This window comes from Pseudomonas sp. NPDC089918, from assembly GCF_050280605.1.
Classification (GTDB): Bacteria; Pseudomonadota; Gammaproteobacteria; order Pseudomonadales; family Pseudomonadaceae; genus Aquipseudomonas.
Window position 1 is genome coordinate 1 of sequence record NZ_JBNNVP010000022.1, and the last position, 56,221, is coordinate 56,221.

The 56,221-nt window shown below is 57.3% G+C and carries 54 protein-coding genes and 2 pseudogenes (1 of these 56 cut by a window edge); 26 read left to right on the top strand and 30 right to left on the bottom strand.

Annotation, left to right across the window (positions count from 1 at the left end; all coding sequences use genetic code 11):
• A pseudogene (locus ACQKPC_RS16670) lies at positions 1–94 on the top strand (hypothetical protein); the annotation flags it as partial.
• A gap of 31 nt (positions 95–125) precedes the next feature.
• Here ACQKPC_RS16670 and ACQKPC_RS16675 read toward each other — a convergent pair.
• The 9 genes and pseudogenes from ACQKPC_RS16675 to ACQKPC_RS16715 all read right to left on the bottom strand — a co-directional run bounded on the left by ACQKPC_RS16675 (position 126) and on the right by ACQKPC_RS16715 (position 6,094).
• Positions 126–641, bottom strand: coding sequence for an integrating conjugative element protein (locus ACQKPC_RS16675; protein WP_427625571.1), 516 nt, complete (start codon positions 639–641; stop codon positions 126–128).
• Entirely contained in the window at positions 638–1,186 is a 549-nt protein-coding gene (locus ACQKPC_RS16680; RefSeq protein WP_095129175.1) for a lytic transglycosylase, read from the bottom strand. The genes ACQKPC_RS16675 and ACQKPC_RS16680 overlap by 4 nt, the downstream gene beginning before the upstream one ends.
• On the bottom strand, positions 1,168–1,887 hold the full coding sequence (locus ACQKPC_RS16685) for a TIGR03759 family integrating conjugative element protein (RefSeq protein ID WP_073637629.1): 720 nt from the start codon (positions 1,885–1,887) through the stop codon (positions 1,168–1,170). The genes ACQKPC_RS16680 and ACQKPC_RS16685 overlap by 19 nt, the downstream gene beginning before the upstream one ends.
• Before the next feature lie 9 nt (positions 1,888–1,896).
• On the bottom strand, positions 1,897–2,568 hold the full coding sequence (locus tag ACQKPC_RS16690) for a chemotaxis protein (RefSeq protein ID WP_427625572.1): 672 nt from the start codon (positions 2,566–2,568) through the stop codon (positions 1,897–1,899).
• Positions 2,565–3,107 (bottom strand): PilL N-terminal domain-containing protein, encoded by a 543-nt coding sequence (locus ACQKPC_RS16695; protein WP_427625573.1) that lies wholly within the window; start codon positions 3,105–3,107, stop codon positions 2,565–2,567. Before ACQKPC_RS16695 ends, ACQKPC_RS16690 begins: the two co-directional genes overlap by 4 nt.
• A 632-nt stretch (positions 3,108–3,739) precedes the next feature.
• Positions 3,740–4,042 (bottom strand): annotated as a pseudogene (locus ACQKPC_RS16700) (JAB domain-containing protein); the annotation flags it as partial.
• Positions 4,033–4,194 carry a hypothetical protein gene (locus ACQKPC_RS16705; protein WP_427625660.1) on the bottom strand — a complete coding sequence of 54 codons (162 nt, stop codon included), beginning with the start codon at positions 4,192–4,194 and terminating at the stop codon, positions 4,033–4,035. The gene ACQKPC_RS16705 and the pseudogene ACQKPC_RS16700, both read right to left, overlap by 10 nt.
• A 71-nt stretch (positions 4,195–4,265) precedes the next feature.
• Positions 4,266–4,847: an STY4534 family ICE replication protein gene (locus tag ACQKPC_RS16710; protein ID WP_427625574.1), complete on the bottom strand. Its 582-nt coding sequence runs from the start codon at positions 4,845–4,847 to the stop codon at positions 4,266–4,268.
• Positions 4,848–5,752: 905 nt separating this feature from the next.
• Positions 5,753–6,094: a helix-turn-helix domain-containing protein gene (locus ACQKPC_RS16715; protein ID WP_003174109.1), complete on the bottom strand. Its 342-nt coding sequence runs from the start codon at positions 6,092–6,094 to the stop codon at positions 5,753–5,755.
• Positions 6,095–6,263: 169 nt separating this feature from the next.
• On the opposite strand from ACQKPC_RS16715, the gene ACQKPC_RS16720 reads away from it, so the two are divergent.
• Entirely contained in the window at positions 6,264–6,560 is a 297-nt protein-coding gene (locus ACQKPC_RS16720; protein ID WP_427625575.1) for a hypothetical protein, read from the top strand.
• 44 nt (positions 6,561–6,604) lie between these two features.
• On the opposite strand, the gene ACQKPC_RS16725 is transcribed toward ACQKPC_RS16720, so the two are convergent.
• The 11 genes from ACQKPC_RS16725 to ACQKPC_RS16775 form a co-directional block, all read right to left on the bottom strand.
• Positions 6,605–8,572 carry a DNA topoisomerase III gene (locus ACQKPC_RS16725; protein ID WP_427625576.1) on the bottom strand — a complete coding sequence of 656 codons (1,968 nt, stop codon included), beginning with the start codon at positions 8,570–8,572 and terminating at the stop codon, positions 6,605–6,607.
• Positions 8,573–8,817: 245 nt separating this feature from the next.
• On the bottom strand, positions 8,818–9,267 hold the full coding sequence (locus tag ACQKPC_RS16730; RefSeq protein WP_427625654.1) for a single-stranded DNA-binding protein: 450 nt from the start codon (positions 9,265–9,267) through the stop codon (positions 8,818–8,820).
• Positions 9,267–9,782 (bottom strand): DUF3158 family protein, encoded by a 516-nt coding sequence (locus tag ACQKPC_RS16735; RefSeq protein WP_427625577.1) that lies wholly within the window; start codon positions 9,780–9,782, stop codon positions 9,267–9,269. Before ACQKPC_RS16735 ends, ACQKPC_RS16730 begins: the two co-directional genes overlap by 1 nt.
• A complete protein-coding gene (locus ACQKPC_RS16740; protein ID WP_427625578.1) occupies positions 9,779–10,534 on the bottom strand; it encodes a PFL_4669 family integrating conjugative element protein in 756 nt (251 codons plus the stop codon). Before ACQKPC_RS16740 ends, ACQKPC_RS16735 begins: the two co-directional genes overlap by 4 nt.
• A gap of 235 nt (positions 10,535–10,769) precedes the next feature.
• Entirely contained in the window at positions 10,770–11,960 is a 1,191-nt protein-coding gene (locus ACQKPC_RS16745) for an STY4528 family pathogenicity island replication protein (RefSeq protein ID WP_427625579.1), read from the bottom strand.
• Positions 11,957–12,505, bottom strand: coding sequence for a DUF2857 domain-containing protein (locus tag ACQKPC_RS16750; protein WP_007900990.1), 549 nt, complete (start codon positions 12,503–12,505; stop codon positions 11,957–11,959). The genes ACQKPC_RS16745 and ACQKPC_RS16750 overlap by 4 nt, the downstream gene beginning before the upstream one ends.
• The gene (locus tag ACQKPC_RS16755) at positions 12,502–14,088 is read right to left on the bottom strand and encodes a ParB family protein (protein ID WP_427625580.1); all 1,587 of its coding nucleotides are present in this window, start codon (positions 14,086–14,088) and stop codon (positions 12,502–12,504) included. The genes ACQKPC_RS16750 and ACQKPC_RS16755 overlap by 4 nt, the downstream gene beginning before the upstream one ends.
• Before the next feature lie 14 nt (positions 14,089–14,102).
• The gene (locus ACQKPC_RS16760; protein ID WP_427625581.1) at positions 14,103–14,312 is read right to left on the bottom strand and encodes a hypothetical protein; all 210 of its coding nucleotides are present in this window, start codon (positions 14,310–14,312) and stop codon (positions 14,103–14,105) included.
• Positions 14,313–14,394: 82 nt separating this feature from the next.
• Positions 14,395–15,237, bottom strand: coding sequence for a ParA family protein (locus ACQKPC_RS16765; RefSeq protein ID WP_427625582.1), 843 nt, complete (start codon positions 15,235–15,237; stop codon positions 14,395–14,397).
• Positions 15,238–15,241: 4 nt separating this feature from the next.
• Positions 15,242–15,472: an AlpA family transcriptional regulator gene (locus ACQKPC_RS16770; RefSeq protein WP_427625583.1), complete on the bottom strand. Its 231-nt coding sequence runs from the start codon at positions 15,470–15,472 to the stop codon at positions 15,242–15,244.
• 115 nt (positions 15,473–15,587) lie between these two features.
• Entirely contained in the window at positions 15,588–16,337 is a 750-nt protein-coding gene (locus tag ACQKPC_RS16775) for a hypothetical protein (protein WP_427625584.1), read from the bottom strand.
• A 363-nt stretch (positions 16,338–16,700) separates the two neighbouring features.
• Here ACQKPC_RS16775 and ACQKPC_RS16780 point away from each other — a divergent pair, with 363 nt between their 5' ends.
• From ACQKPC_RS16780 to aceF, 7 genes are all read left to right on the top strand, one after another.
• Positions 16,701–17,369: a TetR/AcrR family transcriptional regulator gene (locus tag ACQKPC_RS16780; RefSeq protein ID WP_427625585.1), complete on the top strand. Its 669-nt coding sequence runs from the start codon at positions 16,701–16,703 to the stop codon at positions 17,367–17,369.
• On the top strand, positions 17,356–17,739 hold the full coding sequence (locus tag ACQKPC_RS16785) for a DoxX family protein (protein ID WP_427625586.1): 384 nt from the start codon (positions 17,356–17,358) through the stop codon (positions 17,737–17,739). The genes ACQKPC_RS16780 and ACQKPC_RS16785 overlap by 14 nt, the downstream gene beginning before the upstream one ends.
• Before the next feature lie 28 nt (positions 17,740–17,767).
• On the top strand, positions 17,768–18,676 hold the full coding sequence (locus ACQKPC_RS16790) for a LysR family transcriptional regulator (RefSeq protein ID WP_427625587.1): 909 nt from the start codon (positions 17,768–17,770) through the stop codon (positions 18,674–18,676).
• Positions 18,677–18,945: 269 nt separating this feature from the next.
• A complete protein-coding gene (locus ACQKPC_RS16795) occupies positions 18,946–20,139 on the top strand; it encodes a CaiB/BaiF CoA transferase family protein (protein ID WP_427625588.1) in 1,194 nt (397 codons plus the stop codon).
• Positions 20,136–21,077, top strand: coding sequence for a hydroxymethylglutaryl-CoA lyase (locus ACQKPC_RS16800; RefSeq protein WP_427625589.1), 942 nt, complete (start codon positions 20,136–20,138; stop codon positions 21,075–21,077). Before ACQKPC_RS16795 ends, ACQKPC_RS16800 begins: the two co-directional genes overlap by 4 nt.
• Before the next feature lie 244 nt (positions 21,078–21,321).
• Positions 21,322–24,030, top strand: a complete 2,709-nt coding sequence (gene mdeB, locus ACQKPC_RS16805; RefSeq protein ID WP_427625590.1) for an alpha-ketoglutarate dehydrogenase — start codon at positions 21,322–21,324, stop codon at positions 24,028–24,030.
• Between the two features lie 106 nt (positions 24,031–24,136).
• The gene (gene aceF / locus ACQKPC_RS16810; RefSeq protein WP_427625655.1) at positions 24,137–25,456 is read left to right on the top strand and encodes a dihydrolipoyllysine-residue acetyltransferase; all 1,320 of its coding nucleotides are present in this window, start codon (positions 24,137–24,139) and stop codon (positions 25,454–25,456) included.
• 86 nt (positions 25,457–25,542) lie between these two features.
• Here the strand turns inward: aceF and ACQKPC_RS16815 are convergent, their stop codons facing one another.
• Positions 25,543–26,313, bottom strand: a complete 771-nt coding sequence (locus ACQKPC_RS16815) for an enoyl-CoA hydratase/isomerase family protein (protein WP_427625591.1) — start codon at positions 26,311–26,313, stop codon at positions 25,543–25,545.
• 254 nt (positions 26,314–26,567) lie between these two features.
• Between ACQKPC_RS16815 and ACQKPC_RS16820 the strand changes: the two genes are divergently transcribed.
• Positions 26,568–27,605, top strand: coding sequence for a CDP-6-deoxy-delta-3,4-glucoseen reductase (locus ACQKPC_RS16820; protein WP_427625592.1), 1,038 nt, complete (start codon positions 26,568–26,570; stop codon positions 27,603–27,605).
• Positions 27,606–27,647: 42 nt separating this feature from the next.
• On the top strand, positions 27,648–28,124 hold the full coding sequence (locus ACQKPC_RS16825) for a VOC family protein (protein WP_427625593.1): 477 nt from the start codon (positions 27,648–27,650) through the stop codon (positions 28,122–28,124).
• Between the two features lie 203 nt (positions 28,125–28,327).
• Here ACQKPC_RS16825 and ACQKPC_RS16830 read toward each other — a convergent pair whose 3' ends face one another.
• Both ACQKPC_RS16830 and ACQKPC_RS16835 read right to left on the bottom strand, forming a co-directional pair.
• Positions 28,328–29,704, bottom strand: a complete 1,377-nt coding sequence (locus ACQKPC_RS16830; protein WP_427625594.1) for an amidohydrolase family protein — start codon at positions 29,702–29,704, stop codon at positions 28,328–28,330.
• Between the two features lie 118 nt (positions 29,705–29,822).
• Entirely contained in the window at positions 29,823–30,518 is a 696-nt protein-coding gene (locus tag ACQKPC_RS16835) for a Crp/Fnr family transcriptional regulator (RefSeq protein WP_427625595.1), read from the bottom strand.
• 89 nt (positions 30,519–30,607) lie between these two features.
• On the opposite strand from ACQKPC_RS16835, the gene ACQKPC_RS16840 reads away from it, so the two are divergent.
• From ACQKPC_RS16840 to ACQKPC_RS16855, 4 genes are all read left to right on the top strand, one after another.
• Positions 30,608–31,594, top strand: a complete 987-nt coding sequence (locus ACQKPC_RS16840) for an SDR family NAD(P)-dependent oxidoreductase (protein WP_427625596.1) — start codon at positions 30,608–30,610, stop codon at positions 31,592–31,594.
• Positions 31,587–32,279 (top strand): Crp/Fnr family transcriptional regulator, encoded by a 693-nt coding sequence (locus tag ACQKPC_RS16845; RefSeq protein WP_427625597.1) that lies wholly within the window; start codon positions 31,587–31,589, stop codon positions 32,277–32,279. Before ACQKPC_RS16840 ends, ACQKPC_RS16845 begins: the two co-directional genes overlap by 8 nt.
• 151 nt (positions 32,280–32,430) lie before the next feature.
• Positions 32,431–34,479: a hydantoinase/oxoprolinase family protein gene (locus tag ACQKPC_RS16850; RefSeq protein WP_427625598.1), complete on the top strand. Its 2,049-nt coding sequence runs from the start codon at positions 32,431–32,433 to the stop codon at positions 34,477–34,479.
• An 11-nt stretch (positions 34,480–34,490) separates the two neighbouring features.
• Positions 34,491–36,287, top strand: coding sequence for a hydantoinase B/oxoprolinase family protein (locus ACQKPC_RS16855; RefSeq protein ID WP_427625599.1), 1,797 nt, complete (start codon positions 34,491–34,493; stop codon positions 36,285–36,287).
• 92 nt (positions 36,288–36,379) lie between these two features.
• Here the strand turns inward: ACQKPC_RS16855 and ACQKPC_RS16860 are convergent, their stop codons facing one another.
• From ACQKPC_RS16860 to ACQKPC_RS16875, 4 genes are all read right to left on the bottom strand, one after another.
• Complete coding sequence (locus ACQKPC_RS16860; protein WP_427625600.1) at positions 36,380–36,859, bottom strand: acyl-CoA thioesterase; 480 nt, start codon at positions 36,857–36,859, stop codon at positions 36,380–36,382.
• A 106-nt stretch (positions 36,860–36,965) separates the two neighbouring features.
• Positions 36,966–37,892 (bottom strand): fumarylacetoacetate hydrolase family protein, encoded by a 927-nt coding sequence (locus ACQKPC_RS16865; protein ID WP_427625601.1) that lies wholly within the window; start codon positions 37,890–37,892, stop codon positions 36,966–36,968.
• A gap of 124 nt (positions 37,893–38,016) precedes the next feature.
• Positions 38,017–39,201, bottom strand: coding sequence for a beta-ketothiolase BktB (gene bktB / locus ACQKPC_RS16870; RefSeq protein ID WP_427625602.1), 1,185 nt, complete (start codon positions 39,199–39,201; stop codon positions 38,017–38,019).
• Between the two features lie 170 nt (positions 39,202–39,371).
• On the bottom strand, positions 39,372–40,100 hold the full coding sequence (locus tag ACQKPC_RS16875; RefSeq protein ID WP_427625603.1) for a dienelactone hydrolase family protein: 729 nt from the start codon (positions 40,098–40,100) through the stop codon (positions 39,372–39,374).
• A gap of 276 nt (positions 40,101–40,376) precedes the next feature.
• On the opposite strand from ACQKPC_RS16875, the gene ACQKPC_RS16880 reads away from it, so the two are divergent.
• The 3 genes from ACQKPC_RS16880 (at position 40,377) to ACQKPC_RS16890 (ending at position 43,396) form a co-directional block, all read left to right on the top strand.
• Positions 40,377–40,901, top strand: a complete 525-nt coding sequence (locus tag ACQKPC_RS16880) for a MarR family winged helix-turn-helix transcriptional regulator (protein WP_427625604.1) — start codon at positions 40,377–40,379, stop codon at positions 40,899–40,901.
• Between the two features lie 159 nt (positions 40,902–41,060).
• A complete protein-coding gene (locus tag ACQKPC_RS16885) occupies positions 41,061–41,948 on the top strand; it encodes a TetR/AcrR family transcriptional regulator C-terminal domain-containing protein (RefSeq protein WP_427625605.1) in 888 nt (295 codons plus the stop codon).
• A 32-nt stretch (positions 41,949–41,980) separates the two neighbouring features.
• Complete coding sequence (locus ACQKPC_RS16890; protein ID WP_427625606.1) at positions 41,981–43,396, top strand: MFS transporter; 1,416 nt, start codon at positions 41,981–41,983, stop codon at positions 43,394–43,396.
• Between the two features lie 11 nt (positions 43,397–43,407).
• On the opposite strand, the gene leuD is transcribed toward ACQKPC_RS16890, so the two are convergent.
• From leuD to ACQKPC_RS16905, 3 genes are read right to left on the bottom strand one after another with little or no spacing between them, the layout of a single operon-like run.
• Positions 43,408–44,016, bottom strand: a complete 609-nt coding sequence (gene leuD / locus ACQKPC_RS16895; RefSeq protein WP_427625607.1) for a 3-isopropylmalate dehydratase small subunit — start codon at positions 44,014–44,016, stop codon at positions 43,408–43,410.
• Entirely contained in the window at positions 44,013–45,431 is a 1,419-nt protein-coding gene (leuC, locus tag ACQKPC_RS16900; protein ID WP_427625608.1) for a 3-isopropylmalate dehydratase large subunit, read from the bottom strand. The genes leuD and leuC overlap by 4 nt, the downstream gene beginning before the upstream one ends.
• A complete protein-coding gene (locus tag ACQKPC_RS16905) occupies positions 45,431–46,435 on the bottom strand; it encodes an MDR family oxidoreductase (protein WP_427625656.1) in 1,005 nt (334 codons plus the stop codon). Before ACQKPC_RS16905 ends, leuC begins: the two co-directional genes overlap by 1 nt.
• A 512-nt stretch (positions 46,436–46,947) precedes the next feature.
• Here ACQKPC_RS16905 and ACQKPC_RS16910 point away from each other — a divergent pair.
• The 8 genes from ACQKPC_RS16910 to ACQKPC_RS16945 form a co-directional block, all read left to right on the top strand.
• Entirely contained in the window at positions 46,948–48,261 is a 1,314-nt protein-coding gene (locus ACQKPC_RS16910; protein ID WP_427625609.1) for an alpha/beta hydrolase, read from the top strand.
• A complete protein-coding gene (locus ACQKPC_RS16915) occupies positions 48,258–49,928 on the top strand; it encodes an AMP-binding protein (protein WP_427625610.1) in 1,671 nt (556 codons plus the stop codon). The genes ACQKPC_RS16910 and ACQKPC_RS16915 overlap by 4 nt, the downstream gene beginning before the upstream one ends.
• Positions 49,929–49,944: 16 nt before the next feature.
• Positions 49,945–50,541: a VOC family protein gene (locus ACQKPC_RS16920; RefSeq protein WP_427625611.1), complete on the top strand. Its 597-nt coding sequence runs from the start codon at positions 49,945–49,947 to the stop codon at positions 50,539–50,541.
• A complete protein-coding gene (locus tag ACQKPC_RS16925) occupies positions 50,541–50,801 on the top strand; it encodes a hypothetical protein (protein ID WP_427625612.1) in 261 nt (86 codons plus the stop codon). The genes ACQKPC_RS16920 and ACQKPC_RS16925 overlap by 1 nt, the downstream gene beginning before the upstream one ends.
• The gene (locus ACQKPC_RS16930) at positions 50,798–51,970 is read left to right on the top strand and encodes an FAD-dependent monooxygenase (RefSeq protein WP_427625613.1); all 1,173 of its coding nucleotides are present in this window, start codon (positions 50,798–50,800) and stop codon (positions 51,968–51,970) included. The genes ACQKPC_RS16925 and ACQKPC_RS16930 overlap by 4 nt, the downstream gene beginning before the upstream one ends.
• The gene (locus tag ACQKPC_RS16935; RefSeq protein ID WP_427625614.1) at positions 51,967–52,341 is read left to right on the top strand and encodes a putative quinol monooxygenase; all 375 of its coding nucleotides are present in this window, start codon (positions 51,967–51,969) and stop codon (positions 52,339–52,341) included. Before ACQKPC_RS16930 ends, ACQKPC_RS16935 begins: the two co-directional genes overlap by 4 nt.
• A gap of 962 nt (positions 52,342–53,303) precedes the next feature.
• Positions 53,304–55,019, top strand: a complete 1,716-nt coding sequence (locus tag ACQKPC_RS16940; RefSeq protein WP_427625615.1) for a DUF1302 domain-containing protein — start codon at positions 53,304–53,306, stop codon at positions 55,017–55,019.
• Positions 55,020–55,038: 19 nt separating this feature from the next.
• Positions 55,039–56,221, top strand: the 5' portion of a protein-coding gene (locus tag ACQKPC_RS16945) for a DUF1329 domain-containing protein (protein WP_427625616.1). The gene runs 206 nt beyond the window's last position; only the first 1,183 of its 1,389 coding nucleotides appear in the window; its start codon is at positions 55,039–55,041; its stop codon lies off the right edge, out of view.

A 56,221-nucleotide genomic window follows, 5' to 3' on the forward strand; every position in this document is an offset into this window, starting at 1 on the left:
GCTGCATTGGCTGGAAGCCTTGCGGCATGTGGCGCTGAACGTGACGTCGGTGGTGACCACCACCGGTTTTGCACTGGGGGATTACAGCCTCTGGGCTCCATCGCATGCTCGGCCATGACCTGGACTCACTGTTCCAGTGAGGTGGCAGTGATCAAGACGGGATAGTGCTCAATCTGCAGGCGGGTGGCGATGTCGTTGCCGTTGACCGGCAGGATGGTGATGCCCGGAGCGGCTGCTCGAATCCGGGTCAGGGCTTCAGTATCGGCCACTTCGACGGCGAGGCCCGCCGCGCCCATTTCCTGCAGCTCAGCCGCGCGTTGACGCAACCAAGCCAGTGAGTGGGGATCCTCACCGACCAGGAAAAATGGCCGCAAACCAGGCATGCTCAGGGCGCGAGACATGATCTGGCCAGGGCTCAAGTGAGAGCTGCGGACGGGCAGTATCCAGGCTTCATCGGCAAACGTGGACAGGTCCGCATGCATGACCCGATCAGGCTGGGTCTTGTTGTTTATTGGCGGCCTGGAAACTTGAAAATGGGGCCGGGTGAAGTCGCTAGGCTGATCCCCGGCTACGGTCAGTTCCGGCTGGGCGAAAGGAGCCAAGAGCAGGATGAAATAGCAGATAAGGGATATTCGCTTCATGGTGGTGTGCCCTGTTTGAAGGAAACCTGCAGTCGTTCGAGTTGTCGGGAAAAGCCGGCGCGGTAACGCGCGGCTGGCGTTCCTCCTGCCGGGCGGTGATAGCGGCCGGCAGCTGACACCCAATCACCGGTAGCGGCGTGATGCTCCTGTAACAGCGCGGCGGTCACGGCGAGATTTCGGTAGGGATCAAGGGCTTCGCAGGGGGTGGAATAACGTTGTCCGTGGTAACCCAGGTTGATTTGGCCGAGTCCGGCATCGACCCGCTTGGCGTCATGTCGGGCGAGGGCCTGAAGCAAAGCGTGACAGGCGGCCTGGCGAGTGGCGAAGCGGTAGGGTGTTCCAGCGATGTTCAGTGTCCAGGGCCAGGGCAGCAGTCGACCACGGACGTGGATACCACTCTCCTGCAGGGCAATCGCGAATAGCACCGTAGAAGGGATGTCGGCGTCATGCGCCGCCAATTGGTAGGCCGGAGGCGGAAGTTCGTCAGCCTGGACGGCGAGCACCATCAGCAGGATCGCAATACCACTCAGTCGAGGCGTTGCCATTGTCCATTCACCTCTTGAAATGTGGCAGGCAATGGCCCCGGGGCACCCAGGCTGAACCAGCGACCACGGTCATGGTTCAGGGTGATCTGCCGGCGTTGGACCTTGGCCGGATCGACGTCTGCTTGCCGAGCCCAGCTACGGACGCGTTCATCCTCGCCTTGGCTGCCCACCAGGTAGATATCGAACGCCGTGTCACTGCTTTGCAGACGCTGTGCTTCGGCGGTGCACGCTGGGCAGTGGTCCTCCACAAACAAGGCTTGACGCGGCACGACCGCTGAGCTGGCAGGGGACGGGGATGCCATGCCCTGGATCGGCAGCAGCCCGGGAAACAGCTTGGCCCAGGCCGCGGTGTAAGCGTTTTGGTAGGCCAACTCGCGCTCAGCGCGTTTGGCTTCCAGCGCTACCTGTAATTCGGCATAGCGCTGGCGCTGTTGGTCGGTCTCGGCCTCGACTCCGAGTGCGGTCAACGGATCGAGGTTCGGGCTCCAAAAACCGCGCGGGCCGGCTTGGATCTGTTCGAAGCGCGTCCACTCCTGCTCCGTCAGACCCCAGCTCACAGCCTGTTCAGAGCGAGAGCGCCCCAGGGGAGCGGACTGCGTGTCCTGGATCCGTGACTGTGTCGTGACGGGCTTGCCGATCGCAGCGCCCGTGGTCAGAAGTGAAACCAGACAGACAACGGTGGGCAGTAGCGCTCTGTTCATGATCGCTTCTCAAGGGAGTTGCACGGTCTGGTCTGGCTGAGCGGCCACCGCGAAGACAGCTGAGTTCGGCTCCAGCACTTTCAAGTGCCAGGCTCCGAGCTGCTCGCCGCTATGTAGCAGCCGAACATCCATGAGAGAGCGACTGTCATGAGGTGCGACTGCCAGAAAGCGCTCACCCCCGCGGGACTCGACACTCAACACTGAGAACGGTGGCGAGAGCGGAACGGGCTTGGGGCGAGCCTTCTGTTTCGGCTTGGTCGCGGAAGAGGTTGGTGGTGGGAATGATGGCTGGGTCTTGATGTCCAGGAGCTGCTGCTCGACGTGCTCAAGGCGTGCGCGTAACGCTGTCATGTCTGTCTCGGTGCCACGGGCTGCCAGACCATCGCGCAGTTCCTGTATCTCTTGCGCCCATTGATCCAGCAAGGGATCGAGGGTATTGGCCTGTTGCTCACCGGTATCGACCATCTGCTTCAGGTCTTTCAGCGCGTACTGCAGCTTCTCCTGTGTGTCCTTGAGCGCGCTTGAATCACGTTGCAGGGTGTCCAAAGTTTGTAGGTGCTGAGTGTTCGTGCTCTGTAGCTCGGCCAAGCGCTGATACTGATTGTACAAACCACCACTCAGGCCGGCGACCGCCAGGCAAAGCAACCCGACAATGAGGGTTTGAAACGTCGAGGCTTTCATGGGCGTGCCTCCGACTGATGGGGCGAGACCGGTGTGATCAGCGCGACGCCGGCATCCGTTTTCTGCTGTTCGAAGCAGACCGAACGGCTGACTTCGTCGGTCGTGAGTTGCCAGGCGGGGCCAGCCAGCACTTGTAGCGCGCTGCGCAAAGAGATCGGGCCGAGCCGGTAATGGGCTGCGGGCAGAGGCCGGGTAAATAGCATCTTCACCGACGCGGAAACTGGACAGAGCGAATAGCCCGAGCGCTGCAATACGTACTGCAACGCATCCTGCACCGAAGGGCTCAGGCTGGAGGGGATGTTCACTTCAATGATTTGGGCGAGAAGATCGCGTTGTTCCGTGGTGGGCTCGGTGCTCATCAGCGTATAGCGGCCATAGCGGAGTTCTGCGGGACGGCTTCCTTCGGTTGGGTCCCTCGAGAGCTGGGTCCGATTGGAGCCATTGTCGATCGCTAGATTGGTCGGCGGTGTGTTGGGGACTTGCGCGGTGCAGGCACTCAGCAGACCCAGCAGGCAGACAGGCGTGAAAAAACGCTCCATGGAAAAAACCTCATGTCAGATTCAGTGCAGAACCTGACATGAGGAGCAGGGGTGATTCAGTGAGAAAGTCGACTCAGGGTGGGTCTCTTTATAGCGCTGCACTAATAAAGGGATTGAAAATTGCGGATGTGGGCCTAATTAATTTTTCAGCAACTGTCTTGCCTTGGTCTATCGTAATTCAGCTTCATTTGATTGTTTGTGAGGCTGAATGCGTTATTGCGCGCAGGCGTGATGCGATCGATTTTCTGCTTCATATTCAGAAAACACTACCTTCGGATATAAGGAAAAAGTATGTCGACTCACATCAAGCCCGGACCCAAGCCAGCGCGCGAAGATGGCAAGGATGATAGAAGGCGCCACGTAAACCCAGATAACAAACCGAAGCATCCAACACTCCCGATACATAAACCTGCCAAGTAGTAAGTCGGGACCTGCTATATGCAGTGGAACTGCCAGCTGAGTTGCACCAATTCGAACCGAGCACGTTCCACTGCTTGATGACCTGCGAAGTCATACTGAAGGTTCGCTCCTAAGCTCGGACTGCAAATCATGCAGTTGATTGACAAGGCAAATTCCGTTTATTTGTCACGCAACATGAACATGAATAAGGCGCCCGAAGACGCCTGTGAGGGTTAAAGCCAGCCATATTCGGCAAGGGAGAGCGGACGACCTTCACCCACGATGAAGTGATCCAGTACGCGCACTTCGATCAAGGCCAAAGTCTCCTTCAGCCGTGCGGTCAAAACGCGATCCGCCTGGCTGGGTTCCGTACACCCTGAGGGGTGGTTGTGAACAAAAATGGCGGCGGCAGCGTTATGCGCGAGGGAACGCTTAACGACTTGGCGGGGGTAAACGCTGGCGCCATCAATGCTGCCGTGAAAGAGGACTTCGAACGCCAACACCCGGTGCTTGGCATCGAGAAAGATCACACCGAATCGGCACTGAAGGGCATTAACCGAACCAGTCCACGATGGATGCCGGCGATGCGTTTCTCAATTTCATCCGTCGTGTAATAGAGCGATAACGTGCTGTAGTCCTCGTAAGCAGTAGCGAACAGGCAGTCGTCGCAAAGCCAGAAGGATTCCATGTTGGTTCTCCTGTGCGGATTGAAGAAAAGGCGCTCGACGGAGCGCCTTGATGAGGAACATCGTGGACTGTTCAGGCGGACTGAACGGTACGGGTGGCATCACGGCGGGCCGTGCGGGGAGTGGGTGGAGATTCAGGTTCGACCCGAGCCTCTGTTGGGTTTTTGATCGCCTCAGCTTCAGCATCAGCCGATGGTGGGGATGGCTCACTGTTTGGCGCTTGCTCAGCAGGTGCTGTTGCTTCCTGCCTGGCGGGCGCTTTGTATTCGAACGTGCCGTTGACCTTGATCCAGTCAATGAACAGCAAACGACCTTTCAGGCTGGCGCCCGGTTGGCCTTGTTTATCGCCTTTCTCGTAGAGAAACGGATCGATCCACAGGTCGCCGATACGGAACGACAGCAAGACCTTTTTCTCGGCGTTGACGGCGTCCATATAGAGACGAATCAAGCGTTCAGCTTCGCCCCCAGCAACTTTGCAGTCGAAGCGGGTGTACTCCACCGCATCGGTGGCACCGTGCAGAGCTGCGATATCGCAGGCCATGAACGGCTGGCCGCGGCGGACTTGTACTTCACGAACACGGTTGAGGTAGCCGATACCGACGGTGTGCAGATTGAAGTAAGTGGTCGCTTCTTGGGAGTGGTTGGCGTGGGCCATGGTGGTTCTCCTGTTTCAAGGGAAAACGGCGACGCACAGTCCCTGACGGGGAAGTGAGCCCCCGTCAGGGTGGGTAAGGTGAAGGCAAGCGATGAACGACCCGCCACCGGCAAGCCGATGACGATCAGAACGATGCGCCTTAGGGGAATAGCGGTGAAGCAGAGGAGCGTCTGCGGTGGTGATCCGCAGGCATGGGGTAGTTGGCATTCATCACCGCTGAAGCGGTAACCGCGCGAGCTTCCGAACGCTGATCGCACTTGGGTAAACCACCACGAACGTGGCGTAGCCTTGAAGGTTCAAGCTACCTGGGCTGGGCTGTCAACGACAGCGAACCACGCCCTTTGTATAAGCCTGTCACAGGGGAGCGTCAAGACGCTGCAACCCGATTTTTTATGGCCGGAATACGGTGGCAGTCACTGGAATGAGAAAAAGAAGAGCTGGCCTGGTGGGTCACCAGGCGAGGAATAGAAAAGCCACCTTTGACGGTCATACGCAGTCGAAAAGCTCCTCGCAAAGCTTGGTTTAACGGCGCCTTGATTCGTCAACCGACCCTTGTCGTGGCCTGGGTCGGAATATGCTGGCACGCATCCGCGCACAAAGGGTGCCCAGTGTTTCCCCGGCGGGCCCCGGGGCTGAATACGATCGCCGAGGCGGATGACCGCTGTTGCCTTGTAGAGGCAACACTGGTCATCCTCCACCACGATCAGGTCGAGCACAAAACGGGAACGAAATCCCGCAGAGGAGAAGGCTCCGAACTCTAAGAGTCTGACCGAGCTGCCCGGAGCGAATCGGTCTTGGGTCGCCGTTGGCGATGATCCTGAGGCACTACAGCAGAGAGGGTGGGACGACGTCAAGGCAGAGTGCGCCGCCTCAAAGACCCCGGTATCGGATGCGAGTGAATGAACTCACTTGTTGGCGAGATGAGCGGCTAATTGCTCGACGGTTGCCAGGATAAAGGCGCGGTCGCTTTCTTTCAGTCCACTCAGCAGACCCGCGATCATCTGGCCCTGGTCATTGGGGCGATTACTCGATTCCGTCAGCAGTTCATCCATCCGGCAGTCGAAAATGTCCGCCAGTTGCATCAGCTTGACCACGGAAAGCTCCACCACACCCCGCTCCAGGCGCGAGATGGCTTCGCTACCAATCCCCAACCGTTCAGCCACCTCTTCCTGGGTCAGATTACGCTCGGTGCGGTGCTTCGCGATCATGCGCCCGATTTGGGCTTGGGTTGGATGTTTATGTGCCAAGTGATGAGTTCTCCAGTTCAACCCGAATGGTTGAGCAAAGACCCGTTGACATGAACATCCTTAAAGGTTGAGTATCGACTTATTGGGTTGTTATAGTGACTTAAATAGCTGTGTATCGCGACGTGGTTTCTATTCCACCAGGAATCAGAGTCCAGAGTGGTCAGTGAGAATGAACGGTCTGATGGGCCAGGCTGAGGGATGGTTGAGCATGGAAGACGAGAGCAAGAACGTCATGGATTTGATCTGGGATCGAACACTGGAGTTGTTCATCAGGATCCATGATTGCCCTGATAACCCCGAACACTTCGACAGCCTTGTCCATTGGCTCAACGAAGATTCTGCACACCTGCAAGCCTTCAACGAATTGGGGCAGATATGGATGGCAGCAGGCATTGCTTTGGCCCGTGAAATTGGACAACCCTTAATCGACTTAGAGAGGGATCAGTCGCCGTTGATGATGCACTGACCACTACATTGACCCCAATGCTCATGTTGATCTCCATTGGCGCATCATGGGCGACGCGTATCTTTTCTGATCGGGGCAGTGCCCTTGCAGTCCGGGTAGTGGGAGCATGACCAGAACGGCCCTGATTTCCCCTTTCGCTTGAGCATTGAGGCGTTGCAAGTGGGACAGACTGGGCTGGCTTCGACAGGCATGGCTAAAGTCAGTGAGCCGCAGTGTGCGACCAGTTGCGCTATCCAGTTTGCCTGCTTGGCGACGAAAGCATCCAGGGTCAGACGTCCCGCTTCGATTTCGTCCAGAGCCTGTTCCCAGATCGCGGTCATACCCGGATCTGCAACCGCTATTGGTACCGCTTCGATCAGAGTATGGGCCGCCGCCGAGGCCATTAAGGCGCGTTTTTTCTTCAACAAATAACCGCGATCAATCAACCCTTTGATGATACTGGCTCGCGTGGCTTCGGTACCGATACCGGTGGTGTCCCGAAGTTTCTGTTTCAGGCGTGGATCGTTGACCAGCTTGGCCACATTTTTCATCGCCTTGATCAGATCGCCCTCAGTGAGAGGTTTGGGGGCGGCGGTGCGCATGGACTTGAGTTCGACGTCATCCACTGCGCACTGCGTACCCTGTTGTAAGACGGGTAAGACTTGGGACTTGTGATTGGGCTCATCCTCCTCGGTATTTTCGTAGAGCAAGCCTTTCCAGCCCTGAACCAGGATCTGTTTGCCAACAGCGGTCAATCGCTCTGCGCCACACTCCAGTTCGACCTGAGTTCGATCAAACTCATGATGCGGAAGAAATTGCGCGAGGTAGTGGCTACGAATCAGTTCGTAGACTTGGCGTTCTTGTTCGGACATCCGCGCAAGGTTCGCCGGCTCGGTGGTGGGGATGATGCCGTGGTGCGCGGTGACTTTGGCATCGTTCCACACGCGGGAGTGCAGTGATCGATCGAGTCTTCCGAATGTGGGCTGCAGCGCCGGATCCGTTTTGAGCAGGGCATCGAATACCGCGGGTACCTCATTGAACATACTCTCTGGCAAATAGCGGCAATCGCTGCGCGGGTAGGTGGTGGCTTTGTGGGTTTCATACAGGGCTTGGGCGATGTTCAGGGTTTCCTGAACGCCGAGCCCCAGCTTGCGCGAGCAGATTTCCTGCAGGGTACTCAGGTCGAAGGGCAGGGGCGGCGCTTCGCGGGAATGCTCAGTCTGCAGCGAGAGTACTGTGGCGGCGCAACCGTCAATGATTGTTTGGACTGCCTGACGTGCAATCTCCCGCTGAAGGCAACGACCGGCTTCATCTTGTCCTGAGCTGAGTGGTAACCACGATGCGATGAATGGTTGCCCCATAGAAGACAGGTACACATCCACTTCCCAGTAGGGCACCGAGACAAAGCTGGCAATCGCACGATCCCGATCGACCACCAGACGTAAGGTGGGTGTCTGGACGCGTCCCACTGACAACACGCCATCGTAGCCCGCCCGTCGACCAAGAAGGGTAAACAAACGACTGAGGTTCATGCCGATCAGCCAGTCGGCGCGGCTGCGGGCGAGGGCGGAGTGGTAGAGCGGGAAGGTCTCCTGACCAGACTTCAGCGCGGACAGTGCCCTGCGAATTGACGCCTCGTTGAGTGCGGACAGCCAGAGGCGCTGAACAGGGCCCCGATACTTGCAGAGCTCCAATAACTCGCGGGCAATCATTTCACCTTCACGATCCGCGTCGGTGGCGATGACGACGGTGGCAGCTTCACTGAGCAGGCGCTTGATGACTTTGAACTGTGCCGCAGTCTTGGGTTTGACCTCAACCTGCCACTGCGCGGGAATGATCGGTAGATGATCCAACGACCAGCTCTTGAATTGTTCACCATAAGCTTCAGGCGGTGCTGTTTCCAGCAGGTGGCCGATACACCAGGTGACGGTTGTCTCTGTGCCTATCAGGCAACCATCACCACGCCGAGTGGCCCCGAGTACCTTGGCAATGTCCCGACCCTGGGACGGTTTCTCGCAGAGGAAGAGGCGCATAGAACTGCTCCAGATTGAGTTCGGAGCAGCGTTGTTGGAAACCGCAGGTGAGGGATATGAGAAACCTGAATCGAAGGATCCTCATATTTGTCAGTCAGGGCAGCCAGGTATGGGACGAGGTTGTACCCCGTCGCATCCCGACGACAGTGTGCATATTCACGAGCAGAGAGTAAAAATGGCTCAGCAACTTCGCGCAAAGGCGCAATTTTTGTGCCTGAAGTCTGTCAGTCCGTCGGTGGTTGCCCTCAACGCTTTCTGGATTTCGACGCAGGAGAACTGGCGTGCTCTGTGTTTTGCCCGACGTGTGTCACCGATGCCGCCGGTTCACTGGAGCGTTCCCGCATGACTACGCTGTGCACGCGGTGAGGCAGGATGCCGACGCGACGGGCCTCGATCTTGAAGGTCACCCGCGTGTTATCTTCGCTGTCCTCCCATTCATCGCGCACCGTACGACCTTCGACGAGCACGCGCATGCCTTTCTGGTACAGCGTGCTCCAGTGTTCAGCCTCGCGGTGCCAGAGCTCAACCGGCGCCCAATAGCCGCCTCGATCTTCATAGCTGCCCTCGCGTGGCACGGGGTTGTCGAAGTACACATTCAGCCGCAGTAAGCGCCGTGGCTCGTCATTGCCTGAGGCGAATTCTTGGAACTCTGGCGCACTGCCGATGTTGCCTTCGCCGACGAAAAAAGTACTCATCATGATATCTCCACTGCTGGTGTGAACTGGCGCAGTAGCTGTTCGGCACTGGCCATTTTGATCGCACAGGTTGTGGCCTGGCGGTAGAGCGAATGCGCCACGCTCATCTGCAGGTTCAGTGCAATACGATCGCATTCGAAACGGTGCAATCCCTCGCGTACGACCTGCGGCAGGGGTTTGCTGCGGACCTGGCGTTCCCAGACTGCAACCCCCATACGGGTGAAGTCGCGGGTGCGCCAACGCAAAAAAGTGCTGCCAGCGCTGGTGTTCTGCAACACCAATCGAATGTCCAGCAGTGAGTAAGGGGGCTGTCCGGCTTGCTGCACCACAGCCTCCATCAGGTGACATAGCTGCGCCTCGGTATCCCTCGCCACCTGCGCCAGGTGCTCCAACTCCCCCTTACCCTTAAAAGGTTTTAAAAGGCCTTTTAGGGAGGCTGCGTGTTCGAGTTGTCGATAGGCATCCGGTGGCAACGCTGCAAAGAGCGTTGGTTGCGCCGGGATCATGGGATTCATACTTCGTCCTCCGGCTCATCCACTGTCGCAGATGGCCCTCCCGCGTCCTCTGCCAACGCGTCAGCGTCATCCACTGCCACAGCACCACGACGAATGATCGGCGGCGCGAACTGGGAGCGGCGATGACCCTCAAGAATGTCCATCGGGGGAAAACCCAGCCTCTCGATGGCCGCCAGGGCACGGGCGTTGTTCGCCACCATGTCATCACGCGTGACGCCGGCATGACGATAGCGCTGTGCCTGACCGAACAGGCTGCGAAGCAGATGGGCGCCGTCGTCGATCCAGGCTTCCATGTCGACGCGGCCAATCAGGGCTGTGTGATGGGCCAATAGGGTACGACGCACCAGGGTGTCGTAGTCGGTCAGCAAGTAGACCGCCAAAAAACCCAGCTGGCTGCCGATGTATAACGGCAAGGTGACGGGGTGGATGTTGAGGTTGTCGCCCATGTCGATCTGTGTCGGTAGGTCCTGCCTGATCCGATCCAGCTGTTGGGTCAGTTCCAGCATCCCAGCCTTGGCCTGCATCAGTTTTTCTTCGAGTTGCACCATGGCCCAGTCGGCATAGGGATCGTCCTGGGCCGCGGTTTGTTTGATCAGGTTGGTGACACTGATGTAGCCGGCCATGCCCATGATCGAGTGGACGCCTTCGCGTGCGCTTCGACCTTGCCAGATACGGGCGGCGTGGTGAGTGTGCAGGGTCAGGGTGATGCTGCTGCGCAATGAACCCAGATTGAGTTGATAGTGGTCGGCCACGGTGTTGTCCTCGCATTGGCTTGGACGGGAACGTTGCGACAGATGAGGGGCAAGGGCAGCCAAAAAGTTGAATGCGGTCTGTTCGGTTTGAGAGGGTTAATTTCGGAGACGTTCGTGAGTGATGCCAGTGGCATCATTCCAGGAGTGGTATGGCTGTATTAGTCAGATTGCGCAGATTCGGCCCTTTGCGATCCCACAGTAGACCTCAGTAGATTTGATGCCACTGGCATCAAATCTACTGACGTCCAGGGCGTTTACCGCGCAGTTGGCGTAGCTCATTCAGACACGCTTGGGCGAGGGCGGAGGCAGGTTCGCCCTGTTTTCGGGACGGACGTGACGGTGCTGTGAAGGGCGGTTCTGCAACGGGTGAGGGCGCTGTCTGACCTGCCCAAGGACGAAAATCGCCGTTCAGTGCGCGCTGGATCAGACCCATCAGATACGCCGCTGGCTTGCGGATACCTCCTGCCGTACAGCGTGCACCCGCTTCGTTGAGCACCGCCTGACGATCCGCGGGTTTGAGCTTGTTCAGCGCCACGGCGACGGCCTGACGCTCGCTTGGACTCAGGTGCAGCGGATCGGGCCAGTGCAGGTTATCCACCGCCGGGGTCGCGCGCGGTACAGTACAAGTACTTTCTTTTAATACAGTACAGGTGGCGTTCGGATTCCGAACTGCGCCGGAAACATTGGCGTTCAGGCCTGGTTCGGAATCCGAACGAGGTCCCACACGATTCCGAACGAGGTGATCTTCCCCCAGTTCGGAATCGTGCATGCTGGCGTCGATTGCCTTATCTAATCCTTGCTGCATCCAGTGTTCGCCCCAACTATCGAGCCGTGTGGGTAGCTGACCTAAATCGATACGAGTGTCCTGGCGAACTTCTTCCAGAACATGCTGAGCGACAATGCGTACAGCCTTGGTCGCATGACCGAGGGCATGTCCGACCAGTTCGAGGTAATCCTGATCCAGTTCCATGGCTTCGACGGGGGTTAACGGCTCATCGTGCAGGACGTACAGAGAACCTTGCAGGCGCCCGCTGAGCTGATCGCGGCCACGACTCACCAAGCTGAGCCAGCGGGTTAGTCTGAGCATGGTCAAGACGCGAGCGATGGTTTCACGGGAGGCTGACGCACCGTAGGGCACGCTCGACAGGTAAGGCTGCAAATCTTCATAGCGCGGTGTGACCACGCCTTGACCTTGCAGCATGAGTCGAAACACTTGCCAGGCATTACGTTCCAATGGCGTCAGTCGATGATCCAACAGCAGCCGACGCGGCACGACTTCGTGTGATTGGCCACTGAACAGAAAGCCCGCTTGTAGAGCCTGGTTGGAGGGATGTTCAGTGGTAGGGCGTGCGGGCCAGCGTTCACTCAGCTGCTGGGTGCATTGCTGCAGGACACGCTGCCAGCGACTGGAAGGGGCAGTGTTCATGTTCCATTGCTGTACTGGTCAATCTGCTGCCAAACGATGGTCAAGCTGATCTGTTGCTCTTCGGCCAGCATCATCATGGCGTCGAGCTGATCCTCGGTACCGTCTTGAGCGCGTAGCTGGCACCATCGCTGCCAGAGGGCATGTTCCTGCGCTTCGCTCAAATGCTGAGGGCGGCCCTTGCGGGTTTCTATCTTGAGCAGACGGCGGCGCAGGGCGGTTTCCGAATGCGCCAAGCCGAAGCACTGGTACATGATGGTGCTGCTGGCGCCGAGCTTGAGCGCGCGGTTGATCAAGCGCTCGTTCTGCTCGTCGCGTTCGGCTTGCTCGATCAACCGATGCAGCACCGGCGAGTCGATCTTGACCTCGACCCAAGACACTGTGGCATGGGCCAGGCGCGACAGCGTGGTGGGCGGTAAGGATTGCAACAGGTAGATGTCGTCCTCACCCAGTCCGAGTGCTTTGCAGCGTTGCAGATTACCCAGGCGCAGCTCATGCAGTACCTGAGTCAGCATAGCCTGGTTGAGCACATTGAAGGACAGGTTCATGGCAGCTCCTTCGGTGAGTCATCTTCAGGGGTAAGCGTTAAGTCGATCAGGCGACGGGCCAAACGAATTAGCCGATACAGCTTGATGAGCAGACTGTCGGGTAGTCGCTCCAGTCCCACATCCATGGCAGGACGATCTGTGAGCGGAAGTTGGTAAACCCCCAGCAACAGCTGGCCGAACAGGGCGGAGGGCAGTTGCTTGCGATCCTCCCAGTTCACTTCATCTTGAGCGCGCAGCAGGGCCATGAGCAGTAGGTGAACGCCGGTTGCGCGAGGCGCTGCAAGATCAACTCGCTCGATGTTGAGGACAAAGCCCAAGCCAAGCTGCTGATCGATGATGCTCTCGGGATGTCCGGCATAGGCCGCCATTTCCCGTGCCAGTCCGGCGATGGCTAAACGCAGTTGTTCGGGGCAATCCAGTGCTGGTGCAATGGTCCAGAGGTCGTTGGTCGTGCAGCCCTCGACGCTCGGTGCTGTTTCGGTGGCGGTTTCGCGATCGATCTGCTCGCGAATCTGTTGAACGCGTGACGGAGGGCTGACCGCTGATATGACATTCGTTTCGGGCGGTGTGAGCAGCTCCTCTCGCGCTGTTTCGGTCTGGGTTCTGGTCTCAGTTGATTTGGGATGGGACTCGGAGGAGGGCGGTCCTGCCGTGGCTTCATCAACGCTCGGCAGATGGCTGTTCTCCGAGGGCGTGGTGACGACAACGCCAGGCGTTGGGATGACCCGTTGGGTATCGCTCAGCTCCAGGGCCAACATACGGTAGGACTGTCCGAGTAAGCGGCTCATGCGTTCGAGCAGTTCATCCTGGATTTGCTCAAGATCGAAGGCCTCGGGTTCGGTATCGAAGTAGCCCAGGGTGTCGAACCAAAACTCGGTGAACGCAACGGTGGCGGTTGGATAACGGTTCCAGGTTCGCTCTGCCTGGCTACGCAGAGCGATCAGGCGTTCGATTTGGGGCTTACCTAGTCCGGCGTACAGGGTTTGCGGAATGGCGGGCAGTAGGTGTTCAAGGGTGTCGAGCATCCGGCTGATGTGCGACTGCGAAATGGGATAGCCTCCAGCGGCAAGACGTCGTGCCAACTCACGTTGCGAGAGTACTGCTCCCTCTGCTTCAAGCATGGCTTTGAGTTTGGCCACCGCCAACGCACGTTCGATGAAGGTGAGTTGGCCGTGCAGATCGCTTTCGGCCAGATGGCCGAGGAGGGCGGTGATTTCATTGGTCCAAGGTCGGAACAGGCAATGAATGCGGAAGAAACGCTCGTCGCGGGTTTCCTGCCACAGCTCGCCGAGAATCGCCAAGCGCGTATTACCGCCGTTGCGGATGATGAAAGAGGTTTCTCCGGGGCGGCGGGTAATCGGCGGTGGTTGATCCAGCCCACGTTCACGGATGGAGGCCTTGATATCGTCATACAGCGGATTACGAATGAAGCGCGGGTTGTGTTCGTAGGGTCGCAACTGCTCCAGAGTGACCAGCATCGGCGTGTCGATGAGTGGATCGGACAGCCGCTCCAGTTCTGGACCGCGAGGGAAGTGGTCCTGGTGCAGCTTGTCGGTGATCTGCTCCTGACTGAGCTTCTTCATCGGAACAACCTCGGTTAACGCCGGTTGCGCAAATGGTCACCGGTCTCGAACTTGACGATCTCGGCAGTCCCCGAATTTTCGAAATGTTGGGACAGTTCTGCGAGGAACCAACCCATGGCCGAGCGACCACCCTGCAGGCGAAAGACCACGGTGCAGTATTCCTCGCAAGGTGGTTGGTGTATTCGAATGGATGGCTGAACGATGATGGGAAGCTGATCTAACATCACAAGACTCCTGGCCAAACAGTGCTGGCATCAAGATCGATAAAAGATGATTTTTGAAGAAATGCCGGCTTGACGATTTGCCTCATTGAACCTCCGTGCACCTGCTCACCGAATAGATCGCTTCGCGCCATTCCGGAAACAACTCGATGGCCAGCGCTTGCATGGTTTCCAGCGGTGATGACGAGCGTCGTTCCCGTGACCGGCGTGTCTCGATTCGGTGGGCCGGTAGGCCGAGGGAAGCGGCATTGAGATACGCCACTCGGTCTGGAACTACGGTGTCTAGAACCGAGATGTTGGTAGCCCCAGCGAAGGTCTCGCGCAGGCCACGGATGATCATTCGTGTGTCTACCCGGATGCTATTTACCTGGTTCAGCAGCAGTCGCAACGGTGGCGGTGGAATGCCCAGGTGGCGGAATGGTTCGAGTTCACTCAGTAGCTTCAAGGTGCCACGCTGCAGTTCGCGGGCGGCGAGCATTTCCGGGGTGATGGGAGAGAGGGCGAGGTCGGAGGCCAGGATGGCCATCTCCAGCAGCACGCTGCGTGCGCCCTGGGTGTCGATCAAAAGCAGGTCATAGTTGGGACGGAAATCGCCCAGCAAATTGCGCAGCCGTAATCGCCCGTCAGGGGCATGCAGCAGCAAGGTGCTAAGCCGGCCTTGATCGTCGTTGGAGAGGATCAGGCCGAGCCCTGCGATCACTGTCTTGGAAACAATTTGTGCAGGAGTTGTGAGGTTGAGTGCGATGAACTCGTACGCACCTGCCTCAGCCTTCTGGCTCAAGGCGTAATAGCTGGAGAGGGTGGGTTGGCTATCTAGATCGAGCAACAGGACGCGCAGGCCAGCATCCGCCAGTAGACCACCGAGGTTGGCCGCCACAGTGGTTTTACCCACGCCCCCTTTGGTGGAAATCACCGATATCACGCGCATGGCGTTAGACCTGTTGCGCCAAGCGCTCGGTGACCCACTGCTCTATTTCCAGCGAGTCCCAACCTACGGCGCGCATGCCGATACGCTTGGCCTTAGGGAATCGACCTTCCTTCATCAGGTTGTAGATGTGCGCGCGCTTGAAGCCGGTTTTTCGTTCGACTTCTTCGCGCCGCATGATGTGGCGTTCGACCTGTTGGTGAGGTTCTTCAGTAATGGGAGCGGATTGTTTGGACATGCTGGTCACTCCTGGCGCCGATTGGCGCGTGGTGGGAAGTGACCTGAATTGAATAGCAGAAATGGGGGGAAGTCATTGCACTGCAATGGAGAGAACTGCAGTGCAATGCTTTGAGCTATTTTCTTTTTTTGAGGCTGCGATTTGCGGCAGCAAATTTTTCGTCCAGTGTTCGCTTGCTGAGGCCGGGCACATCTCTATACCGTGCGATAATAGCATCGACGATTGCAGCTTGATTCTTGAATACGGAGAGAGGTTTTCCAGCGGGTGAATGGTCCAGGAAGAGGTTGACTAAAGCACCGATGATGTTCTCGTAAGTGAGTTCGCTACGCTCGCTGAGTTGTCCATGCGTTTTGACAATCGCCTTGAGGTCATCCCGTTCAATCCCTATTGCTTGGAGATCTACCAACATATCCTGATGGTGATGCTGTAGCGTGTTTAGTTCCCGCAGGAGGGCATCTCGATCTGCTTGTAGTGCGAGAAATGTTCCTAGGCTGATTTTTTCATGAATGTCTCTGCCGGACTCAAACAGAAAGCTAGGTTTTTGATCGGGATAGTAAATCTCCATCCAGTGACGCAAGTCGGAGTGGCGTATCGTTAACTGATAAGGCTCCACGAAGGTTCCCATAGGAACCGAAATGCCGAGGCAACCGTAAGGCAGCTCTCCATTACGTATTGCGTCGTAGATTTTTTCGGTAGTGGCGTGCAGACATGGCCATTGAGGGAAGCGTGCGGTAAGGCTTTCAGGGGCGGACCAAGCTGCTTGCACTATCTGTGCTTCGTAATGGATGAGATTGCACCATCGTAATGCCGCGTCGATGGGGCGATAGAAGATTTTGGTATGCGGATTGAAAACATAACCTGACATATGCGGATAGACCTCCATATCTTGATGGATAGGCCTCCCCTGGAGCATCTCAACATAGCTGACCGGCTAACAGCTAAATGCTGTGGCTGTTTCACTGGAATTTTACTCGGTGAGGTCAATCCATTTAACTATCTTTACGGTCAACAAAGTCTTCGTTCGCAGATGATAGATCTGCATGTGTTCATAACAATCTCAACTCTTATAGGCTGAACGTCTCCACCAGATAGTTGAGTTGGGCAGTCATCTCAGTCATGCCACTGCTGAGTCGGTGTTCCCCGCAACCACTTCAGCGAAGGTACTCGACAGTCATAACGGGTATGGTAACATACCGTACCTTGTTAGTTTGCAGAAGGAGTTCCTTTTATGACCAGCCCGCAAGCTGCGCCGACCCATCGTACGGCCAAAGGGGCTGAGCGGCTTCATTCCCTGACCGCTGCTGCTGCCGAGCTTTTCCTCGATCGTGGCTTCCACGCGGTTGCGGTGGATGACCTGATCGCCCGTGTGGGTGGTTCGCGGCGAAACATCTACAGCCACTTCGGCGGCAAAGAGGGGCTGTTCATCGAAGTTGTGAAGCAGCTATGCGACGAGCTTACGAAGCCGTTGGAGGAACTGAACATCGCAGATGATGAGGTGCGCGAAGGCTTGTTCAGTTTTGGTCGCCAGCTGCTGCAGACAGTCTTGCAGCCGCGTACGTTGGAATTGCATCGATTGATGGTTGCTGAAGGCAAGCGCTTCCCCGAGCTTGCGCAAGCTGTCTTGCACGCTGGCCACTTCAAGGCTGCCGACATTCTGACGTCGTGGATTGAGGCGCTCCAAGGCAAGCGCTCCCACGGCCTGGCAACGCACCTGCCGGCGCGCACGCTGGCACAGCAGTTTGTGAACATGGTGGTGATGGAAGCTCAACTGCGGGCACTCGCCGGCCTCGACCCGCAACCGCTTCCGGCTGACCAGATTGACGCCATCGTCAATGGCGCGGTCTCCACTTTCCTCCACGGCACACAGGCCAAAAGGACTACTCATGAGCGTGGCTAATTTTTCCTGGAAGGCCGTTCTGGCTTTTCTCCTCTCTGCCTTCTTCTTGGTTGGGGCAATAGGTAACATCTTTGTCTCGGAATCGATTGCTGAAGACTATCAGCGCTGGGGGTATCCGGACTGGTTTCACTTTGTGACTGGCGGGCTGGAACTCATAACGGCTGTTTTGTTGACTGTTGCAGCTGGGCGTCTTTGGGGGGCAGCACTTGGCTGCGTCGCCATGTTTGCGGCAGCAGCCACCGTCATTGGTCACGGTGAGTACGCCCATGCGATTCCTCCTATTGTCGTGCTGGTGTTGTCGGCTATTGTTGGTTGGACAACATGGCGGCTCCGTTCAGCTCCTCGGGTGAGGGATGTGCCGGATAGGTGATCGCGAGTTGATATCGCCGAGCATGCTTATGCTGAGAAAACAATTGACTCGCCGTTTGGATCTGATCACCTTGCAACTCTTCATTGCCATCCACGAGGAGGGTACGCTCACCCGTGCGGCGGCCCGGGAGGCAATTGCAGTGTCGGCGGCGAGCAAGCGCTTGATGGAGCTTGAAGAGGCGCTGGGTATCAGTTTGTTCGTGCGGCAGGCCAAGGGCATGACCCTGACGCCTGCTGGCGAAACCCTGTTGCATCATGCACGACAGATGCTATTCAACGTCGAGAAAATGGGTCTCGAACTCGGTGAGCACAGCCACGGCGTGCGCGGTTATGTGCGGATGCTGGCCAATCTTTCGGCGATCATTCAGTTCTTGCCCGAAGACCTGCGGGATTTCTCCGAGCTGCATCCGCAAGTCAAAACGGACCTTGAAGAACGCCCCAGCGATGGAGTGATTCAGGGTGTGTTGGATGGCGTGGCCGACCTCGGTATCTGTTCCAGTGATAGCGATACCAAGGGCCTGCACAGCATGCCCTACCGACAAGACAAACTGGTGGTGCTGATGCGTCCGGACCATCCGTTGGCCATTGAGCATGAATTGGTGTTTGCCGACACACTGGACAGCGATTACGTCGGCTTGCATGCCGGTAGTTCGATCAATATGCGCACTCACGCTGCAGCACGGGCCGCGGGCAAGGTGTTGCGCCTGCGGATTCATGTGCCGGGGTTTGACGCCATGTGCCGAATGGTCCAGGCCAACATGGGCATCGGCATTCTGCCGCAGCGGGCCTATGAGCTGTTCGGCCGGGCGCTGGGTTTGCACGCGGTGCCACTCAGTGACGACTGGTCCGAACGCACATTGATTCTGGTGGTGCGCGATGAGGCAGCATTGTCGCCGGTGAGCCGGTTGTTGTTTGAGTGTTTGCGCGGGCCGGTCTGACATCTTTGTTGGTGCTGAGGGGCCATCGCGAGCAATCGAGCGTCGACCGGCTGCTCCCACATTAGATCTGAAGTGATCATCCAATTGTGTTCGCACTGGAGATCCCCTGTGGGAGCGAGCTTGAACTCGCGATAGCATTCCTGAGATCGCGGTTACTTCCCCGCAGACCCTTCGCGTTTCGCGAACGCTCCTTATCAACTGACGATTGGATTCCAACCCCGCTGGTCCTCTAACCTTGGCACACATTCCAATAATAAGAGGTACTCCCGATGACCACCCCGCTGAGCGGTATCAAGGTAATCGAGATCGGCACGCTGATTGCCGCACCGTTCGCCGCACGCGTGCTGGCCGAGTTCGGTGCCGAGGTGATCAAGATCGAAGCCATCGGCCAGGGCGATCCACTTCGCAAGTGGCGCAAGCTGCACGAAGGCACGTCCCTGTGGTGGTATCTGCAATCGCGGAACAAAAAATCCCTCGCCCTGAATCTGAAATCCCCCGAAGGCATCGAACTGGTCAAGCAACTTGCCAGCAGCGCCGACGTATTGATCGAAAACCTGCGCCCCGGAGCTCTGGAAAAACTCGGGCTGGGCTGGGACGTGCTGCATGCCCTCAATCCCAACCTGACGCTGGTGCGCATTTCCGGTTACGGCCAGACCGGCCCGTACCGCGACCGTCCGGGGTTTGGTGCGATCGGCGAGGCCATGGGCGGCATTCGCTACACCACCGGCACCCCGGGTTCGCCACCGGCGCGGGTCGGCGTCAGCCTGGGTGATTCGCTGGCATCCCTGCACGCGGTGATCGGCGCCTTGATGTCCTTGCTGTGGGTCAAGACCGGGCGGGGCGAAGGGCAGGTGGTCGACGTGTCCCTTGCTGAAAGCGTGTTCAACCTGATGGAAAGCCTGGTGCCGGAATACGACATGCTCGGCCACGTCCGCGAGCGCAGCGGCGGTGCCTTGCCGGGTATTGCGCCGTCCAACACCTACCTGACCGCCGATGGCGCCTACGTGGTGATTGCCGGTAATAGCGACCCGATCTACAAGCGTTTGATGGAAGTCATCGGTCGTGTCGACCTCGCCGAAGCGCCGGAATTCGCCCACAACGATGGCCGTGCCGCCAAGAGCGGATTGCTCGACGCCGCGATCACCCACTGGACCAGCAGCCTGCCGATCGAGCAAGTGCTGGCCACCTTGCAGGAAGCCGAAGTCCCCGCCGGACGTATCTACTCGGTGGCCGACATCGTTGCCGACCCGCATTACCAGGCGCGGGACATGCTACTCAGCGCTGAACTGCCCGGAGGCGTGAAGGTGAAGATGCCTGGTATCGTGCCAAAATTGTCCGAGACGCCGGGCGGTGTGAACTGGTCGGGACCGAGCCTGGGTCAGCACACCGACGGAATTCTGGCTGGGCTGGGCCTCACCGGTGTGGATATAGAACGGCTGAAGGCCGAAGGGGTGGTGCAATGATCCGCGACTTTTCCGAGACCCTGATTGTTCAGGAAGTCTCACCCCGCGACGGCTTGCAGATTGAACCGACCTGGGTCGAAACCGCCGACAAGATTGCGCTGATCGATCAGCTGTCGCTGGCCGGTTTCAGCCGCATCGAAGCCGGCTCATTCGTTTCGCCCAAAGCCATTCCAGCCTTGCGCGACGGTGAGCAGGTGTTCCTGGGCATGACCCGGCAACCGGGTGTGATCTACGTGGCACTGATCCCCAACCTTAAAGGCGCGCAACGAGCGCTGGAGGCCAAGGCGGATGAGCTGAACTTGGTGATGTCCGCCAGCCAGACCCACAACCTGGCGAACATGCGCATGAGTTGCGAGCGTTCGTTGGCGGCGTTCGGCGATGTGGTCGAGTTTGTCAGCCATTCATCGGTACGGCTTAATGCGAGCATCGCCACCACCTTCGGTTGCCCGTTCGAAGGCAAGATCGACGAAGACCGTGTGCTGCAGATCGTCGACGCCTATCTGGAGCTGGGCATGCAAGGCATCACCCTTGCCGACACAACTGGCATGGCCAATCCACGACAGGTTGATCGACTGGTTCGGCGGGTATTGCAGCGGGTGCCGGCTGCTGATCTGACCCTGCATTTTCACAACACCCGCGGCCTTGGCTTGTGCAACGTACTGGCCGCTTACGAGGCTGGTGCGCGTCGATTCGATGCGGCGCTTGGTGGCCTCGGCGGCTGTCCTTTTGCGCCGGGTGCTTCGGGGAATATCTGTACCGAGGACCTGGTCAATCTGTGCAATGAAATGGGCATTCACACCGGTATCGATCTGCCCCACCTGCTGCAAATGTCCCGACGTTTGCCAGCACAGCTCGGCCATGAACTACCGGGTCAGGTGGCCAAAGCCGGACGCAACTGCGACCTGCATCCGGCACCGGATGACCTGCCAGTGCGTTAACCACTCAGATGTCGCGATTATGCCGTCCCTTCTGCACCGATATCGACCCCTCGCTGAACCCAGGATGACTGAGCGGCAACCTGCGCATTCCGGGCGCTGATGTTCATCATTCTGGAGGGCATGCCGAGACCTTCCGTTATTGAAAATTAAAGCCATGATGATTTGACAGTTATCCGGTATTTGTGGATATATATTGGTTATATTTAATAGGTCTAATAATTTAAAAATAACACAGGAGAAGCCTATGACCCATTTCAATTCCCAAGCCCTGGCGGCCTCGACGCCGGAGCAGAATCAAGCCGACGCGCAAGAAATGGTCGAATGGCGTGAGGCTCTGCTATCGCTGATAGAGAATGCGGGGCCGGAGCGTACGCGGGAAATCCTCGACATGCTCACGACCATTGCTCGCGATCCTGCCATCGGTTGGCATCCCGTCCACGGAACGCCTTACATCAACACTATCCCGGTAGAGCAACAGCCAGCATTTCCCGGTGATTTGGCTATCGAGGAGCGGCTAGCGGCAATCATGCGCTGGAACGCGCTGGCGATGGTGGTACGGGCTAACCAGGCTTATGGCGAGCTGGGCGGACACATTGCCAGCTATGCGAGTGCTGCGGATCTTTTCGAAGTCGGCTTCAATCATTTCTTCCGCGCCAGCAATGGCACGCTTGGCGGCGATCTGGTGTTCTATCAACCGCACTCGTCCCCAGGGGTCTATGCCCGCGCCTTTCTGGAAGGGCGCCTGAGCGAACATAACCTTGAGCATTACCGCCAGGAAATCACCGCACGACGTAGCGGCATACAGGGGCTTTCCAGCTATCCGCATCCCTGGCTGATGCCTGACTTCTGGCAGTTCCCCACCGGCTCCATGGGCATTGGGCCGATCAGCTCGATCTACCAGGCGCGGTTCATGCGCTACCTGCAGCACCGTGGTTTGCAGGACACCACCGGGCGGACCGTGTGGGGGGTATTTGGCGATGGTGAGATGGACGAGCCGGAGAGCATGTCGGCACTGACCCTGGCTGCCCGTGAAGGCCTGGACAATCTGACCTGGGTGGTCAATTGCAATCTGCAGCGCCTGGATGGTCCTGTGCGTGGCAACGGCCGCATCATTGACGAACTGGAGGCTTTGTTCAGCGGTGCCGGCTGGAATGTCATCAAGCTGGTCTGGGGGTCGGATTGGGATGGTCTGTTTGCCCGAGACAAAGACGGTACGCTGGTGCGGACCTTGTCGCAGACGGTGGACGGTCAGTTCCAGACCTTTGCCGCAAAGGATGGGCGTTATAACCGCGACCATTTCTTTGGCCAGAACGAGGCGTTGGCCCAGCTCGCCCAAGGTCTTACTGACGAGCAGATAGATCGCCTCAAGCGTGGCGGGCATGACATGGTGAAAATCTTCGCCGCCTACCAGGCTGCGATGCTGCACAGTGGTCGCCCGACCGTGATTCTGGCTCAGACCAAGAAGGGCTACGGCATGGGCGAGGCCGGGCAAGGCAAGATGACCACCCATCAGCAGAAGAAGCTGGATCGGGACGCGCTGATCGCGATCCGTAACCGCTCCAATCTTCCGCTTTCGGACGAGCAGGTCGAGTCTCTGAGTTTCTACAAGCCTGCCGATGACAGTGCGGAAATGCGCTATTTACATGAGCGACGCCAGGCGCTCGGTGGTTACATGCCAACCCGCAGCACCACTGCGGCGGTCGTGCCAGTGCCTGACTTGAAGGGCTACGGTGGTTTCGCGACCCAGGCCGAAGGCAAGGAAATGTCCACCACCATGGCCTTCGTGCGCATGCTCGGCAACCTGCTCAAGGACAAGCAGCTGGGGCCGCGGGTGGTGCCAATCGTTGCTGATGAAGCACGCACCTTTGGCATGGCTAACCTGTTCAAGCAGATCGGCATCTATTCGAGTGTCGGTCAGCGTTATGAGCCGGAAGACATCGGTTCGATCCTCAGTTATCGCGAAGCCATGGATGGGCAGATTCTTGAGGAAGGCATTAGCGAGGCCGGAGCTATCAGTTCCTGGGTGGCTGCGGCCACCAGCTATTCAGCCCATGGCCTGGCCATGCTGCCATTCTACATCTACTACTCGATGTTCGGCTTCCAGCGGGTCGGTGATTTGATCTGGGCCGCGGCCGATCAAAGAGCACGCGGCTTTTTGCTAGGCGCGACGGCCGGCCGCACTACCCTGGGTGGCGAAGGCTTGCAGCACCAGGATGGCAGCAGTCACCTGATCGCCTCGATGGTGCCCAACTGTCGCGCCTACGATCCGGCCTTCGCCGGCGAGTTTGCGGTGATCCTCGATCATGGGATGCGGCAGATGCTGGAGCGTCAGGTCGACGAGTTCTATTACGTGACTCTGATGAACGAAAACTACGCGCAACCGACACTGCCGGAAGGTGTTGAATCAGACATCATCAAAGGCATGTACCGTTATGCCACGCAGCAGGCGGACAGTGCGCGCGGAAGCGTGCGACTCCTCGGTTCGGGCACCATTTTGCTCGAAGTCATCGCCGCCGCCGAGCTGCTGGCGCAAGATTGGAACATCGAAAGCGAAATCTGGAGTGTGACCAGTTTTAGCGAACTGGCCCGCGATGCTCGTGAAGTCGAGCGTTGGAATCGCCTGCACCCGCAGCAGGAGTCCAGGCAGAGTCACGTCGGCAAATGCTTGCCAGTGGGTGCATCGGTGATTGCTGCGACTGACTACGTGCGTGCCTTGCCGAATCTGATCGGCGCCTATGTCGAGGCGCGCTACACCGCCCTCGGCACTGACGGTTTCGGCCGTAGCGATACACGCGCGGCCCTGCGCAATTTCTTCGAAGTGGATCGGCACCAGATCGCGCTGAGCGCGCTCGCATCGCTGGTGCAGGAAGGCAAGCTCAAGCCCGAGGTCTGTGCCCAAGCCATTGAGCGTTATGGCATCGATGCCGACTCGGTCGCGCCCTGGGAGTGCTAAGCACGACACCAAGGTTGCTTGTTCCGCGCGGCGCCGCCTGGTGCCGCCGATCATCTTGTTCGGGCTGACTGGGTTCAGTCCGTCTTACTTCGTCAGGAGTTTAGGCATGAGTACACTGCAGGAGATTCGGGTTCCCGACATCGGTGATTACAAGGAAGTGGACATCATCGAAGTGCTGGTCAGTCCCGGCGAATCGGTCGTCGATGGGCAGAGCCTGGTCGTTGTCGAGACCGACAAGGCGTCGATAGAAATACCCGCCGCGCAGGCTGGTGTAATCAAGACGTTGAATGTCGTGGTGGGCGACAAGATCAGTGAAGGTTCGCTGATCGCGATGATGGAGGTGGCTGCAGCACCCGGCATGGCGAACCCGGTCACCGCGCCCTTGCCCGAACCGGCGCCGGCAGCTGTTACGCTGTCTGTAGAGCCACCGGCTCAGCCTGTAGAGCATGCGCCCGTCGTGGCTTCGCCACTCGCACAGGAATTGACTGAGGCCAAGGGCGAGCTGCCCTTTGCATCGCCTTCAATCCGTAAGCTGGCTCGCGAACTGGGCGTCCCTCTGACCGAGATCCGCGGTACAGGCGTTCGAGGTCGAATTTCCCGGGCGGATGTCGAGAGTTTCATCAAACGCGTCATGACCGGGCAGGCTCAGACTGAAGCCCAGAAAGCCAACACACCTGCTGCAGGTGGCGGCTTATCCGGCCTGCTGCCCTGGCCGCAGGTGGACTTCACCAGGTTCGGTCCGGTCGAGCGCCAGGATCTCTCGCGTATCAAGAAAATCAGCGGGGCCAACCTGCACCGCAACTGGGTGATGATCCCCCATGTCACCAATCATGAGGATGCCGACATCACAGAGCTGGAAGCCTTCCGCGTACAGCTCAACAAAGAGCACGAGAAGGCTGGGGTGAAGGTCACGTTGCTGGCTTTGCTGATGAAAACTTGCGCCGTGGCCCTGAAGAAATTTCCTGGATTCAACGCCAGTCTGGATGGCGAACAGATCGTGCTCAAACAGTACTTCCATATTGGCTTTGCCGCCGACACTCCCAACGGCCTGGTAGTGCCCGTGATCCGCGACGTCGACCAGAAGGGGGTGATTGCCATCGCCAGGGAGATGGCGCAATTGTCGGCCAAGGCTCGTGACGGCAAGTTAGGACCGGCCGAGATGAGCGGCGGCTGCTTCTCGATCTCATCGCTTGGTGGCATCGGTGGCACTTACTTCACGCCCATCATCAACGCACCGGAAGTTGCGATCCTCGGCGTTGGAAAGAGCAGCACCAGGCTGGTCTGGAATGGCAAGGAGGGTGTGCCGCGCCTGATTCTGCCTCTGAGCCTCAGTTGGGATCACCGGGTTATCGACGGGGCCGCTGCCGGGCGTTTCAACGCCTTTGTGGCTCAATCGCTGGCGGATTTTCGGCGCTTGATGCTGTAAGGGGGAATCGCAACGCAGCGGTGGGCTGCGTTGCGACTCCGATTGTTCATGGACAAGCTTGCGAGCAGCCTCTCCGGGAGCGGGTGTTAGCTTCCAAAGCGAATGAAACTCGCCTGTGCCTCGGGGCTATTGGTCATCTCCATGAACAGGTTGTTCGCGGCGATGTCAGCGCCTTCGTCCGCACATTGTGACGCAAAATAGCGCTTCACCGCTTCGGCTTGTCGACGAGGCAAGGCGGCAAGCTGGCCAGCTATCTTCAAGGCTGTTTCGCGGACTTCGCTCGCGCTGTCCACCAGAACATCCGCGAGCCCGAGACGATGAGCCTCTGCGCCCGTAAGCGTCTCTATTCCCCAGGACAATCGCCGCGCAGCCGGCATCCCGATCCGATCGACGACCGACGCAATGCCCCACGCGGGGAACAGCCCGATTGGCACTTCTGGCAGGCTCCATCGCGAAGCCGCGTCGGTGACGACGATGTCGCAGGATGTGGCAAGGGTGAGGCCTCCACCGACGGCAAAGCCGTGGACTGCCGAAACAACCGGTTTGACACACTGTCCGATCATCCTAGCGAGGCGACCGGATTCTGCTTCAAAAGAACGTTTTTGAGCTGGGGTCATGGATTTCAGACCGCCAAGGTCGCTGCCGGCGCAAAAACCTCTACCTTCACCAATGAGCAGGATTGCACCGACGCTGGCATCTTCGTTGATGTCCGCTAAAGCCTCGGTCAGGCTGGCGACGAGCGCGCAGGACATTGCATTGCGTTGTGTTGGTCGATTAAGGGTAAGTATCTCAATCTCCCCTTTCCTTTGCCGTACGACAGGTTCTATTGGGAGGGTGGCGGACGTCGAAAGCTGCATGATGGGTTCTCCGCAAAGCGTGGGGATTGAGGTGAGTGGTGCTCTGTTGGGGTTATATTGACATCCCTGCAAAATAGATCTAATTTGCGTTCTATGCAATGTCATGTGCTGGTGACAGGCGCAGATGTTCTACTCAATATAAAAATAAAATGGAGACAAGAAGTGACTCTAATCGCGAAGGGTCGCGTGGCAGTGCATGAGCCTGTTACACGCGTTGAACTTGTCTGCCTTATCACCGCGCTGGAGGGGGGCAAATGAGTTTCTCAGTACGTTTGATGCCCAGTGAACTCTCCTTTTCCGTGAATGAAGGACAGACCATCCATGCGGCCGCCGCCGCTGCGGGGATAGGCTTGCCCTATAGTTGCAAGAAGGGTGTTTGTCGTACGTGCCGCGCTCGGGTGACTGAGGGCAAGGTGTTGCACAAGCACTCGTCGCTGTCTGCTGAAGATCTTGCCGCCGGTTATGCGCTGCTGTGCCAGTCGATGCCCGTCACTGACGTGGTGGTTGAAGCGAAGCCTTTGCCGGTAGTTGCCAAGTCCGATGTAGCGAAGGCGCTAGTGGCTGACATGCGCCTGGCCGCCCCTGATGTGATGATCGTTTCGTTGCGACTGCCGCCTCGCAAGGGCCTTCAATTCAATAGCGGGCAGTATGTCGATATCCTGCTTCCCGATGGCGCTCGTCGTAGCTATTCGTTGGCGAGCGCGGCGCGGGCGGAGGGGAACTGGGAGTTGGAGTTGCATATCCGGCACAGTCCCGGCGGGCTCTTCAGCGATCATGTATTTAGCGATATGAAGGTGCGCGAGCTGCTCACCATCTGTGGGCCGCTGGGCACATTCTTCCTGCGCGAAGACAGTGATAAACCCATTATTCTCGTGGCCAGTGGCACTGGTTATGCCCCCATTCGTTCGATGCTCCAGTATGCCTTCGAGGCAATGCCGAACCGCGACATCCATCTCTATTGGGGCGGGCGAACCAGGGCGGATCTGTATTTGGCTGATGAGCCCACGCAGTGGGAGGCTCGGCACGAACGTTTCCACTTCATTCCGGTCCTGTCCGACCCGGCTCCGCAAGATGCCTGGCAGGGCCGGACCGGCTTTGTTCATCAGGCGGTTATAGCCGATTACCCTGATCTGTCATCCATGCAGGTGTATGCCTGTGGCGCGCCAATCATGGTCAATTCCGCCCGTCGTGATTTCGTTGAAATGTGTGGGCTGCCAGGCGACGAGTTCTTCGCCGATCTATTTCTCACGCAAGCCGATTTTGTCGAGAATGAAAGCGTCGTGGCGAGCTGAGACCGCTTTTCCAATTACTACAACAACAGCCGAGGAAATGTCATGAACGCAAGTGCAGAGATGCCAACCTGGGAAAAGAACTCGGTGGCCAACCCGGTCATCAAATCGATGCTTTTAACCCACGGCACAGCTGAAAGTTACGATATTGAAAAGAGCCGCCAATTTTATGAAGAATTTCTTGGGCTGAGCTGCGTCAGAATCTCACCCGAAAGCGTGATTTTTACGATTGGCGTACGGTTTCATGTGGTCGTGCTGGCACTGGGTGAAGAAGTGCGTCCAATGGGCTTGGCCAACCACTGGGGGATTCAGGTTGAAACCAAGGAGGAGGTCGATCAGGCCTATCGTGCTTGCCTTGAGCTGAAGGACAAGTACGGGATCCGGGAGACTGTTGAGCCCATGGAACAAGTCTGGGGTGCCTACAGTTTCTTCTTTCAGGATCTCGACCATAACTGGTGGGAAATTGAATATTACCCTGGGAATCTGACCGAAGACTTCTTCGCCTTCGGCGATATGGTCTGACGTCCGGTTGAGAGCGATGGGTGTCGGCCGAATAACGCTTTAGTGGCCGCGCCCAACGCAAGGGCAGTGGGTATTACTTTTTGTGGTACGGCTTGTGGGCATCTTGGGTCGGTTTTGAATGGGGTTGTCAGGTAAGGGCTAGCAGCGCCCAGACTTGTTGTCTGGTTGGCGCTGCCGCTCGTTATCGATTGATTCTCCCCGTGCTATACAAACGGCCAGCGAGAAGGAACTTTGTGGCCTGAGCGTGCGACGAGTTGTTCCGCCGCTGCGCGAAGATCATTGATGAGCTTGTCCTCGGAGATAAATACCGGTGATCCGTTCTCGATCTTGATCTGGCCATCGACAATCACTGTTTCGACACTACGACCGTCTGCGTTGTACACCAGTGCATTGATCGGATTGATGAGTGGTTGCCACTCCAATGAGTTGGTGTTGAGTATGACAATATCGGCTTTCTTCCCTGCTTCAAGGGAACCAATTTCGTGATCAAGACCGATTGCCTTGGCCCCCTGGATGGTTGCCATTTCAAGGGCGGTTTCCGCGTGAATCATTGCAGTGCTTTCACGCGCATCTTTATAAATTCCGGCTGTCAGACACATCGCGCGCATCATATCCACAGAGCCGAAGTCGGGACTGTCTGTCCCCAAACCTACCACTACGCCCTGTTTGAGCATCTCGGGTAGTTTGCCATGCTGGGTTGTGCCATAACCGCAGCGCAGCGACGTTGTCGGGCACATGACCACGCGAGTCTGCGTGCGGGCAAGAATATCGATTTCAGCCTGATCCAGCAGAATTCCGTGACCCAACACCACATTAGGGCCGACAACGCCAAGCTTCTCAAGATACTGGATGGGCCGCATATTGTGGTCGCGCAAGGCTCTTTGGATATGACGCGGTCGTGCAGACTGGTGGAAGGTCATTCCGACGCCATAATCGTCGGCAATCTTCTTTGCCGCCGTAGCGAATTCAGGGGAGCAGTCGGAAGATGCATAAGCCAGCATCACCCAGGCACTGACCCGGCCATCGCAGCGACCGTGGTAGGTTTTGATGATCTTTTTCAGCTCGGCGAGCGCATCTGGCGTGGATTGGACGTCGATATGGATTTCATTCGGGGTGTCTGTAACGTTGCGCCCCATGATGACCCGTGCACCAGCCGCTTCATATGCTTGAAAGGCTGTTTCATGTCGTTGCGAATCGCTCGGGTTCAGGATGGTGGTGGTGCCACTTTTGAGGTGTTCGGTCAGGCTGGCCAGCGTGGCGATATATTCCTCATCTTCAGACATTACATTACGCACTGCGCACGATTCTTCGACATAGGTGGATGTCAGTTCGTCGAGAAACAATCCGCGCATGATCTGCGGATACAAATGGTCATGCGCATTGACGAAGCCGGGCGTTACGATCCTGCCGCGAGCGTCGATGACCCGCTCCGCGATGGCGTCGGCCAGCTCGGCTTTCGTTCCCACTCGCGTGATTCGGCTTCCCTCTATGAGGATGGAGCCTCCGCGAATGATGCGGCGTTGGGGATCCATCGTGAACAGGTAGTCAGCATTGTCAATCTTGATTGAGTGCGTAGGCATGTGATGATCCTCACTATGAGAGGCGTTCCCGCGGTTGAGTCTGGGTAACACCAGGTCGACAAACCGAAAGGCGGTGGATTGCATTGGATCGCTATCATCATCACCCTCCGGGCAGGTGTCATCCTCGTGGCTGCGTGTCTGTCCTGTCTGCATATGTCTTTACTATCGGCCGGCCCGGTTTCGACTCACCGTGTCCGAGGGTAAACCGGTGTAGCGACTCCTGATCAATGACCAGGATACGAGAACGCTCGAGTCCAATGACCTGCATTTCCTGCAGTCGATGTAAGGCCGAGGCGACAGTGACGCGTGTTTTGCCGGCGATCTGCGCCAGTCTTTCCTGGCTGAGGGGGACGGTGCCGTTGTGATCGCTGTGCTCCATCAGGATTATCGCTATGAGAGTGAGGGAATCGCTGAATGCAATCCGTTCAAGCTCTCTCAAAAGAAGCGAGGTGTTTTCTGCGCTGTGTTGCATGAGCTCCAGGATCAGTGATGGATCACGGTTGACCGCCGCAATGATGCTGGACCCTGAAATATAGCCGATCGTGCACTTCGTCAGCGCGACAGCAACGAGGTTTGTCGTGATGCTGATCCCACCCAAGGCAGATTGTTCGCCAAAAAGACCGCCTGTGTGCAACGCCATCAGCGAGCGTAGTCGGCCGTCCGACGAGAGCATGGCTATCTGAACTGAACCTTCGATGATGCCTAAGGCCTGGTCCTTTTCAGGCAAGGTTATCTGGCAGTCGGGTCGATATTGTTTCACGGTATCAATTGAGAACCGGTCGAGCCATTGCGACTTGAGCGGGTAGCTGTGCATGGGACATTTTCCTGCGCGAGGGACGTAATTGACAAAATTAATTTTCGCACATAAATTGACAGGGTAGTAAATATTGTTCATGTTGAGACATGCCTGAACCATGGGTCAACGTTACGCCATATCTGAATAAAAATAAGAAGGTGGATGGGATGGTATCGAATGCAGTGTTCGGAGCCAGTTCGACAGCGGCAGATGTCGTGCGTGGTCGTGACCTTTCTGGCGTTGTTGCGATTGTCACGGGTGGTGCGGCAGGCATCGGCATCGAAACAGTGCGGGCCTTGGCCAGTGTGGGCGCGGACGTGATGATCGCCGTGCGCAATCGTGCGGCGGGCGAGTTTGCGGCGGCGACCATCAATACTGAGTTAGGTCGGGCGGCAGTCAGCACCGGGCTGCTCGATCTGGCAGACCTGGTGTCAGTCCGTGCTTTTGCATCTGCATGGGGCGAGCGCCCTTTGAATCTTCTAATCAACAACGCTGGGATTATGGCCGGGCCGCTCGCGCGGACAGCGGACGGCTTTGAAATGAACATCGGGATCAATCATCTCGGTCATTTTCTGCTGTTCCAGCTGCTGCGTCCCAATCTTGAGCTTGGAGCACCTGCACGAGTCATTCAGCTCTCGTCGGGCGCGCATCTACGTTGGCCGTTCGACTTCGACGACTGGAATTTCCTGTCCCAACCCTATGATCCAACAGCCGCCTACGGGCGTAGCAAGACGGCGACGGCCTTGGCGGCCGTCGCTATCAGCGATCGCTACGAATCCCGTGGTATCAATTCCTGGTCGGTGATGCCAGGTGTCATCCGAACCGGCTTGTTCAAAGATATGGATGAAAAAGCCGAGGCAGATTTGATGGCGCGCGTGGGATCCATGCAGAAGACGCCACAACAAGGCGCAGCGACGACGGTCTGGGCGGCCCTTGCGCCGGAGCTGGAGGGGCGGGGCGGACTTTACCTGGAAAATTGTGCCATCGCTGGCGCTCCAGCGTTGTCGCCGCCGTCCGGGGTTGGACCGCATGCGCGGGACCTCGGTGCGGCGCAACGGCTTTGGGCGATATCAAGCGAGGCGGTCCATGGCTAATCCGGCGCGTTGGCCCAGGGAAATGGCGACGCCTGTCACGAATGGGCATGGCAATGAGGGGGTGGTTTCTCCCGAATGGCTGCATCAGATCCCGATTGCCCGTCGGCATGAGGTCGCAGAAGGTCGGCCAATCCCAACCATAGGCAAGGATGGCGAGCCGGTCATCATCATTATCCTTGAGGGATGCGCTCGTTCAACGTTACGCGGTCGTGATGGGCGCGAGCATCTTCTGGGGTATCTCGGTCCGGGCAGCCTCATCGGCGAGCAAATGGCTATTGGGCGCACCCGGTTTGACAGCGACCTGGTCTGTATAGCGGACTCCAATTGCAGGGTCGGCGAGATATCGCCTCCCAGTCTTATCGCTGCGATACGCGCCCACCCGGACCTGATACCGGCACTTCTGCACGTTATCAGCCGCAAGACCGCAACCTTGTTGCGCGACATCGAGCGTGGTGCCTTCGCTACCAGCGCGGCGCAAACCGCTGCGCTCCTGCTCAAACTCGCTGACGACAACGGTTATGTGCACGTCAGCCAGGCGCGCTTGGCGCAATTCGCGGGCAAGACCCGGATGACTATCAGCACGCAACTCAGGCGATTGGCACTGCGCGGAACTATTGCCCAGGAACGTGCCTGTATACGCCTGGTTGATTCAGCATCTCTCGAGAAAGTGAGCGACCAGCGATGACCATCGCCTATTCGAAACTACGACAAATCATCTGCAGATGCCGGGCGGGATCGCGCCTGGGCAAGAGTCTGAATAGTCTGTGCGCGGGGCTTCTCGCGTGCCTGTCGGCTGGCGTGACAAACGCTCGCCATAACAATAAGGGAGAAGCGAAATGAGTTATATATTGGCCGCCGACACGGGGGGAACATTTACCGATCTGGCTGCTTACGACAGCGAGAGTGGCCGCGTCATCTACACCAAGAGCCTCACCAACTATGGTGATCTCGTGGAAGGGCTGATGAGCTGCGTGACGAAGGCCGGGATTGATCTTGCCAAGGCCGAAACTGTCAAGTTCGGTACGACCTTGGTGATCAACACGTTTGTGCAACGTGACGGTGCCAAGACTGCCCTGGTGACTACCAAGGGCTTTCGTGACGTCATGGAGCTGGGCCGGGGCAACAGGCCGGTTCCTTTCGACCTGCGTTTTGCACGCGAAGCGTCTTTGATCGGGCGCGATCTTCGGTTCGGCATCGGCGAGCGCATGTCGGCTGAAGGCGAGATCCTGCAACCGCTTGACCTGGCGGAGCTCGAAAGCCTCGCGACCTGTCTGCGCGAGCTCGGCGTCGAATCTGTTGCCGTATCCTTTCTCAACTCCTACATCAATGACGAGCACGAATGCATTGCCGTCGAGCAGCTACGCAAGTTTCTCCCCGGTATCTATGTCAGCGCCGGCACTGAATTGAGCCGCGAGTGGTACGAGTACGAGCGAACCTCTACCGTTGTGGCCAATGCTTATGTCGGGCCGAAGCTCGAAGACTATGTCGAGCGTCTGAATGAGCGACTGGCATCGGAAGGCTTCAAAGACAGCTTCTTCCTGATGGCATCGAACGGAGGTGTTTTCTCGGCCGAGCGTGCTCAGCAGCAGCCGGTGATGCTGGTCGAGTCGGGGCCGGTCGGAGGATGCATAGGTGCAGGTGTATACGCCGAGGCGTTGGGTCTGGAACGGGTCATCGCGTTTGACATGGGAGGAACCACTGCGAAGTGTGCGCTGCTCGAAAATGGGCGCTTTGAGGTCAAGTCGCCGTATTACGTGGGTGGCTACGAGCGAGGATTTCCGGTCCGCGGCGGTGTCCTCGACATCGTTGAAGTGGGTACCGGCGGCGGTTCGATTGCGTCCGTCGATCGCCATGGTGGCATGCATGTCGGCCCACGCAGCGCTGGCTCTACCCCGGGGCCCGTATGCTATGGCCGCGGCGGCGTCGAGCCGACGATAACTGACGCCAACCTGGTACTCGGTCGAATTGCCGCATCGTCGTTCCTGGGTGGTGAGATGACACTCGACGAAGCGGCGGCGCGAAATGCGATTGAGAAAGTCGCCACCGCGCTGGGTTTTTCCGGCGACGCTGGAACGGATGAAACCGCACAAGGGATATTGTCTCTGGGTGCACTGACGATGGCGTCTGCCATCAAGCAGATTACTGTCGAGCGCGGTATCGATACGCGCGATCTGTCGATGATTGCCTTTGGCGGCGGTGGGCCACTGCATACCGCTGCTCTTGCCCGGGAGTTGGGCGTACCGCACCTGATCATCCCACCGGAGCCGGGTAATTTTTCTGCACTGGGTATGATCCTCGCCGATGCTCGAGTCGATGATACGCGCACCTTCCTCAAAGCCCTCGATCAGGACGCTGTTCCTTTGTTCACTGCGGGCTTCGAGGAAATGGAACAACGGGTCGGTGCCGACATGACGCGTGATCTTGGCGTCTCCAGCATTCGCTTCGAACGTCAGGTCGAGCTTGGTTTCAAGGGGCAGAAACACTCCGTGCGCGTTCCGGTGGGTAGCGATCCTGATACGGCAAGCGTTCGCGAGACGTTCGAGACGATCTATAAACGTCGCTATGGCCATGTCGAGGTCAACTCGCCGATACAGATCGTCAATCTGGTTCTGACAGCTGCGGCGACGATCAAGCGTCCTCGACTTGAGGAGCTCAGTCCGTCGGTCGGGGAGGGCAATTCCAAGCCAAGTGGCGAGCGATCAGTGTATTTCGCCGAACGTGGTGGCCGCATCAGCACGCCGATTTATCAGCGAAGAAATCTTCAGCTCGGGTTTTCTGCCGCCGGCCCCGCGATCATCGAAGAATATGGCTCAACCACCGTCGTTGGTCCCGATGATCGATTTGAGGTCGGTCAGCTTGGTGAAATCCACATCCGTTTCAATTGAAGGAGCCCACTATGAATCAGGCCGAATCGCTTCCGCGTGATCACGCGGCCAGTGCCGCCAATGCTACGTCGATCAACCCGATAACGGCGGAATTCATTCGCCACAGTCTGCTGTCGATCCCCAAACAGATTGAGCTGAATATCACGCGCACGGCATACAGCCCACTTGTCTATGAATACAAGGATTATGCTGTCGGTATTGTGGATCCGGAAGGTCGACTGATCTCGGAGTCAGGCGGTGGTATTCCGTTGTTCGTTGCTGATGCCCTCGGTGTGGGTGTACGCGATGGCCTGCTTATCCATGGTCGGGATGGTATCAAGCCGGGCGATGTCCTCATCTCAAACCATTCCGGGACGCTAGGCCAGCATCTCAACAATGTGATCATGTACACACCGATTTTTATGGACGATGGCCAGCTCGCCGGGTTCATGGCGATCATCATGCACTGGCTCGACATTGGTGGCTGGGCGGTAGGCTCTGCCGCTCCTATCGGTACCACCAGCATCTTCCAGGAAGGGATTCAGTTCCGCAGCATCAAGTTATGGTCGGAAGGCAAACGCGTCGAGGATGTCTACCGCATCATCGAGTCAAACAGTCGTTTCCCACGAATGCTGCTGGGCGACATTGAATCGCAACTCGCTGGCTGCCTGCTGGGTCGCGACATGATTCGCGAGCTGGTGGAAAAACATACGCTGAAAACATTCCGAAGCGCGATCGACCTCATTTGGAGTCGATCGGAGGCGGCCGCGCGCGAGGCGATTACCGCGATTCCTGACGGCGTTTACGAGGCGAGTTCCTTTCTCGACGATGATGGCCATGATTTCGGCAAGCCGGTCGAGATAAAGGTAGTCGTGCGTGTCTCGGGCGATGAAATGACTGTCGATTTCTCCGGTGTAGCTGACCAGGTGACCGGCTCAATCAACTCCGGGCGCTTCGGTGGCGCGACCACGGCGGCGCGCATAGCCTTCAAGTTTCTCTGTGCGCCTCACGAGCCTTCGAACGACGGCAGTTACCGCCCGTTGCATGTGGACATCCCGGACGGCAAATTCCTGAGCGCGAACGGGCAGGCTGCCATGAGCATGTACAGTCCTCCTCTTCCGACGGTGATCGACACCATCCTGCGTGCGATGGTGCCGGCGATGCCGCACCATGTCGCGGGAGGGCATCACGCTAATTTTGGGGCGCATGTTTTCGAAGGCCGTCATCCAGAGACCGGCGAGCTCTATCTCGCGATCACCGGCAATCACGGCGGTTGGGGGGCATCGGCTGGACATGATGGTCCCGGTCCGTACAAGACGATGTCCCATGGCGATACACTGGATGTGCCGATCGAGGCGTTTGAGGCGCTCTATCCCTTGCGCTTCGAACATTATGAGGTTCGCCCTGATTCGGGAGGGGCCGGCGAGTATCGCGGTGGTGCCGGGCTGGAGAAGCTGATCAGGACGCTGGCACCCACTTCGGTTCAACTCAATTTCGAGCGCAGCGGATGTGCGCCTTGGGGGATCCTGGGCGGCAAAGACGCTGCCGTGCCGCAGACCTATGTCGAGTGGCAGGGCGCAGAAAGGCAGGCCGTCATGAAGGCGAACCTGGACTTGCGTGCCGGGGATGCGCTTCGGGTGTTGAGTTCGGGCGGGGGTGGGTACGGAGATCCGCTCAAGCGCGATCTTGAACGGGTTGCTCGCGACGTGCGACAAGGTTACGTCACCGTCGATAGCGCTCGCGAGAATTATGGAGTGGTCGTTGACGGTGCAGGCGTTGTCGATTTGGCGGCTTCAGAGATATTGCGGGCAGCCCGAAGAGGGTATTGAGTCCAGGTGAATAGCGCGATTCCCGTGAAAATACGGGAATCGCGCTATTTTTTGCTGGCCGATCTGTTGATGAACATCTTGTCCTGCATTGCTTATGTTGCGGAGCACTCAGCCATGTACTCTTCCAATGCAGCCCGGACTTCGACCGGGAGTGGCAGGGCGCGGCGCTCATCGACAGCAATGCAGATCGGAACGAAGAGGCAGCGAAACGCCGCTTCTCCATTCAGACGTAACCCGGTTATCGTCAGTTCGAAAGTGCGAGTCCGGATGGCCGAAACTTCCACGCGCATGTCGAAGAGTTCGTGCGGAGTCAGACTCTTCTCGAACTCGAAGGACAATGCACGTAGCGGATACCCAAAGCTCTTGTCTGCCCGCCTTGCAATGGAAGCTTTACCGAACACGTCATCAAAAAAAAAGGCCGCAGCCGAGACTGCATACTCTGCAAATCGCGGTGTATAAACCACTTGAGCAGGATCGCAATCACCCCATCGTACCTGGCGCCGTACGATAATGGGGCGCCTGTGGATCAGCGCTTCGGAGGCTTCGATAATCTGCTCTGGCATGAATGTCATTGGTTGTTCCTGTCCAAGGTTGAATAACCACCGTCGCGTCATGCTGCAGGCTATTGAAGTACCTCAGTCGCCCATGAACGCCTCAATTAAACGTCGCCAACATTGATTAGGCGGTAAACCCGTGCTGCAACTCGCCAATATGCTCGATCCACAGGCGCAACTGCTGGCCTGGTTTTAGAAAAATATTGCAGCCCATTCCGACACCGTCAGGTGTTCCAGTCATGATTACATCGCCAGGATTTAGCGTCACACGCGCAGAAAGCTCGGCGATCTGTTCAGCGATGTTGAAGATCATGTGTCGTGTCGAAGAGTCCTGTCGGATGACTTCGTCTACCCACAGTTTCATTGACAAATTCATGGGGTCGGGGATATCGGAGGCAGGGACGATCCAGGGGCCCATTGGGCAGGCACCATCGAAGTTCTTCGATCCGATCCAGTCATGGTAAAACGGCGAATCAGGTGGTGTTCCCTTACGGAAAACAAAATCTCGCGCAGACAGGTCGTTGGCGATCGTATAACCGGCAACATATTCCATCGCACTCTCAACCGGCACATTCCTGGCTTTTTTGCCGATAACGACCGCCAGTTCGATTTCCCAGTCTACTTTGGCCGAGTGAGAGGGCAGGGGAAGAACAGTACCCGGCCCGACGACGCCGCTGCGTGAGACTTTGATAAAGTGCCAAGGTCGTTCTCCAGCCTGTTTGGCATTCGGTCCGGCTTCCACCACACCTTGCCTGACCATCTCGTCGATATGATCCTGATAATTTGCTCCGGCGGCAAAAATCTGGCCGGGATACAGGATTGGTGCATGCAGGGTGACAGAGGCCAGGGGGGCGCCTTCGCCGGCGGGAGCTGAGGCTGAGGCTTTGGCAAGGATAGCCTCGGCATGCTCCCAGTCTTCGAGGATTCCGAGAACCGTCGCATAGTGCGCGTTGCCTGTGAGATGCTCGACGTCGTGAACGATTTCGCCGATCAACAGGCCGGCCCTGATCTTGTTTTCTTTGGATGCAAACGATAGAAGTTTGTACGACATGATTACTCCAGAGCGGTGCCGAAAACAGGCTATTCGACAACATAGCGTCACTCGTGCTGCACAGGTTGTCAGTGGTGTCGAACAAGCAAATCTGCGTCATACCTGGACGCAGGTATCTCATCGTTCACATTCGTTCGATGGTCATCGCAATACCCTGACCACCGCCGATGCACAAGGTGATCAAACCATAGCGGCCGCCCGTTCGTGCCAATTCATATAATGCCTTGACGGTCAGAATTGCCCCGGTGGCGCCGACGGGGTGCCCGAGTGATATGCCGGACCCATTCGGATTGACCTTCTGCGGATCGAACCCAAGCGCCTGCGCGACCGCGCAAGCCTGTGCCGCAAATGCTTCGTTGGACTCGATAACGTCGATCTGATCAAGGGTGAGCCCGGAGCGGGCCAACGCGATAGGGACCGCCTTGACCGGTCCGATACCCATGAGGTGTGGCTCGACACCTGCATGACCCCAACCAAGAATCTTTGCCAGCGGCTTGAGGTTGTGTGCATCGACAGCCCGTTGAGAGGCGAGGACAACGGCTGCTGCGCCATCGTTGATGCCGGAGGCGTTGCCAGCCGTCACAGTACCGTCGCTTTTGAAGATGGGACGAAGGGCTGCAAGACTGTCGACCGTGGTGTCCTGGCGAACATGCTCATCGGTATCGAACAGCCGCGTGCCTGTCCGATCCTTAATCTCGACAGGCAGGATCTGGCTGGTGAAATATCCTGCTGCCTGGGCTGCTACGGCGCGTTGGTGGCTTTGCGCGGCCGCGAAGTCCTGTGCCTGGCGAGTGATGCCGTACTCTTGTGCAATGTTTTCGGCGGTGATTCCCATATGAAAGCCTTCAAAGGGGTCGCTGAGGACCGCGAGGAGCGCATCAGTCATGGTCATGTCGCCCATCTTCTGGCCGAAACGTGCGGCCGTTACATGATGGGGGGAGCGGCTCATCGATTCGGCACCACCGGCCACTACGATGTCGCATTCGCCCAGGGTGATCATTTGTGCGGCTGAAATAATGGCCTGCACGCCTGATCCGCATAACCTGTTGAGCGTCAGTGCCGATGCTTCTACGGGAATGCCTGCGTGAACGGCGGCGACACGGGCAAGAAACGCGTCCTGGGGAATGGTCTGAACAACCTGGCCGAGCACTACATGTTGTACGTCGCTCGGACTCAGCATCGCCCGCCGGATGGATTCGGCGATCACCAGCGCTCCGGTGCGCGCCGGGGGAATATCTTTCAAGCTACCTCCAAAACTTCCGATAGCCGTACGCGCTCCTGCAACGATAAAGACGGGTTCCATAATCATTGTTCCTCTTTTTATACTTGTTGCTTCAAGCAAGCGAAGACCCGCTTGGCCGGCAATTCTTGAGGGGTAAAGGCATCGTTGTGCTGCTTCGCTGATAGAGTTGAGTCTTAGTGCCTGCAGGTATTTCGATGCGTGGATTGAGTGCGCGCCTCGGTGAACAGGAGCGAGAGTCAGGCATTGGTCGTAAATAACTCTTCGAAAAAGAACTTCATGGCAGCCCACGACCGCGCGTCTGCCGTGGGGTGATATGCCATTCCTTGTTCAGGCAAATTCACGCCGGGAATTGTGAACGCATGGGCAGTCGCGCCATATGCATGTATCTGCCAGTCAGCATGGGCTGTACTTAGTTCGGTCGCGAGTGAGGCAACATCGTTAGGTGGCGCCAGCGGGTCGTCCCAGCCATGCAGCACCAGAATCTTGGCTGAGATGGGCTTAGCTGTGTCGTATGGTGGTGGGTCGAACACGCCATGGAAGCTGACCACGCCAGAAACATCACATCCCGTGCGGGCCAAATCGAGCACGCATTTACCCCCCAGGCAGAAACCAATAGCGCCCGTTCGATCTGGATCGACTCTCTCCAGTCCACGTAATGTGGACAATGCGGCGATCATCCGTCGTTGCAGCATTGGACGATCGTTGTTGAGTTCGCCCATAAGCTCTGTTGCTTGCTCGAGCGTTTCACCGCGACGCCAGCGACCATAGATATCAATCGCAAACCCTACATAGCCCATGCCTGCAAGCGCGATAGCCTTGTCTGTTTCGAATTGCGATTGTCCTAGAAAACCGGGGGCTACCAGTATCCCTGGTCGTTTGCCCTGGAATGAATCATCCCATGCAACGACACCCTCGAACGGGCCGCCCGGTCCCTCATAAATCAAAGCCTCTGATCTGACTGTCATCGCTGCTCCGGTCAAGATAAACGCCTGAAATGAAAGGCGAACATCGAGGTTGTTGTCTGGCTGACATGATCATTCTCGCCGTATTCGACAAGCGTGAAGATCGTTGATTTCCGATAAATTTATATATCAGTTAATTTTACCTTGTCAATGCAGTCTTTTTTTCGGTCGTCACATACGGCGGGTGTGCATCCCCAGGACGACGATTCGCTGGTTTGATTGTAGAAAATATAATTTAATATAGTTGATAATAAATATTCCAGCGGTTAGGTTGTCGGCATGAGCGATTCCCTTTCTCCCCTTACGCCCGATCAGTCCGTCCTGTACTTGGGCGATACCGGTTGGAAGCAATGCGACAATGCCTACTTCCTGGTCAGACTGGTCTTGAGTTCACTAAGCCGGATGCTGGACCAGGAAATGGCACCACTGGGTCTGACTGCCGGCCAATGGCGCCCGATCATCATGGTTTGGAATGGGCGTGCCGATACTGCCGGTGAGTTGGCCTTGCTGAATAATGTGAATACCGGTGCCATGACGCGCACGCTCGACCGGCTTGAGGCCAAGGGATTGCTGCGTCGTATACGCAGTAATGAAGACCGCCGGATAATCAAGATCGAGCTGACCGAGGCGGGATCGGACACCGCGAAGAGAATTCCTGCAGGCATAAGGCGCGTGCTAGATCAGCACTTGCGCGGTTTCACGGCAGACGAAGAAAGCCTTTTCAAGGATTTTATGTGGCGCATGCTGGCCAACGGATCGATATGCAGCACAGAAAGCACCGTGGCAAATACCACTGCAAGCTAAAAAGTGAAATGGCGCTGTGAAGCCTGAAGGGGGCTGTTTGGTGGCGTGAATTTATGACTCAATATAATTAATCGTAGTGTAATATTGAGTTTTCACGGTCGTTAGATTGCGCTGTTGGGACGGAGCAACGATCAGCCATTCAGTGGGAGTACGTTAACTATGGCGCGGAAAACATCCGAAGAGACGAAAAGTCAGGCGACGACTGAAACCAAAAAGGTGCGGGCGGTTTCTGCAAAGACGATCACGGCAAAAACGGGTCGCGGGCGTGGTCGCCCCACAGGTACCGATACCAGTTTACTTGATAAAAAAACGATCATCGCTGTCGCTCTCCAGTTGACGAAAATGGCCCCCTTGCAAGATGTTTCTATCGTCAAGGTGGCGAAGGAGCTTGGTGTCACGCCGGCACTCATTCACTATTATTTGGGTGGGCGCGATCCGCTCACTTCTGGCGTGATGAACATGTTCTATAAAGAACTGGTGGAGTCCTGGCCGCCAGAGCAGGGCGGCTGGAGGCACAACATCGAAGTCACTGCCGAAGCCATGTATCGAGCCTACATAAGATATCCAGGCGTGGCCGCTTACGTGATTTCGCACAATCGGTACCGACTGTTCCAGGAAGTTGCTGAAGGTGAAACTGATTACGGTGTGATTGTATTCGAGAAGATGCTCTCGACTGTGCGTGGTATGGGGTTCGACGCAGCGCGAACCTCGATGTATGCGCATCTGATCGTCGATTTCATCATTGGCAACGCACACGCAACCGTACGGCATCGGTGGCCGGGGGAGCATAAGGAATTTCTTGACGCTAAACTGGCGGCCCTTGACCCGAAAGTGTTCCCGGCCGTCGACTTCGTTCGGGAAAGTTATACAACCCTCAATGCGTTAACCACATTCGCTGCCGGATTGAATTTGTTGTTCGATGCGCTCGAGCTTGCGCTTAATCGTATGAATCTCGGCAATACTTTGCCCCTGGTTGACACCCACATTACAAGTGAGGCGCCAGTCGCAATCAAGCGGCCAGCCCGTAGCCGCAAAGCCTCAGCATGAACCTGGGGCGCGCGCGTTAAAATGTCGATGGTATGTGGGGTGAAGAGATTATGAGTTCGAATCCTCCACAAGATCTGAACAGCGAAGTTTTCGAACTTGATGCTTTTCAGGGGCTGCCCGCACCGCGTCGGCAATGGGCAGCTGCCACCTTGCTCGCCGGTATCAGCCTGGCGGTGCTGGATGCGATGATCGCCAATGTTGCGCTTCCCACCATCGCTGCAGAATTGAACACCTCCAGTGCTTCCGCTGTGTGGGTAATCAACGCCTACAACCTCACGTTGGTGGTTTTGTTGTTGCCGTTCTCGGCTCTGGCTGAGCGAATTGGCTTTCGTCGCATGTTCGGTTTCGGCCTGGTGCTGTTCACGCTGGCGTCACTGGGGTGCGCGCTGGCGTACTCGCTGAACACGCTCATAGGCGCACGCATTTTTCAAGGAGTAGGCGCGTCATGCTTGATGAGCCTGGTTGGCGGTCTGACGCGCAATATCTATCCGTTGGACAAGCTTGGGCGGGGCTTGAGCTGGAATGCGCTCACGGTGGGGGTGATGTCGGTGTTGGGGCCCACCGTGGGTGCCGCTATTCTCGCGGTAGCCACGTGGCCGTGGATCTTTGCAGTGAATGTGCCGATCGGTATCGCGGCCGTGTTCGGCCTGCGGTATCTGCCTGATGTGCCTTGCAGCGACGCATCGTTTGACGGGGTTAGCGCCTTGCTCAGTATGGTAACGCTGGGTGCGTTTGTCAGTGGTGTGGGGTATCTGGGGGAGAGTTTTCTGTATGCATCCAGTCTGTTGTCGATTTCAGCCTGCGCCGGGTTGCTGCTGTACAGGCGTGTGCGTTACCAACCGGCGCCGTTGGTCCCTATCGATCTGCTGCGCATTCGTCCAGTGGCATATGCCGTAGGTGCGGCCACCTTTACGCTTACCGCGCAAATGTCGGCCTTTGTTGCCTTGCCGTTCTACTTCCAGGAAGTGCTGGGTTGTTCGTATCTGGAGGTGGGTTTGCTGATGGGGGCATGGCCATTGGGTTCTGTGTTGGTGGCGTCGATCGCGGGTCGGTTCTCCGATAGATATTCGCCAGCTCTGTTAGGTGGAGCTGGGGCGTTAGGTATGGTGGCTGGCTTGTCATGGGTGGTGGTTTTGCCGCCAGGTTCGCCCAGCTTTCTTATCGTGATCGGGATGTTGGTTGCGGGATTGAGCTTCGCCTTTTTCCAGGCTGCGAATGGTCGTGCAATTCTTTCAAACTCGCCACTTATTCGCAGCGGTGCCGCCGGTGGTTTGCAGGCCGTCACTCGAGTGTTCGGACAGAGCTTGGGCGGCGCGCTGGTGGTGATCGCCTTTAGCGTGGCCGGCACCGACGGCCCAATCACTGCCGTGGTCGTGGCCCTCGTCTGCGCCTCGCTTGCCATCGTTATCAACCTGGTGCGATTTATCAAGATCCGGCCTGCCGGCTAATAAGGATGTCTTCAAAACTCCGTAGGGATGGGGGGGAGCCATGGTTGGCTCTCTCGGCGCGCCGCTTCGAATGCTGCAATCTTGTCTTCGAAAGTCAAAGTGTTGCCGATGTCGTCCAGACCTTCGAGCAAGGCGCGCTTGCGTGCGGGGTCGGTAGAGAAGCAAAAGATGCGTCCGTCGGCGAGTTGTACCGTCTGTTTTGGTAGGTCGATCTCGAGTCGCGCCAGTTTGGGGGCGCTGACTGACTCGAGCAGGGCATCGACCTGATCGCGCGGGAGTACCACCGGCAGGATGCCGTTCTTGAAGCAGTTGTTGTAGAAAATATCGGCGAAACCCGGTGCGATGATGCAGCGAATACCGAAATCGAGCAGTGCCCAGGGCGCGTGCTCTCGACTGGAGCCGCAGCCGAAATTATCCAGCGCCACGAGGATTTCGGCTCTGTGCCAGGGGCTGCGATTCAAGACGAATGCCGGGTCCTCGCGCAGGACGGCGAACAATCCGTCGGCCAGGCCCTCTCGGCGGATTGTCTTGAGAAAACGGGCGGGCAGGATCTTGTCTGTATCGATATTGGCGAGCGGAAGCGCGGCTGCCACTCCAGTAATGTGTTGGAACGGTTTCATGAGGAAAACTCCCGTGCGTCGACGATATGGCCGGCGATTGCCGCCGCGGCCGCCATGGCGGGAGACATCAAATGTGTGCGTCCGCCAGGACCTTGTCGCCCCTCGAAATTGCGATTGGAGGTGGAGGCGCAGCGCTCGCCCGGCGCGAGTTGGTCGGGATTCATTCCCAGGCACATTGAGCATCCTGCATCTCGCCATTCGAAACCGGCGTCAATGAATAGCCGATCGAGTCCTTCCGCTTCGGCCTGTGCCTTCACCTTGCCCGAGCCCGGTACTACCAGTGCGCGCACGTGCGCAGATACCCGTCTGCCATCGACAACCGCGGCGGCGGCGCGTAAATCCTCAATGCGCCCATTTGTGCAGCTCCCGATGAATACGACGTCGATAGGCAGGCCCTTCAGGGTCAGGCCTGGCGTCAACGCCATATAGGCGAGCATTGTTTCCATTTGGCGCCGCCGGTCAGGGTCGGTGCAGTTCACCGGGTCGGGAACCTGGCCGTCGATGGTGGTGACGGCTTCCGGGCTGGTGCCCCAGGTCACCATCGGTGCAACATCGGCGGCATCAAGGGAGATGCTCTGGTCGAATGAGGCGCCGGGATCGGAGTGCAGTGTCTGCCAGTAGGTTTTGGCGGCTTCGAACGCGACGCCTTGTGGTGCTAATGGTCGATCTCGCAGCCAGGCGAAGGTTTTCTCGTCGGGAGCGATCATGCCTGCGCGAGCGCCGGCCTCGATAGACATGTTGCAGACGGTCATGCGTCCAGCCATGTCGAGCGCCTCGATCGCTTCGCCCGCATATTCGATGATATGACCCGTTGCGCCGTCGGTGCCGATCCGGCCGATGATGGCGAGGATCAGATCCTTCGCTGAGACACCGCTACGCAGATGCCCATTGATGCGGATCAGCATTGTTTTGGCTGGCTGCTGGATCAGTGTCTGGGTCGCGAGCACATGCTCGGCTTCCGATGTGCCAATGCCGAAAGCCAGCGCGCCGAAGGCGCCGTGCGTCGAGGTGTGGCTGTCGCCGCAGACGATCGTGGTTCCCGGTAGAGTTAGGCCCAGTTCTGGTCCGATGATATGGACGATGCCTTGCTGCCGACTGAGTAGTGGTACATAAGGGATATTGAAGGCGGCTACATTCCGTTCCAGCGTTTCGACCTGCAGTCGACTGTCGGGTTCGGCGATCGCCGCCACGCCCCCGGCACGGCCTTGCGTGGGGACGTTGTGGTCGGCGACTGCAATGGTTGCATCCGGCTGGCGCACGCGGCGCTCAGTCTGCCGTAGACCCTCGAATGCCTGCGGACTGGTGACCTCGTTCACCAGATGCCGGTCGATGTAGAGCAGCACCGCGCCATCACCTATCGTCGCGACGAGATGGGCATCCCAAACCTTCTGAATCAGCGTGCGGGGAGCGCTCATCAGGCTACTACCTCTTCAGCGACGCGAACCACGATGCGGCCACGCACCTGTCCTTGCAAAATGGACTTCGCAGGGGATACCACATCCGCCAGAGAAACCTCCTGCACCAGGCTGTCGGGCAGTCCATTCGGAAACAGGCTGGCCAGACGGGGCCAGACGCGGCGTCGATCCTCAATCGGGCAGCGCACGGACTCGATGCCGATAACTGCTATCCCGCGCAAGATGAACGGCAGGATGGTTGTCGGCAGGTCAGCGCCTCCCGCAAGTCCGCAAACCGCCACTGCGCCTCGGTTACATACGCCTGCCATCGCAGATGCAAGCGTGTGGCTTCCAACCGTGTCGATCACGCCGCCCCAGCGTTCGGACAGTAGCGGTTTGGACGGTGCCGCCAATACATCGCGGGCGATAATGCTCTCGGCGCCCAGTTCCTTGAGCCACGCTTCCTGCTCAGGACGTCCCGTTGAAGCCACCACGCGATAGCCAAGCTGCGCCAGCATGAGCACCGCTACGCTACCGACGCCGCCTGAGGCACCGGTGACCAGGATTTCGCGCGTCCGGTCGACGCCATGGCGTTCAAGGGCATTGACTGCGAGCCCTGCCGTAAGTCCCGCTGTGCCATAGCTCATGGCCTGTTTAGTCGTCATTCCCGCAGGTAAGGCGACAAGCCATTCGCTTTTAGCCGAGGCCTTTTCGGCAAAACCGCCCCACCATGTCTCGCCAACACCCCAGCCTGTCAGGATGACCTTGTCGCCTGGATTGAAGAGTGGCGACGCTGATTTCTCAACAGTGCCGGCGAAGTCGATTCCCGGGACCATGGGAAAACTGCGTACGACCTTGCCCGTTCCTGTGATGGCGAGCCCATCCTTGTAATTGAGGTTCGAATATTCGACTGCAATGCACACGTCACCGCTTGGCAGGTCGTCAATGGATAGCGGCTCCATCATCGCCACGGTGCCATTCTCGTCCTGGCGCAGAACCAGGGCGTTAAACGATTTTTTTGTCATGGCTATCTGTGATTTCGACTGGTTGGATTTGAACTCAGGTTTGTCGTGCGGAACCGCTGGCGGGCACATGGCCTTTCCAGATGCGACTCGAGCTTAGGTTTGATTAATTGGGGTGTCAATAAAATTGCGTGTTTCTTCATTTTCGCGATTTTCTCAACGGGCAGGCGATTGCTCATAGGCGGCTCTTGATAAGTCGCCTGAGTTAAGTATGGCCCGTATATGTTGGGTAAAGGTCGTCCGCCAAGCGGCATGCTCACGCAGGAGGTTCATGCCTGTGAATGGCATGGATAAAAATGATTGACCTATTAATTATAGTTCGGTAGGTTTGATTGTGTGTGGCGCTGAATGGCTGTCGATGCTCATCAGGATGCCCGGTTGTCAGAGGGTAACGACACCGGTAGTCGATGAGTGTGAGGTGTACACCGGTCATTTGAGTGCGACGGAAAATGCTATCTGGATGCTAATTAAGATAGATAATAAATATAATAGAACTTGATTGAGAAGGTGCAGGAATGACCGGCACGAAGAAAGATAATCCGACACTCGAGCGGCAGGTGACAGCGGGCCTTCGCGGTGCGTCCTGGAATCCGGCGTTACTGCCAAGTGATATGCGTACAGTGGTCTACCCAGGCGTGACCTTCGACGGTGCCCCGGTCATGGGGTATTTGCATACTTGTGGCGGTGAACGAACCGTCGTATACATCATGCACCCCCGTGAACTACTGGTTTCGCATTACCTTGTACCTGGTCTGGTTTCAGCAGGTTATGCGTGCTGGGTGCAGTCGCCGCGCTCGACTGGAAACGATATACGTCTGGAACACGAACTGGCGCTCCACGACGTCGCCTCGGGTATGAATAAGCTGCGCGAGTTGGGTTTCGAGAAGATCGTCATGCTCGGCAACTCTGGTGGTGCAAGTCTCTTTGCCTACTATAATCAGCAATCGCAGCTCAATGGCGACCAGCGCGTTGCCCACACGCCGGGTGGACGGCCGACCAGGCTGGCCGAAGCGTCCATGCCAATCGCGGACGGCTTTGTCTTCGTCGCGCCGCACCCGGGCCAGGGTCGACTGTTGATGAATATGATCGATCCCTCGTTGACCGACGAGAACGATCCTTTTTCGGTTGATGCCTCGCTTGATCCGTTTAGTCCTGCAAATGGCTACAGCGACGGAAAAGCCGGCGGCGCTCACTATTCCCACGATTTCGTTGAGCGATATCGCGCCGCTCAGCGTGCCCGCATCGCTCGGATCGATGCGGCGGCCATCAGCAGTATCGGCAGGCGTATGGCGCAGAAAAAAATGATCGCCGACGGCCGCGGAGGTGACGCCTTGAAAGCTGCCTTTTCTGGCGTGTTCACCGTCTGGCGCACCGATGCCGAGCTGCGCTGCTTCGATCTGTCTCTGGATCCCTCGGACCGCCGATGGGGCAGTGTGTGGGGCGCCAATCCTGCAGTGTCCAATATGGGGAGCGTTAGTTTCGCGCGGGTGTGTACGCCGGAGAGCTGGCTTTCGACATGGTCTGCATTGACTTCGAGGGCCTCATTCGAATTGTGTGGCAGCTCGATCAATCAGCCGACCTTTGTCGTGTACTACACCGGCGACAACAGTGTCTTTCCCGGCGACGCCGCGAGTATTTTTGCGAGCATTGCCACCAGTGACAAGCAGCGTGTCGATATCCGCGGAAACCATCATGGTCAGTCACTGCGTCTTGACGAGCGCAATGGTCAGGAGATTGCAGCTGAGCATTTGATTGAATGGCTCGCGCCACGCTTTCCCGCCGCTGCGGCTCAGTTGAAAAGCCCTTCCAAGAAGGAGGCATCATTATGATCGGCGTCCGTGATCCTTTGCCCGGCGTTGTCTATCCACCGCTTGACCGTCTGCGAACCTATGTCGAAAGCGGTGAGCTGTCCGAGACCAGTCTCATCGAAGCCCTGATGGCTTCGTTCGCAGACAATGCCGGTGCGCCGGCCTTATGCACTGCCGATGGCATTATCAGTTACGCCGAGTTTGATGAGCGGACTGATCGGTTTGCCGCCGCGTTGCTTGAAATGGGGCTCGTGCCGCTTGATCGGGTGCTCTTTCAGGCGGGTAACTCACCCGAGCTCATCATTGCCCTGATTTCCTGCCTCAAGGCGGGGTTGATCCCCACTTGCACGCTGGCACCCCATCGCGAGCGCGAGATTTCCTATCTCGGCCGGCATGTCGATGCGAAGGCGTTCATCGTACAGGGCGATGACGCGAAGTTCGATCTGGAGGCGTTTGCGCTGAAGATGCAGCCGGAGATTCCGACCGTTCGCCACGTCATCTCGTTCCGCGGGCGGCCGCGCGATGGTGTCGTTCGGATGGAAGACCTGATTGCTGCGACCGATGCGGCGAAGGCATATGCGACGGTCAGGGCCGTGCCGAGAGATGCTTACCAGGTTGCGGTCTTTCAGTTGTCAGGGGGTACAACCGGGGTTCCCAAGGTTATTCCCCGGATGCAGAACGACTATTTGCTCAATGCGACCCTGACCATCGAGGCCATAGGTTATCGGCATGACGATGTCATGTTTATGCCGATGCCGATGATGCACAACGCCTGCATGATTTGTTTCATCATGCCAGTCCTGTTGGTGGGTGCTGCATTCGTGATTCCTGAAGACCTGACGCCAGAGGCTTGGGCTGCAGCCTTCAAGCGCACGCCGCCCACCTATATCGGCGTGATCCGCCCGCTTTTGCCGCGACTTGAAGCTGCATTCGATCTTGAGCCCGCTGCGCTCGGGCATGTGCGCGCATTCTGGTCGGCGGATTCTGCCCGCACGTTGCGTGAGAAATATGATCGTCCAACTTACGCCCTGTTCGGAATGTCCGAAGGCATGAATATGTACTGTCGCCCCGATGACTCTGAAGAGGCGCGCGACTGGACGGTTGGACGGCCTCTTTCCAGCTTTGATGAGGTGCGGCTTGTTGTGCCGGGGACAATGGACGAGGTCGCCGATGGCGAGATCGGTGAAATGATTTGCCGTGGGCCGTATACGGTATCGGGCTACTTCAATGCTCCCGAGCGTAACCGCGACGCCTTCACGCCCGACGGCTTCTACAAGCCAGGCGATTTACTGGTTCGTCGTGTTATCGACGGCAAGCGCTACTACGCCTTTGCTGGACGGCTCAAGGATGTCGTCGATCGCGGAAGCGAAAAGATCAACTGTGAAGAAGTCGAGCTTGCAGTTTCAACTCATGTCGCTGTTGCCGGATGTGCTGTCGTGGGTATGCCTGACCCGATTCTGGGTGAGCGGGTCTGCGTTTATGTCGTGCTACGAGGTGGGCATCAGGCGCCAAGCGTCAGAGATTTCCAGGTACACATGGAGGGGTTGGGTCTGGCCAAGTTCAAATGGCCTGAGCGAGTCGTGACGATCGACGCGCTGCCGCTAACCAAGGTCGGAAAGATAGACAAGGCGGCGTTGCGAACAGACATCGCGAAGCGGCTCGAACAGCGCGACGTAGTTACTAACTAGCCAGACAGGAAGTGCCATGACCAAGCAACTGCTACTGAATGGTGTCCACCATACTGCCCGGCCTACCTGGAAGCTACGGGAGACACTCGAGTTTTATCGCGATGTTATTGGGCTGCCGCTTGTCCATTGTGTTTCGGCGCGAGGTTGGGGGCCATCGGAGCATCCCGATTTTCTGCATTTTTTCTTTGACAGTGGCAAAGGCAGCACCATTGCATTTTTCTACTATTTGGGGGACGAGCAGCCCGACCATCTCATTCACCGCCCTGAATATGACAATGATGCAATCCATACCGCCTGGCGCGTAGAGACGCGGGAAGAGCTGATGGCGTGGCGTCAATTGCTCGAGTCTCGGGGCGTGGATGTTCTGTATCAGATTGAGCACGAAGTGGTGGAGTCGATCTATTTTCGTGATCCAAACGGCTACTACCTCGAGATCGGGCGACCGGTACGGCCCTTCCAGCCGCTCGACATCTCGGACGCCGCATTGACGCTCGCCGCGGCTATCGCGGTTGAAGAGCAGTGCACGGGGCGGGGGCTGCGGATGGAGGATATCGAAAGTGTCTGGAAAGCCAAGGGCGCCATGCTCGATGCCAAAATGGAGCAAGCCGAATAATGGTCAGAATCTTCGTGCCGGACATTCCCGAATTCTTACCGCTAATCAACGGAGCGCTTACGGTTGCAAATTGCACCGTGCGTGAGCCTGTGAATGGCTATTGGCGAATTGAGTCGGATGATCAGATCCACTTCGAGCGCAGGGCCCTCGGACTAGGTCCGGCGCTCTGGAACAGTGCGCTGACGGGCGGCTTTTGCGGTCGCATCCTGGAATATGGTCGCGACACTATGCGCATCGAAAATGAGGTATCAGAGTCATGAAGATCGTGGTCTATGGAGGTGGTCCATCCGGGCTGTATTTCGCGCTTCTGGCTCGTAAAAGGCTGGGTGCGGATGTGACGGTTTATGAACAGAATCCGCGCGACGCCACCTATGGTTTCGGCATCGTGCTGGCCGACCGAGGCATGGATCGAATGAAGCAGGCGGACCTTGAATCTTATGATGAGATCATGCGGTCCTGCTTTATCTCGCGGCACCGCGTGGTGATGCATAAAGGGGAGGAGATCTTTATCGAGGGTGGCGGCTACGGCGCGGCGATTGCGCGCTTGCGGTTGCTGCAGATCCTTCAGGATTGTGCCGAGCGCGCTGGCGTCGTTGTCAATTACGGAAGCCGGATGGAGGCGAAAGACTTGCCCGAAGCCGATCTGGTCGTGGGTAGCGACGGCGTCAACTCCGCTCTTCGCAATGGCTTTTTGGAGGATTTCGGAACAACCACCTATTCGTTAACCAACAAGCTTGCCTGGTATGGCACCGAGGCAGCCTTTCCTTATCCGGTTCTCAGCTTCAAGACGACTGAGTTGGGTCATTTCTGGGCGGTGGGCTATTCCTATACGGAAAAAATGAGCACCTTTGTCGCGGAATGCGACGCCGAGACTTGGGAGAAATCCGGTCTGAGTCAAATGACCGAACAGGAAAGTGCACGGTTTACCGAGCAGATGTTCGCGAAGGAATTGAAGGGGTTGTCGCTGGTCTGCAATAAGTCAATGTGGCATAGCCTCCCGGTCACCCGAGTGCGTAACTGGTCGGTCGGCAACAAGGTGTTGATTGGGGACGCGCTGCATAGTGCGCATCCTAGCATCGGTTCCGGTACCCGTATCGCCATGGAGGATGCCATTGCTCTGGTCTCGGTCCTGGAGAGCAATACGGACGTTGCTTCGGCACTCGTAGCCTTCCGTCAAGAGCGCGAGCCTGCAAAACAGAAGCTGGTCAGTGCGGCGGAGAAAAGCTTTACCTGGTATGAGCATGTCGTGTCGAAGCTCGACCTTAGCCCGATAGCGCTTGTGTTCGACTACATGAGGCGCACCGGCCGGGTGGATGAACAGCGTTTGACCAATGAATTCCCTCATTTTATGGCTCGCTATGGTCAAGAATGGCAGGCTTCCCTGGCGGCGTCCGAGGGTGCGAGCAAGAAGGAAAGCATTGTTCATTGAGTCGTCTGAATGCCCTGCACCGTTCGTGGGTAAGTCTTGCGAAGTCTCATCCCTGGATAAAGGAAAATATGATGTTGCTGATAGTTGGCGAGGTCCGTTTGCCGGTAAACAAGGTCCAGGCAGCGAAGCCTGCGATGGAGCGCGTGATTACAGCCAGTCGGGAGGAGGCTGGGTGTCTGGACTATACGTATGCTGAGGACGTTCTTGATCCTGGGCTGATTCGGATTAAGGAAACCTGGTTGAGCAAAGCTGCATTTGACGAACATTCGGCGTCGTCCCATATGGCACAGTGGCGATCGAGTGAGGCTGCGGGCTGGATTACCCATCGAAGATTCCAGATATTCGAGGTCGACGATCCTTCGTCTGTTTGATTCCGATAGCCGTTTAATCGACGGCCGCCATAGAGTCACAAACGCGTCCAGTCTTGCCAAAGTTGCCCGGCAATCGGGCGGTCGTGCGCGTTCTTACCTGCGATGCCGTTCCAGGCATGCATGCTGTCCGCAGCTTCGGTCAAAATAATCTCCCCGTTCGTTTACCGCTATTCGCAGCGGTGGACGGGCGAGGGTCGGCTCTCGTTAATTCCTTCAGCCAACTCTAGTGGGTGATGACCTTGCATGCCCGCTATGGGGTTGAGTGGACAGCGGATGAGGTCGCATCGATTCGTTGATATTATTTGACTGGGGTATCAACAATGTTGTGTCGCGGATTATCGATAAGGGAGTGACTCCTTTATGCCTTTATTTGCGCGGTAAGGTACCGTCTTTACGAGCTGTATCCAAATTATGAGTTTGTGGTGAATCATTCTCAAATGAGCTCGTGACACACCTTGTTCAGATAATATTGACATCCCTAAAAAATAGATCTAGCTTGTCTTCTATGCAATATCATGCGCTGGTTAGCAGACGCAGATGTGCTGCTCATAATAAAAATAAGATGGAGACGAAAAGTGACTCTATTCGTGAAGTACCGTGTAGCCGTGCGTGAACCTGTTACACACCTCGAAAATGCCTGTTCCGTGACCGCGCGATCGCGCGAAAACTCCCATCCCTTTCTATTGCTCATCGCGCAGCACGCTCCAGCTGGAGTGGGGGCCCACGCGCAGCAGAGTTCCTTCATCCGCATGAAGCCCCGAGGCCGATCCCTTTCCGTTGTATGGGTGAGGGGTGCCGGTTTTTCGAGTGCCTGGTCTTTCGTATTACAAGCTCTGCGCGGGCTCGAAACGGGCCTTGTAGTTCCGGCCCGATAACCCCGAACGGTTTTTATAGCGGCGATTGACCCGTTGGGAATCCGATCGGTCCTTTGAGATAAAAAAAATAAGAAGAGGGTGGAAACGATGGCGCGAAAAACAGGTTCGGCCTACTGCGGTAGGTACGTCAAACAGACGATCTCAGTGTTGACATGCTGCGGGCTGCCGTTTGCGGCATCGGCGTTTCAGCTCAAACTTGAAGATCCCGACTGGACTGCCCGGTGGGACAACACCCTTCGTTACAACGTGGGCGTGCGGGCTCAAAAGCAGGACCAAGGGCTACTCAACAACGCGCGCTACGACGATTCTGATTCGAAGTTCGATCGAGGTGACGTGGTCACCAATCGCATCGATGTGATGAGTGAGTTCGACTTCAAGTACAAGAAGCGGTATGGCGGTCGCGTCAGCGCGGCGGGCTGGTACGACGACGCCTACAGGGATACCGACGTCAAATCCAACCCGGCGTTCGGAAATACCAGCACGGCCTATCCGGGTGCTCGATACTCCTCATACACCGAACGCTGGAATCGCGGCCCGTCCGGGGAGCTTCTCGATGCGTTTGTGTTTGGCCGTTTCGATGTCGGGAGCGTGCCAGTGGATGGGCGATTGGGGCGTCACAACCTCTACTGGGGTGAGTCGATTTTCTCGTTCGTACATGGCGTTTCGTACTCCCAGGGGCCTGTGGATCTTCGTAAGCTCGGCAGTACGCCGGGTGCAGAAGCAAAAGAACTCTACTTGCCACAGAATCAGATCTCAGGCGAAGCCCAGCTGGCTGACAATTTCAGTGTGGGTGCGCAGTACTTCTTCGAATGGGATCCGTCGAGGTTGCCTGATGGTGGAACCTATTTGGGCGCGGTCGACTTTTCCTCATTGGGCGGCAATACCTATGTGGTCAATCCCGCAGCGGCTGCGGCGATTGCGTCCGGAGCCGGGCTGCCTCCCGGCTCGATCGGTCCTGTGCCTTTTCTAGGTGTGCAAGACCGGCCCAAGAACAGTGGCGACTGGGGCGTCAAGGCATCCTGGCGTCCCGAGGTGCTGGACGGTGCGCTCGGCTTCTACTACCGCGAGTTTACCGACCGCTTCCCGCAGTACGTATTAGGTGGCTTCCAGGAGTCGGGCCTTCCAACGGATTTGCGGTTGTCTTACTTGCGAAAAACGAAGCTTGCAGGGATCAGTCTCAGTAAAGAAGTTGGCGGTCTGAGTGTGGGTGCCGAAATGGTCTATCGCATGGACACTGGCCTGCTCAACGGCGATGCAACGCTGGTTGGTGATGAGCCTCGTGGTGACACCTTTCACGCACTGGTTAACGTGCTGGGGCTGATGCCTGGCAATGCGGTTTTCGACAGCGCCAGCTACGTCGCCGAGTTGACCTACAGTCGGTTGCAAAAGGTGACGAGCCACGCAGAAAATTTCAGCGGCGTTGGCTATGGCGGGTGCCCGACCAACGACAAATGGGACGGTTGTGCAACACGTGACGCCTGGGGGTTGGCACTAGCCTTTACGCCGGTGTGGTACCAGGTTTTTCCCGGTATTGATCTCAAGGCGCCGTTGTTTTTGCAGACGGGTTTGAAGGGTAATTCACCGGTGCCTTTCGGGGGCAACCAGGGGGCAGGCTCCTACAGTATCGGCCTGACCGCAGACGTGCGCAGCAAGTACAACGTCAGTCTTCAGTACAACGGTTATCTGCTCAAGACCAAGGAAGGCGTCGTCAACGGTTTACCTGCGGTGAGTTCAGTCAATGGCGTCGGTAACACCTTCGACGACCGTGGCTGGGTTTCGCTCACCCTGAAAACCACATTCTGAGTCGCGAGGAGGTATCAACATGAAAAAGTTAATTTTACCGTTCGCCTGGCTGTTGATTGCATCTGCAGGCGTTGCCCAGGCGGCTGTGCCTGCCGACGAAGCCAAACAGCTTGGCAGCGCACTCACGCCGTGGGGAGCTGAGGTCGCAGGTAACAAGGACGGCAGCATCCCGCCCTATACCGGTGGCCTGCAAAAGTCTCCCGCGGAATTCAAGGAGGGCAGTGGGATCTATCCAGATCCGTATAAGGACGACAAACCGCTGTTCTCGATTACTTCCAAAAATATGGCGCAGTACGCCGACAAGCTGACCGAGGGTCAGAAGGCGCTGCTTACGCGTTACCCCGACTATAAGATGGACGTTTATCCGACTCGCCGGTCCGTGGCGATGCCGCAAGCGGTGCTTGACGCATCCGTCAAGAACGCCACGCGCACACAGACGACCGGTAATGGCGTCGGAATCACTGGCGCCGAAGGCGGCACACCCTTCCCGATACCCAAAACTGGCCACGAGGTGATGTGGAACCACCTGCTGGCTTACGGGGGTGATGTTGCGGAGTTCACCTCCAGCAATTTCTATGTTGACCAGTCCGGCCGCAAGACCAGTACCGGTAACTCGCAAATGCGCTACGAGTATCCTTACTATCAGCCGGAGAACCCGGAGCGAAGCACCTACTATCTCAAGCAAAACACCAGTGCGATGGAGCCTGCAGCGCTGGCAGGGCAACAGTTCGTGATTCTCGATCCGCTTGACTTCACTACCGGTGATCGCCGTGCCTGGCAATATGTGCCTGGGCAGCGTCGAGTCAAAGTGGCTCCGGAGCTGGCTTACGACACTCCGTTTCAAGCGGGTGCCGGTATGGTCACACTGGATGATGTTGGCGTGTTTTCGGGGCGTATGGACCGTTACGACTTCAAGCTGATTGGCAAGAAAGAGGTGTATATCCCCTATAACCTCTACAAGCTTTATGGGGCATTGCAGTCCAATAGTTTTGAGAAGGGGATGGAGGCTGTTGGGTCACCCAAGTTTGTGAACCCCGACTATATGCGCTGGGAATTGCACCGCGTCTGGGTGGTGGAGGCCACGTTGTTGCCAGGCAAGCGCCATCTCTATTCGAAGCGGGTTTTCTACTGGGATGAAGACAACGCAGGCGCTGGTATGTCCGATCAATACGACAACGCCGGCAAGTTGCTGCGGGTCAACC

Coding starts and splice junctions, on each gene's coding strand:
- ACQKPC_RS16725 (WP_427625576.1), bottom strand. CDS start 8,572: ATGCGCCTCTTCCTCTGCGAGAAACCGTCCCAGGGTCGGGACATTGCC.
- ACQKPC_RS16720 (WP_427625575.1), top strand. CDS start 6,264: ATGAACGGTCTGATGGGCCAGGCTGAGGGATGGTTGAGCATGGAAGAC.
- ACQKPC_RS16905 (WP_427625656.1), bottom strand. CDS start 46,435: ATGACAAAAAAATCGTTTAACGCCCTGGTTCTGCGCCAGGACGAGAAT.
- ACQKPC_RS16800 (WP_427625589.1), top strand. CDS start 20,136: ATGATCCGCGACTTTTCCGAGACCCTGATTGTTCAGGAAGTCTCACCC.
- mdeB (WP_427625590.1), top strand. CDS start 21,322: ATGACCCATTTCAATTCCCAAGCCCTGGCGGCCTCGACGCCGGAGCAG.
- ACQKPC_RS16675 (WP_427625571.1), bottom strand. CDS start 641: ATGAAGCGAATATCCCTTATCTGCTATTTCATCCTGCTCTTGGCTCCT.
- ACQKPC_RS16775 (WP_427625584.1), bottom strand. CDS start 16,337: ATGTCAGGTTATGTTTTCAATCCGCATACCAAAATCTTCTATCGCCCC.
- ACQKPC_RS16860 (WP_427625600.1), bottom strand. CDS start 36,859: ATGACATTCATGCCAGAGCAGATTATCGAAGCCTCCGAAGCGCTGATC.
- ACQKPC_RS16790 (WP_427625587.1), top strand. CDS start 17,768: ATGCTGAGAAAACAATTGACTCGCCGTTTGGATCTGATCACCTTGCAA.
- ACQKPC_RS16920 (WP_427625611.1), top strand. CDS start 49,945: ATGACCAAGCAACTGCTACTGAATGGTGTCCACCATACTGCCCGGCCT.
- ACQKPC_RS16755 (WP_427625580.1), bottom strand. CDS start 14,088: ATGAAGAAGCTCAGTCAGGAGCAGATCACCGACAAGCTGCACCAGGAC.
- ACQKPC_RS16845 (WP_427625597.1), top strand. CDS start 31,587: ATGGCTAATCCGGCGCGTTGGCCCAGGGAAATGGCGACGCCTGTCACG.
- ACQKPC_RS16890 (WP_427625606.1), top strand. CDS start 41,981: ATGTGGGGTGAAGAGATTATGAGTTCGAATCCTCCACAAGATCTGAAC.
- ACQKPC_RS16705 (WP_427625660.1), bottom strand. CDS start 4,194: ATGGAATCCTTCTGGCTTTGCGACGACTGCCTGTTCGCTACTGCTTAC.
- ACQKPC_RS16830 (WP_427625594.1), bottom strand. CDS start 29,704: ATGCCTACGCACTCAATCAAGATTGACAATGCTGACTACCTGTTCACG.
- ACQKPC_RS16855 (WP_427625599.1), top strand. CDS start 34,491: ATGAATCAGGCCGAATCGCTTCCGCGTGATCACGCGGCCAGTGCCGCC.
- leuD (WP_427625607.1), bottom strand. CDS start 44,016: ATGAAACCGTTCCAACACATTACTGGAGTGGCAGCCGCGCTTCCGCTC.
- ACQKPC_RS16710 (WP_427625574.1), bottom strand. CDS start 4,847: ATGGCCCACGCCAACCACTCCCAAGAAGCGACCACTTACTTCAATCTG.
- ACQKPC_RS16910 (WP_427625609.1), top strand. CDS start 46,948: ATGACCGGCACGAAGAAAGATAATCCGACACTCGAGCGGCAGGTGACA.
- ACQKPC_RS16865 (WP_427625601.1), bottom strand. CDS start 37,892: ATGTCGTACAAACTTCTATCGTTTGCATCCAAAGAAAACAAGATCAGG.
- ACQKPC_RS16880 (WP_427625604.1), top strand. CDS start 40,377: ATGAGCGATTCCCTTTCTCCCCTTACGCCCGATCAGTCCGTCCTGTAC.
- ACQKPC_RS16765 (WP_427625582.1), bottom strand. CDS start 15,237: ATGCGCGTGATATCGGTGATTTCCACCAAAGGGGGCGTGGGTAAAACC.
- ACQKPC_RS16835 (WP_427625595.1), bottom strand. CDS start 30,518: ATGCACAGCTACCCGCTCAAGTCGCAATGGCTCGACCGGTTCTCAATT.
- ACQKPC_RS16820 (WP_427625592.1), top strand. CDS start 26,568: ATGAGTTTCTCAGTACGTTTGATGCCCAGTGAACTCTCCTTTTCCGTG.
- ACQKPC_RS16685 (WP_073637629.1), bottom strand. CDS start 1,887: ATGAACAGAGCGCTACTGCCCACCGTTGTCTGTCTGGTTTCACTTCTG.
- ACQKPC_RS16695 (WP_427625573.1), bottom strand. CDS start 3,107: ATGGAGCGTTTTTTCACGCCTGTCTGCCTGCTGGGTCTGCTGAGTGCC.
- ACQKPC_RS16680 (WP_095129175.1), bottom strand. CDS start 1,186: ATGGCAACGCCTCGACTGAGTGGTATTGCGATCCTGCTGATGGTGCTC.
- ACQKPC_RS16730 (WP_427625654.1), bottom strand. CDS start 9,267: ATGAGTACTTTTTTCGTCGGCGAAGGCAACATCGGCAGTGCGCCAGAG.
- bktB (WP_427625602.1), bottom strand. CDS start 39,201: ATGATTATGGAACCCGTCTTTATCGTTGCAGGAGCGCGTACGGCTATC.
- ACQKPC_RS16815 (WP_427625591.1), bottom strand. CDS start 26,313: ATGCAGCTTTCGACGTCCGCCACCCTCCCAATAGAACCTGTCGTACGG.
- ACQKPC_RS16785 (WP_427625586.1), top strand. CDS start 17,356: ATGAGCGTGGCTAATTTTTCCTGGAAGGCCGTTCTGGCTTTTCTCCTC.
- ACQKPC_RS16925 (WP_427625612.1), top strand. CDS start 50,541: ATGGTCAGAATCTTCGTGCCGGACATTCCCGAATTCTTACCGCTAATC.
- ACQKPC_RS16875 (WP_427625603.1), bottom strand. CDS start 40,100: ATGACAGTCAGATCAGAGGCTTTGATTTATGAGGGACCGGGCGGCCCG.
- ACQKPC_RS16770 (WP_427625583.1), bottom strand. CDS start 15,472: ATGTCCAAACAATCCGCTCCCATTACTGAAGAACCTCACCAACAGGTC.
- ACQKPC_RS16745 (WP_427625579.1), bottom strand. CDS start 11,960: ATGAACACTGCCCCTTCCAGTCGCTGGCAGCGTGTCCTGCAGCAATGC.
- ACQKPC_RS16930 (WP_427625613.1), top strand. CDS start 50,798: ATGAAGATCGTGGTCTATGGAGGTGGTCCATCCGGGCTGTATTTCGCG.
- ACQKPC_RS16795 (WP_427625588.1), top strand. CDS start 18,946: ATGACCACCCCGCTGAGCGGTATCAAGGTAATCGAGATCGGCACGCTG.
- ACQKPC_RS16850 (WP_427625598.1), top strand. CDS start 32,431: ATGAGTTATATATTGGCCGCCGACACGGGGGGAACATTTACCGATCTG.
- ACQKPC_RS16940 (WP_427625615.1), top strand. CDS start 53,304: ATGGCGCGAAAAACAGGTTCGGCCTACTGCGGTAGGTACGTCAAACAG.
- ACQKPC_RS16690 (WP_427625572.1), bottom strand. CDS start 2,568: ATGAAAGCCTCGACGTTTCAAACCCTCATTGTCGGGTTGCTTTGCCTG.
- ACQKPC_RS16735 (WP_427625577.1), bottom strand. CDS start 9,782: ATGAATCCCATGATCCCGGCGCAACCAACGCTCTTTGCAGCGTTGCCA.
- ACQKPC_RS16825 (WP_427625593.1), top strand. CDS start 27,648: ATGAACGCAAGTGCAGAGATGCCAACCTGGGAAAAGAACTCGGTGGCC.
- ACQKPC_RS16885 (WP_427625605.1), top strand. CDS start 41,061: ATGGCGCGGAAAACATCCGAAGAGACGAAAAGTCAGGCGACGACTGAA.
- ACQKPC_RS16840 (WP_427625596.1), top strand. CDS start 30,608: ATGCCTGAACCATGGGTCAACGTTACGCCATATCTGAATAAAAATAAG.
- ACQKPC_RS16915 (WP_427625610.1), top strand. CDS start 48,258: ATGATCGGCGTCCGTGATCCTTTGCCCGGCGTTGTCTATCCACCGCTT.
- leuC (WP_427625608.1), bottom strand. CDS start 45,431: ATGAGCGCTCCCCGCACGCTGATTCAGAAGGTTTGGGATGCCCATCTC.
- aceF (WP_427625655.1), top strand. CDS start 24,137: ATGAGTACACTGCAGGAGATTCGGGTTCCCGACATCGGTGATTACAAG.
- ACQKPC_RS16750 (WP_007900990.1), bottom strand. CDS start 12,505: ATGAACCTGTCCTTCAATGTGCTCAACCAGGCTATGCTGACTCAGGTA.
- ACQKPC_RS16760 (WP_427625581.1), bottom strand. CDS start 14,312: ATGTTAGATCAGCTTCCCATCATCGTTCAGCCATCCATTCGAATACAC.
- ACQKPC_RS16780 (WP_427625585.1), top strand. CDS start 16,701: ATGACCAGCCCGCAAGCTGCGCCGACCCATCGTACGGCCAAAGGGGCT.